The organism is Salinivibrio sp. IB872 (assembly GCF_001995345.1).
GTDB lineage: Bacteria > Pseudomonadota > Gammaproteobacteria > Enterobacterales > Vibrionaceae > Salinivibrio > Salinivibrio proteolyticus.
This window is the reverse complement of record NZ_MUFO01000022.1, coordinates 1-53,682: the sequence shown is the minus strand read 5'-3', so window position 1 is coordinate 53,682 and position 53,682 is coordinate 1. Positions and strand designations below refer to the sequence as shown.

The following is a 53,682-nucleotide window of genomic DNA, read 5'->3' as shown; positions in this document are numbered from 1 at the left end:
GCACCCACCTTTGCGGATACCACTGAGACAGGCTCCTATGGCTCACTGGAACTAGTTGGTGAGAACTGGACCTACACCCTCGATCAATCTGCCGTGCAGAATTTGGATGCCGGCGATCAAGTGACGGATACCATTACCCTCACTGCCTCTGATGGCACAGAGCAAGCCATTGTCATCACCATTACCGGTAGCGAGGATGCACCGGTGATTACTGGTGACTTTACAGGATCTGTCGTAGAGGGCGATGTCGGTGATGATCCAGTCACCGTATCTGGCTCGCTAACCATTACGGATGCTGATGGTAGTGATACTCCATCCTTTCCAGATACTGTGATATCCGGGGATTACGGTGAACTTGAGTTAGTGAATGGGCAGTGGACGTATACGCTGGATCAAACAACGGTTCAAAGCCTTGCTGCCGCTGAAGTCGTCACAGACGAGATTACAGTTACAGCCAGTGATAACTCTCAACAAACGATTACAATTACGATTACAGGCACAGCAGAGGCACACCCCTCAATAACCGGTACCTTTACAGGCTCTGTCACTGAAGGCGATGTTGGCGATTCTCCCGTTACAGCCACTGGGACTATTCAAGTCAACAATGCGGGTAATACTAACTTTCTGAGTGTGGTTGATGATGGTGATTACGGCCAACTGGTGCTTAATGGTGACAATACATGGACCTATACGCTAGACCAGGCTGCGGTACAACATCTCGATAATGGACAATCGATAACAGATGTAATCACCGTAGCCGTATCTAATGGTGTCGAGCAAGCGATCACGATCACGATCACCATTACCGGTACTAATGACGCCCCCATATTGACTCAAGCCGTTTCAACACAAACTCTGCAAGAGGATTTTGTTAGCTATACCATTGATCTAAACACGGTATTTTCGGACGTCGACAGCAATGATACGTTAAGCTTTGATGTGGCGAATGTGCCTAGTGGGGTCTCCGTCTCTATTGATGCGAATGGTATCGCAACCATTTCATCGGTCGCCGATTGGAGTGGGACAGAGACAGTAAGCTTCCGCGCCACCGATACCCAAAATGCGAGCCTAACCCACGATGTCACCTTCAACATCGAAGGGGTCGCTACTGCGCCTACCCTCACAGTCAGCCGTGGCGATCAATCACTGACTTATATCGACAGCGCAGGACAAATCTCCGCCACTGATCCCGGAGCGGGTGGGTCTCGAGCCATTCTTTCGCCTTTAACAATCTCCGGCACCGCTAATGAAACGGGTGAAACACTCACTTATCGAATCAGCGGCTTACCGGATGATGCAGTATTATCAGCAGGAACAAAAGAGGCAAGCAGCGGCGATTGGCTGCTCACGGACGCGCAACTGAGTGGCCTCAATCTCGCCTCTCCTGCCGATATTACTGGCATTACGCTATCGATTACCGCTATCAGTACCTACGGCACGGATCAGGCATCAACCACCGTGACGTTGAATTTAGAAAATGACAGCTTTGCGCTGACCGAAGGGCAAACCAGTAGCGTTGCCAGTGTCGACGGGTTGATTAGCAACGATACAGACACACAGGCCACTGTCACCCGTGTTGCCACCAATGCTAGCCAAGGAGAAAATGGTGACAGTGAAATTGTGATCGGCCCTGCCACCATCGCCACCGCATTGGGCGGCAGTGTGACCGTCAATGCCGATGGCAGTTTTACCTATACTGCACCGGCGGTGAATCATGCAGGCGGCGGTCAAGTCTATGACAGCTTCTCCTACCAAAGCAGCGAGAATAACGAGTGGACAACCGTGACCTTTGATGTGAGCGACTCCGCGCCGGTTGCCCATGATGATAGTGATAGTGTGGCCTCTGGTGCCTCGACAGGCGGTAACGTTATTACTGCTGGCGATGGTGCTGATACCCTTGGGGCGGATACCACCACGGTGACCGCGGTTAGCTTTAATGGCACCACCTATGCAGTCAACGGCAGTACTGTGATTACCACATCGCAAGGACAATTAACCATTCAACCTGACGGCAGCTACCTGTATCAATCATCCGTGCCATCGACGACAGATGCCAGCACCTTGGATGATGAGGCATTCACCTATACCCTCACCGACAGCGATGGTGATACCAGTCAGGCGCAGCTCACACTCGGCCATGACAACAACACCCAGTTAAACGCCGATATTGCTTCAGTCAGCGAACAAGGGTTGGTGAACGACGATAATAGTCACACTACCCAAGGTAACATGTTGGATAATGACACGGGGATTGGCGTCAATGTTAACCTCTATCAAGTTAACGGGCAGAGTTTTGGCAGTGATGGGGTTTTAACCCTCACCACCGCCAGTGGCACCCTGACTGTTTATAACCAAGACAACAGCCAAGGTTATCGTGCGGGTGACTACAACTATACACTCAATAATGCCACCAGTGGTGATAACGTGAGCGAAGCCTTCACCTACACCACCTATGATCCGACGGCGTCTACCACGTATCGCTCATCAACGTTAACCATCAACGTCCAAGATGATGCGCCTACACCTGACAACATCGAAAGTGCCTTGTACGCCACGGCAGAGAGTAGTTCGACCTTTAACCTGATTCTTACCGTTGACCTTTCGGGCAGTATGGCCGATCCGGTTGATCCAAATGATCCAAACTCACCGACTCGAATGGAAGTAACCAAAGCCGCACTGAAATCTATGGTGGAGGAATACGACAAGCTCGGCGATCTCAACATCCAAATTGTGTCATTTTCGAGTGAAGCCCAGTCTTCAGGTTGGATGCTTAACGATATCGGCAGCGCATTAGACGCAATCGAGGGCCTGTATGCCGGTGGCGGGACCCGATACGATAATGCGCTTAACGAGATCATCAATACTGTCGATACCTCAGGGCTGACTGCGGATAAAACCATCTCTTATTTTATCTCGGATGGGATGCCCAATGATGACTTTGAAAACAACAGCAGCCTGCAAAACGCATGGCAAAACTATGTGAGTACGCAAGGTATTGACGAGTCCTTCAGTGTCGGGGTTGGAGACGGTATTACAACATCGCCACTAACTCCCATCGCGGCAAGTAGTTCGGGAAGTACCAGTGACAACGTATTGCTGGTCACCGATGAAAATGAACTCGCCTACTCGCTGCTACAAACCATTGAAAGTGGACAAGTGTCAGGCGGCCTCGTGCTGATGGATGATGACGGCAATACTGTTTCCTTATTCGGGGCTGACGGTGGTTATATCTCCGCGCTCACCCTAGATGGACAAACGTACAATTATGATCCGGCGACTGACAGCGCACAGCAGACCTTTGAAACCGAAAAAGGTGGTATCCTCACCATCAACCTTGATACCGGCGAATACGACTATCGCGTGGCGGTCGACAGAGATATTCTCAACGAGCAAGAGCAAATAGCACTAACGCTTACCGACAACGATGGCGATACCAGCAACGTCAATGTCGCCATTAACCTCTACTACGAGGCGCGGCTTGATGCTAATCACGATATAGTGATTACCAATATTCACGATGGTAGTCCGATCGTCATTCCCGGTTTGGCCTTAACCCATAACGATATTCCATCGATGGGCAGCACAATTACAGCCACCGGTAACGCGGTACAAGGGTCGGTAGCTGGCACGGATGACATCATCTTCACGCCCGATAGTGCAATGAGTCCGCAAACCTTCCTTGATCCAATCGGTAACGACTCCGAGTTTATTGCGGAATCCGAACTGGGCGATTTCGCCAACTCGTTTGCACAGGCACAGAGCCTAGACCGTGGTAAGTTCGGAACCATGACACAGGAGGTATGGGCGCATATTGATGCCGGCAACTATGGTGCCAACGCAGCTCTGACAGGTACGGTCCAAAACGGTACCGACAGTGACATGACAAAAATGGACCTCTACCAAAACGAGACTTTACTCTTTGATGATGATCGGTGGTTGAATAATCTCAGCGTTAGGGTTTATGACCAAAACCAACAGCTGCTGGATACTCTCAATCCAGATACTGGCAGCAATAGCTTTACCGCCGGTCAACAAGGCACTTACTACTTTGAGATCGTCTCCAACAATGCTTTAAATACGACCGAAAGCTACGAGATTTATCTTACCTTGGATAGCTCGAACGCGGTGTTGCCAGAGCCTGAACATCAATTTGAATACACCACCTCTAACGGCAGTTATGTGGACAGTGCATTGGTCGATATTATTGCCATTGATGACCAAACACTAGAAGGCAGCTATCAAAGTGAAATTCTCGCCGCCGGTACAGGCGACGATACCCTAATTGGTAATGCGGGAGATGATAGCCTTCTTGGTAATCTCGGCGATGACACGCTTGATGGCGGCCTTGGCGATGATTTGCTGATTGGCGGTAAAGGTGACGATACGCTGACTGGCGGGCTTGGGTCAGACACCTTCGCATTTTTAAACGGTGACCAAGGCTCTGTCGGCGCAGAAGCGGTCGATCGCATTACGGACTTTGATGTACAAAAAGACACTCTCGATCTCTCCGAGCTGCTGATTGATGAAGACCAAGCCGGTGCAAGCCTTGAAGACTATCTAACCCTTGAGGACAACGATCAAGGTGAAGCCACCTTATACATTGCCTCTGCAGGCGATAATCAAATCGACCAGCACGTGGTGTTCGAGAACCTCAGCGTGGCAGATATGGCGGCAGCCTACGAGATTGATATTAGTGGCCTGAGTAGCCAGGAGCTCAGCGCTTCAGTGATTGATGCCATGATCCAACAAAGCAAATTGATGACAGATTAGCACCCACCTCACACGCCGATACCTCGCCCTGAGGTATCGGCAACTTTACGTTTTATTTTTCTCGCCAACGGGGCAGAATAGCGCCAAAGCTCGGGAAATAAACAATAGGGAGCAACTTTGTTATCTGAGTTAAAAAATATTGCCCAACTGTTGGTCGATAACAAGCTACTGACCACCATCGGCGTCGTTGTCGTTGTGAGCGTTATTCGCCGCCTGATCCTGCGTCATATTCGCGGTGACAGTAACTTTCTCAGTGAAGATCAACGTAAGTGGATATCTCGCACTAAAAATGGGGCGTTTAGCTTACTGTTACTGTTTTTATTTTTATTCTGGAACACGGAAATTAGCGAGTTTGCCCTCTCGCTGACTGCCATTGCAGTGGCTGTCGTGGTGGCATCGAAAGAAATTATCTTGTGCTTTACCGGCTCCATTCAACGCGCTAGTTCTCGATCATTTCGTATCGGGGATTGGATTGAAGTGGGTAACTCACGCGGCGAAGTGATCGAGCACAATTTGATGGCGACCAAAATTCAAGAAATTGACACCCACCATGGGCACTATTGCTACACCGGAAAAACCGCGACATTACCAAATAGTCTGTTTTTCTCTACCACAGTGAAAAATCTCAATTTTATGAAGCGCTATGTCTATCATCATTTTCACTTGGTGATCCGTGGCGATATTAATTTGTATCCCCATATTCCCGCGCTGCTGGCACGTATTGACGATCATAGCGAGGATTTTCTTGATGTCGCTCGACGTTATAACCATGTGATTGAGCGTCATGCGGGTGTCGATTTACCTGGTCCAGAGCCCCACGTTTATTTGTCTCATGCCGACACCGGCGAACAGCATGTTCACGTCCGCCTGTTCTGTCCGACCGAACGCGCCGCCGAGCTCGAACAATTAATACGGGAAGACATTATGACGCTTTATTGCGAAAAACTGCTCCCTGCCGCTGACGGAAAACGGCCAGAGAGCGCCGACGCTGCTGCCTCAGATACTCCCGCGCCACCAGCAAACTCATAACAAAAAGCGCTCGTCGTTACGGCGAGCGCTTTTCAATCCCTGCTTTCTTGGTAAAGGTTTACAGCAAAAACAAGGTTCCTAACCCAAGGAAGGCAACAAAACCAACAATATCCGTCACCGTGGTTAGAATGACCGATCCTGAAAGCGCCGGATCAATTTTAAGCTTATCGAGAATGACCGGAAGAAAGATACCCGCCAAGGCGGCACTGATAATATTGGCGACAATAGCAGCACCAATCACCATCCCTAGTCCCCAGCTGTTAAACCAGTAACCGGCGATCAAACCAATCACTATCGCCCAAAGTACACCATTTAGTAACCCCACTTGCAGCTCTTTGTTCAATAGCGGCCTTAAGTTACTTTTAGATATTTGTCCTAATGCTAAGCCTCGCACAATCAAGGTTAGCGTCTGGCTTCCGGCGATCCCACCCATTGACGCCACCACGGGCATCAATACCGCCAGCGCGACCACTTGTTGTAAGGTTGCTTCAAATAAACCAATAAACCAAGAAGCAAGAAAAGCCGTCATCAGGTTAACCCCAAGCCATAATGCACGGTTGCGCGCGCTTTTCATCACCGGGGAGAATAAATCTTCATCTTCATCCAAACCCGCCGTCGCCATAATTTGTGCTTCAGCTCGCTCGGCTTGCATTTCATACGCGGTACCGAGATCAAGCCGGCCAATCAACATCCCACCATCGTCTAGCACCGGTAAGGCAACTTCCTCACTGCTAGCAACCTTATCGGCACTCACATAAATATCCTCGCGAGCATTCAGACTCGGGAATTGTTCGCGCACCAACTCACTGATTTTTAATACGCCATCGGCCCCAAAGAGTTTGTTAATCGGCACCGCACCGACCCATACGCCACGGCTATCAACCACGAACACATGATCACAGTATTTCGGCATCACACGGCGCAATAAACGCAACACGACATTCACTTTTGTTTTGGCGGGTACCACTAATGGTTGATGATCACACCAGTGACCCACCTCGCTATCTGCATATTGCTGAGCAGAGGCATAACGTTGCTTTTGCTCCGTATCCATGCGCCCCAATGCTTCTTCCAGCAAAGGTTCGGTGAGCACATCTTGCAGCTCCAGCAAGGTGTCGGCATCCAGTTCCGCAAACAAGTCATGCAGGCGAACCTCATCCACTGCGCGAATAATCGCTTCACTCGCATCAGCACGCATTTCCGCCAACACCGGCAGCTGTATTGCAGGCGATAATTGCTCCCAAAAACTCACACGATCAGTAACGGGCAAAGACTCAAGTAATAGAGCGAGGTCATCAAGACTGTGGGCTTGCTCGATCTCTTGTGCCACTTCGGGCGTTCCCTCATCAACTTTTGAGAGCAAATCCTCAATTACTTCTTGTCTATCACTGTTTTGCATGGTATTTCCTTCATGAAACTTTTCGTGTGCTCTCTGACGCCATCACGGCGTATTTAGCGACTATTATTTCGTCGCCCTGCCCAGAGATGCCATGACGTTGCCACGACGAATCCCAGACTCTCTCGTATTGCCGCAAAGCGGTAAGTGCGCGCACCCGCGTGCACCTCATACTGCTGACACTACGATAAGATCTGCGTCAATGCGTAGTAAATGTATGCGATGGTTATCACACATCATCGCTTATTTTTCAGATTCTTACCACGAGTAATCGTAATCCCTTCTACGGTAGAGGAAGGGACTTTGTTATAGCGGATCAAAATGAACACTGTGCAACACAAAACACCTAAAGTCAGCGTCGGCTGGCGAGAGTGGGTCGCCCTCCCCGACCTAGGTATTGCTAGGGTGAAAGCCAAAATTGATACCGGAGCACGGACTTCTTGCCTGCATACGTTTAAGATCGAAGAATTCGACCAAAAGGGAGAAGCTTGGGTTCGCTTTTGGGTTCACCCTCACCAAGGTGACGATGAAACACACGTCCAAGCTGAAGCCAAAGTGGTAGCCAGACGCGTTGTTCGCGACTCGGGAGGTCATGAACAGCTTAGGTATGTCATACAAACCACACTTCAAGCGGGTACATTACGCTACCCGATAGAAATGACACTAACGGCAAGAGACAACATGCGTTTTCGCATGCTACTCGGCCGCACAGCCATGGCGGGACAAATGACCGTCGATCCCATGCACTCTTTTTTGCTCGGTAAGTAGGAGCGGTTAAACCATGAAAATAGGCATTCTGTCGCGTAACAAAAATCTTTATTCTACGCGTCGCCTGATAGAAGCCTGCGAACAACGCGGTCACGAATATAAAATCATTGATGCGCTACGCTGCTACATGAGCATCAACTCAACGCAGCCGATGATTCATTTAGCCGGTGAGGAGCTATCAGGATTCGACGCTATCGTTCCTCGAATTGGTGCATCCGTTACTTTTTATGGCTGCGCGGTACTGCGCCAATTCGAAATGATGGGCGTATTCCCCGTCAATGAGTCGGTTGCCATTAGTCGTTCTCGCGATAAATTACGCTCAATGCAATTGTTGTCACGTAAAGGGATCGGCATGCCTCATACGGGGTTTGCCAGTAAGCCCGGTGACATTGCTGACTTGCTGACTATGGTGGGTGGCACGCCCGTGGTGGTCAAGCTGTTGGAGGGAACCCAAGGTATTGGCGTCGTGCTCGCTGAAACGAAAAAAGCCGCAGAAAGTGTGATTGAAGCCTTTATGGGCTTAAAAGCGGATATTTTGGTGCAAGAATACATTAAAGAGTCTAGCGGTGCCGACATTCGCTGCTTTGTGATTGGTGATAAGGTGATTGCCGCGATGAAACGTCAAGCGCAACCGGGCGAGTTTCGCTCTAACCTACACCGTGGCGGAACGGCAAGCCTTGTCCGTATTACGCCAGCCGAGCGTCGAACCGCGATCGCGGCCGCGAAAGCGATGGGACTTAACGTGGCAGGGGTTGACCTTCTTCGCTCCGAGCGCGGCCCCCTTGTAATGGAAGTCAACTCTTCTCCTGGGCTAGAAGGCATTGAAAAAGCAACAGGAAAAGATGTCGCGGGCATGATCGTCGAGTATATTGAAAAGACGGCTAAACCCCAAAGGACACGCACACGTGGCAAGGGCTAAAAAAAACAATGCCATCGATATCGGTGGCGAAACAATCCAAGCTGGCGAGCATGCCAGCTTGGAACTGGAAATGGCGCGCCTATACACTCACGCGCCATTAAATGTCAGCATTGAAGTGTTAAACGGCAAGTTAGAGGGTCCTATTCTGCTTGTTTGCGCCGCCATTCATGGCGACGAGCTCAATGGGATTGAAATTGTTCGTCAAATATTAGCCAAAGTCGATACCGAAAAGCTTCGTGGCACCTTGATTGCTATTCCCGTCGTCAATGTCTTTGGCTTTATTCACAAGTCCCGCTATCTACCCGATCGACGGGACTTAAACCGCTCTTTCCCCGGCTCCGAGCGTGGCTCCATTGCCGGGCGTATGGCATATCAATTATTTAATGAAGTGATCAGTCAGTGTACGCACGTCATTGATCTTCATACCGCAGCGATTCATCGCACCAATCTGCCTCAAATCCGCGCCAATCTTGATAATGAAGGAGCGGCAGAGATGGCGAAAGCCTTTGCAGCTCCCGTAATGGTTGATGCCGCCTTACGTGATGGTTCTCTCCGTGCCGAAGCAGAAGCGATCGGTATTCCAGTCATTACCTACGAGGCAGGGGAAGCGCTGCGATTTGAACCTTACGCTATTAATGCAGGCGTGCGGGGTGTCATTCGAGTGATGCGTCATTTGGGGATGCTACGTCAATCTCGGCGCGCGCTGCCCTATCAACCCGTCACAGCACGTGCAACGAGATGGGTACGCGCTGAAGCTGATGGGATTTTTCGTAGTCATATTGCGCTGGGTGAACGAGTTACTAAGGGACAAATACTCGGTATCATCAGCGACCCAGCTGGCAGCAATGAAGTGGAAATCAAAGCCTCGCAAAGCGGTATTTTGATTGGCCAACAAACTCTCCCTGTTGTCAATGAAGGGGATGCGGTCTTTCATATTGCCTTTTTCTCGCAATCTGACGAACTGATTGAGCAACACTTAGAGGGCTATTTAGACCAAGTGCGAGACGATCAAGACGATGAATTACGATGGGGTATCGGCACACTTTAACTTTGATCTTAAAAGCGAATCATCACCGTACTACTTGCATCGCGCACTCAGATTCATAACACTACGCGTTTTTGTAGCACGGGCAGTTGCCCGCCACACAAGAGGATCGACATCATGCTGACATGGCAAGAGATCGTCACACGAAGCGAACAAGGTAATGTGGCGCCGCGCCAGCGGGTGGAAAAATCAGATCAACAATGGCAGTCACAGCTCAGCGACGAGCAATATCGCGTTACGCGTCAAAAGGGCACTGAACGTGCTTTTAGCTCTGGCATGTGTACCTTGTTTGAGCCAGGCCTATACGGCTGCGTTTGTTGCGGCACACTGTTGTTTGATGCGAATGAGAAGTTTGACTCTGGTACCGGCTGGCCTTCATTCACACAACCGGCCGAAGATAGCGCCATCGCATATCATAAAGATACCAGTCACGGAATGACACGCATTGAAACCACCTGTGCCAGCTGTGATGCTCATCTGGGACATGTGTTTCCCGATGGTCCTCCACCGACTGGATTACGTTTTTGTATGAACGCCGTCGCGTTAAAGAAACTAGATTAACCCACCCCTCCTCAGGTTGCCGAGCCGGTGCATGCCGGCTCTGCTATATTTACTCCATCACCATCAAGTGGTTTATATCAAGCACTGAAAATGCTCATCATCGGCGACACCTTGTAGGAGACATATGGCATCCACACTTTCATTCTCCTATTTAGCGCTCTGGGTCGCAGTTTACGGCGCCCTTATCTGGGTTGATATGCGATATATTGCTGTATTAGTAGATGTGCATACCTCGACACTGACTAATATTGCGAGTGGTCTCGCGGTCGTTCTATTTTATCACTACGGTCGACAACTATTCGTGCCATTTTTAATCACCAGTGCGCTTGGCCACTCTCTCGCCGCCACCTCTCGGATTGATGATTTGCACGTCGCAGTGTCGCTCTTATTTGGCGCCCTACTTACTGTTATCGCGTTTATCTCCGCAAAGTTATGGGTATCTCGGTGTCAGCACTGCTTAGATAACGTGAGTGTCTTGTTTCGCTTTATTCTTATCGCCTGCTTCATTCCCTCAGTCGCAATGATTTTGCTCGTATCGGTGCCTCTCTATATAGATAACCAGCTCATCCCGGGAAGATTAAAGTTTCTATATATCGAATTCTCAATGACCTATACAACGTCTCTATTGATCTGGGTGAGTCTTTACACAACCTGGCGACGAGGTGGGTTTCAATTAGATAAGATAAACAAAAAGAATACGGGCATGACATTAAGCGCTCTGATGCTCGCAATCGCGGGCTTTTCCTATTTCCCCGGTGCTATTTTTATTATCCTCGCATTACTAGTTTATATTGCATCGTCTGGGTATTGGCGAACACTGCTCATTTCGCTTGTGATCCTGATTACTTCGATCTTAGTGATGGTCCCGCACAGTCTAGGCGCTTTTGCGATTCCAGATCTTGATGATGGCATTCTGGCTTTATTAATCTACGTATTCACGACAGTGCTCGTTAGTATCAGTATATCTATCCATGCCTCAGAACTAAGAAACGCTGTGGCAGCTAGAGATAGTTGGCAAAGAAAAGCGAGCCTTGATCCATTAACCGGTACCGTGAACCGCTACGGTCTACTACCCGAATTAGCCATCGAGCATGAGTTCGCTAAACGCGCACGTTACTTTTACACAGTAGCGGTTATCGATATTGACCGCTTTAAACAGATCAATGACAACTATGGCCACCTTGCTGGGGATCAAGTATTGAAAGATGTCGCTGGCATCATCACAGACACAGTACGCCAGAACGATTTAGTCGCTCGCTATGGCGGTGAGGAGTTCGTGGTCATCTTTCGCAACACGTGCGCACGCGATGCCACTCATGTGGCAGAACGGATCCGAGAACGTATCGCCGCTAGTGTTTCTCACATTGATGACCAGTCACTTACCTATACCGTCAGCTGCGGTTTGGCTGAAAACCACACTGACGATGTTCATCCAGAGCGTGTTTTTGACCGAGCCGATGATTGCTTATATCAGGCCAAAAAGACGGGGCGCAACCGTGTTGTTGTTGCGCCCCCACCCTAATATTTATTCAGCGATACCGCCTTCGGTGAGCTTGGCTGGATCAAGCAATTGCGACAAATGCTCGCGGCCGAGATCCGTTTCTTCCTCCGCAACATCCAAAATAGAGCGGCCTTGTTGATACGCTTTTTTCGCGATGTCAGCGGCTTTAAGGTAACCCACAACTGGGTTAAGCGCCGTCACTAAAATAGGGTTACGGGCTAGCGCTGACTGTAAGTTATCTTCTCGCACTTTAAAGGTCGCCACCGCTTTATCTGCTAGCAGATGAGCTGCATTCGCCAATAGACGAATACTTTGCAGTAAGTTGGCAGCAATCACAGGCAACATCACGTTCAGCTCAAAATTCCCCGACTGCCCCGCCACCGTGATGGTAGTGTCGTTGCCCATCACTTGCGCAGCAACCATAGCAGCGGACTCTGGAATAACAGGATTCACTTTCCCCGGCATAATAGACGATCCCGGCTGTAACCCCTCTAGCTCAATTTCTCCTAGCCCGGCAAGTGGGCCCGAGTTCATCCAACGTAAATCATTGCTCAGTTTCATGACCGCAACCGCGGTTGTCTTCAACTGCCCGTGCAATGCCACCAGCGCATCTTGGCTACCAATCGCAAAAAAAGGATTCTCGCTCGCCGTGAATGAGGAGTGGCTACACGCACAGATTGCTTTGGCAAAACGCTCGGCAAATAATGGATGAGCATTGATTCCCGTCCCTACTGCCGTGCCACCCTGAGCCAGTGCGCGCACCGATGATAGACTTTGGGTAATTTGTACCATCGCGTGTTCGACCTGCTGAGTCCAAGCATCTAGCTCTTGGCCAAGAGTCACAGGCATCGCATCCATCAAATGGGTACGACCCGTTTTCACAATATGGCCGACTTTGCTTTTTTTTTCCTGTAACGCGTCTCGTAAATGCGCTAACGCGGGAAGTAAGGCTTTTTCACAGCCCAAAGTGGCACTGATTTGGATAGCCGTAGGAATAGAGTCGTTACTGCTTTGGCTCATATTGACATGATCGTTGGGGCTGACCGTTTCATCACACTTTTCAGAAGCCAAGGTTGCCAGCACTTCATTCATATTCATGTTTGAGCTAGTGCCTGAGCCGGTCTGAAATACATCAACGGGAAACTGCGCTAAATGCTCACCATCCATGATGGCTTCGGCACTTTGGCGAATCGCATGTGCGATGTTGCCATCCAGTAAGCCCAGCTCTTCGTTAGCCGTTGCCGCTGCATGCTTCACCATGGCTAACGCGCGAATAAAATCCTCAGGCATCGTCTGGTCACTAACCGCAAAGTTATTCACGGCTCGCTGTGTTTGTGCTTGATACAGCGCGTCCGCGGGTACTTCAACATTACCCATACTATCTTTTTCGATACGTGTTTTCGCCATGATTATATCCTTTTCATTCGCCACACCATTTCGATAATGGTTATCATTAACATATTGAGTTGACTAAATGAAGTTAGTGACGTCATAGGCTGACAAAAAATCCGTGCCTCTCAGGCTTGCATCCCCTAGTATGACGTCACTGTCACCCATAACGAGCAATACCATGCAAGATGAAACCAGTACCAGTATCGCTAACTTGATTGAAGTGGTTGAGAATCAGATCACCGACCAAGATCCTAAAAAGGTAGCAGAAACCTTGATGCGCCTGCGTATGACCGGCTATTCACGCGACGAAGCTATCGAGTACATTGCTTGTGCGTTAATGGTTGAGATCTATGATGTTAGCAATCACAACGGGCAATTTACCCTGTCCCGCTATGAAGCCAACTTAGATACCCTGCCAGACATGCCATGGGCCGATGAGATTAATTTGGATATCGGTGAGTAAACCTTGATCGGCTTAGTCGCGACAGTGCCCGCCTAAAAACGCAGTTCAGACCGATTTTGTCTGCCACCACCCAATGCACATCGCGACTATACTACTGACAGTCAAGCTTATCCCCAGAGCTTGCTCTGCTCCTACGCTAGCTAATCCAATACCAATTAACCCATAATAGAGCATACCGAATAGGGCGCCAGCCGTACCGACACAATCAGCGTAGTGGCGAAGCGCATATGCGAGGATGTTAGGGATCGCAATCCCATACGCCATCCCAACGAATATCATAGGCATCACAAACCACGGACTGGTTTCTAGCCTCCAAACCACAATACTTCCTAGGGCAGAGACGAGGCACGACAATAATAGTAACGGCTTATACACCCAGCCTCTTGCTAAAAGCTTCTTATTCATAATGGCTCCCATACCAATCCCTAGTGCTAAGATGCAACCTGAGTAGCCATACCATGAGGGCGGGATACGCAAAGCGCTAAAATAGAAAGGCCCAAGCTGATAGTAAGCAAATAAATTAATGTTAAATGCAGCCACCAAGACAGCACTGAACCAGACATCACTATCCATCATTAATCGTCGTAAAACCGGTACTATCGGAGGAAGAGAGTTATCAGCCCTTCGGGTCTCAGGTAAACACTGGTAGGCGTAGAGGAATAGTCCTACAGACGTAATAGCCAGCCCAATAAATACCCCTTGATAACCAAGAAAACCCACCAATAACGCTCCAGACAACACGCCAATCGCAGGGCTCAGTGCAATGGCAATCCCCATCACTGCGAACATTCGCGCCAATTGGGTACGACTATAGCAATCTCTAATCATCGTTTGCGTACCAACTGACCCAACCGCGGCACCAAAAGCCGCCATGACTCTGGCTATCAAAACAAGGCTAAAATCAGAACTAAACACGGCAAGCAAGCATGCCATCGCATAGACCCCCAAACCAGCGAGCATACTCAGCCGACGACCTATAACATCACAAGCTCTCCCCCAAAAAACAACGCCAAATGCAAAAGCAACAAAGTAGCTAGATAAGGTTTGCGAAGCGATATCGGGAGTAACCGAAAAGTGTAAAGCAAGTTCGGGGAGCGCCGGGCTGTAAATCGTTTCTGCAATTTGCGGAAACATCATTAAAGCCATAGCTAAAGTCAGGCTAAAAGTCCGTGTTTGCATAATGACCTCTGAAGAAAACAATGAGGTCTTAGACTACCAACATCAGCACTTTGTCTATTATAATATAAAAGACAGTAAGTTTATAAAATAAGACAATTTGTAATGGCATGGCTCAACAGCGACGATAACTTTGATCCTGATATGCTCGATAATTCGGTGCTGGGGATCGGTGCTGACTTAACCTCGCACGACTCAGGCTTTCACTATCACCAAAAAGGCCAATTACTCTTTAGTCAGCATGGCTGTATGCGGATAACCCTCGCGAACTCAGTCAGTATCTTGCCTCCCACTCGAGTTGCCTGGATTCCGGGCCACTGCAAGCATAGGGTTGAGATGCAACACACGGTAGGCTACCGCTCGATCTATTTTGACCAAAGGGTAATCACCCAATTACCTACTCAGTTAATGATCCTGACGACAACACCATTACTGACAGAAGTTCTGGAGCGTATTGCTCTTTCTCCGTTTACGACGGATTGGCAATGTGGCGCACCAGCCAACCTTCTCGCTGTATGTATCGATGAGCTGACAAGCGCTAAAGAAGAAACAATGACGTTGCCTTTGCCGGCGGATTATCGTTTATCGCCGCTCCTCGAAATGGATGTACTCCCACCGTTAAAAGAAGCAGCAACACGATGCGGCGCCTCTGAAAAAACGATCACGCGTTTGTTTAAGAAAGAAACGGGGATGAGCTATCAGCAATGGCGACAACAATGGCGGATCATTAAAGCGATAGAGCTACTCGCCGCGGGAAAAAAGCAAGGTGATATCGCCCATCGATTACACTTTGCCAGTGACAGTGCGTTTATCACATTTTTCAGAACCATGCTGGGAGAGTCACCTCGGACTTACATGAAGATGAATCACCATTAAAAAAGCCGCTCTACGCGGCTTTGATTTTTAGAGTGGATAGACTTTCTCAAACTCTTCAAGCACCACATCCGAGTGCTCATCAAAATGTAGGCCGTGTGTTTTGGCGTACTGGGAGAAGTACCCCCAATGCGCTTCGTGCCAACACTGGTAGGAGCCATCTCCCTCTCCTTCACGTGCCGCAAATTCCGCACTGACTTGGTTGAACGGGCAATAGCTCACCTGAGTGGTTTTGACGATACACACGGGTCGCTGGTGACCATTAAGAACAATCTTATAATGTCCTTTTTGCGGGATCACCGCACTTTTCTCTTCCAAAGAGCTGCGCAATCGGCAGTGGGCTTTCTTTTTATTCAAACTAACCAATGTCGCAACTTCGTTCGCTCTCACCGTGTGATGACTTAAGGTGTCCACCACCACTTGATCATCAGTTGGCCGTTGGTCCGCGGGAAGAGTCGCTAGATATTGGTGCCAAAAGGCGTTTTGTTCTTCAGTCATGGGTCTCGCCTTGATTATTATTGGTTTCGTTTTTTTAAATGATTTCTTTCTGAACAGGTTCTTGGACAGCAGTAACGATGTTGATCATAACGTGCAGCCGCACATTCGCCTATGCGCGAGCTAACGTTTCTAGGTTGCATTGTGAATAGATTCACACTTAAATCTCAATCGAGGTCAATTTTGATCAAAAAAAAGCGGCCCTTTTGGCCGCCTGAGAGAATCATTCACCTTAATCGCTAATAAATGGCAATAAGGCTTGGTGTAGCCGATCAATTTCATCAATGGTGTTGTAATGCATCATACCGATGCGGATCACACCGCCCTTGTCTAAAACATCAAGCTGTTCACACAAGCCTTGCGCATAGAAGTGTCCATTCCAGACACACAAATTTTGCGCGCCAAGTGCTTGCGCAACCTCTGCCGGCTCTGTTCCCTCTATGCGTATCGCAAACGTTGGAGTACGTTTGTCGAGCTGATTATCGTCGGTAATACCATAAATACGTACTTTGGGATAAGCGCGCATCAACTGGATAAAATGTGCCGACAATGCTTGCTCATGCGCTTGGTACTGCGCATAACTTGCCGCTAGCCTTTCTCGCAGTGAGGACGTCGGATTGCCCCATTGTGCAAGATAGTCAACCGCCGCAATAAAGCCCGCTATCGCCTCAAAGCTTTGGGTGCCTGTTTCAAATCGGCCGGGACCTTGATCAGTCGCAGGTTCCACTTTGTACGGTTTTAACGTCTGTACCCACTCAGGCGCGACATAGGCAAAACCAACATGAGGCCCAAAAAACTTATACGCTGAGCAGGCAAGGAAATCGCACCCGAGTGCTTGCACATCCACCAAGTGATGGGGCGCGTAATGCACCGCATCTACATACACTTTGGCGCCCACTTGTTTTGCCATCTCCACCACTTTTGCCACATCGACCAGACTGCCTGTGGTATTTGAGGCTAATGTCACCGCAACCAATTTGGTTTTATCGGTCATTAGGGTGGCAAGATGTGCCATATCGATAGAGTACGTCGATTCATCAACACGTACCTGTTTAACAACCGCACCCTTGTCGTGGGCCGCTTGCTGCCAGCTGGACACGTTTGAATAGTGGTCTAGCGCGGAGACAATCACCTCATCTCCCGCCTGCCAGTCTCGACTGATGGCGCGGCTCAACGAGAAGGTCAAGGTGGTCATATTAGGGCCAAATACCATGCTTTCTGACGATGAGGCATTCACAAAGGTGGCCGCCACATCCCGCGCGCGCTGCACAAGCTCGGTCGTGTAACGACCAGAAAAGAACTGGCCGCCCAGATTGGCGTTGTAGTGCCCTAAATAATCCACCATAGCGTCAAGCACTGCGCGGGGCACTTGCGCGCCCCCTGGGCCATCAAAAAATGCGACGGGTTCGCCTTCAATAATTTGGGAGAGCGCGGGAAAGTGGCCCCGAACAGCATGGGGTGAAAAACCTGCCGGTGTCATCGTTACTTCCTTGTTGCTGTGAGTACAAATACATCCATTGTGCCCTGCTTCTGATTATCAATGGGCGTAATCGGCTCAGCGTAATGCCACAATGTACGATCATCAAGTGCCGCCATTTGCCCCGGTTCCAGCGGTAAGCTAAACAATGGTGCACTCGTTTTGTGACGGAACACTTGGAAATCTCCGCCCTCAATATTATCGCGGCCAATGCTCACAATAGCGATATGATCAAAGCCATCTTGGTGAACCCCTTCTGGGGCAACCTGCACGGATTGATTATCCGCCTGAATACGAATTTGGTGGATTTCGATGTCGTTGTCATCACTAAGCTGGTAAAGGTCGCGGAATGTCCGACACATGGCATGGAAGCCGGGTGCCTGAATAGTCTGGGGCTCGATATCCTCAAAGGTTCTAGCCACATCCCCTYGGAATTCATTGATGTCAGATGTTTGCATAAATGGGCGAGTCGGTAACTTCTCGATGCCCCCATCGAAAGCATGCACGATTGAATAACGACGCAAGCGATAACCGCCGTCTGCGTGAGATGTACCCGGAAGGTTATCAAACGAAGGCTGTAATTGTTTGATATGATTATCGTCCAGTTGATTAAGCTGCATGAGTAATGTTGACGTATTCATGGCTTCCTCCTGTTTCGCGACTGTGCCGCGCATTCAAACCAATACGTTTGAAATACATTTACTTAACAAACGTGATACATCCAATCATCAACCATATACACTGTTATTTCCAGATCGAGCGCTATATTTATCGATCATAAACCACTCGTTTAGTTTTTTTGTCTAAAAAATTTCGCTAAGCCGTTGAAAGGCTCCACTACAAAGATTAACAATTATTAAACAAAAGAATTAATCACTGCATAGTTGGTCTATTGCCCTATTTTAGAAGGTGGAAATGGGACAAAAATGTCACGAAAAGTTGCCATTCTGCGTGATTCAGAGGAATTTCATGTTCAGATAGCTTTATAAATCAAACACTCTGCATCGGTTTTTCGCTCATCCTCTACACTAGTAAGACACGCTTTGATGCGCGGGAGAGGATAGAATGACAAGGTTGAATATCCAGTGTGCTTGTGGCCAAGTGACGGGAGAAATTATCGATGCGCAACGCAGTCAGCGTTGCGTTTGTTACTGCAAAGACTGCCAAGCATTCGCTGAAAAACTGGGTTACCATACCGAGCTAAGGCCCGGTGGCGGCACAGAAATCCTACAAATCACGCCAGCGCAGTTACGCGTGTACCGAGGGAGAGATAAGCTTTCCTGCGCGAGATTATCCGAAAAAGGGCTTTGTCGCTGGTACGCGAGCTGTTGCCACACACCGATAGCAAACACAATTAGCGCAGCTATCCCTTTTATCGGCATTATTAGCAGTTGTTATCACATCGAAGGCGATAACGAAGAAGAAATTGGCCCCGTCCGTTGGTACGTACAAGGACAAGACGCACGTTCATCCAWCCCAGAAAAAAATGTCCACCCTCGCTTTCCGCTTAGCTTAGTGATCAGAACCGCCCTCCGCATTGGCTGGGCACGTTTACTCGGTCACCATCGTCCCAACGCTTTCTTCGATCGCCAAGGTCAGCCACGTGGCGTTGTTTACTACCCACAAGACGCGATGATCGCCAAACCCGACAAACAGCCTCACCCTGAATAGAAAGGTTTCAGCGATGGCAGTTATCGGCCACACGATAGTAACTCAGCTTTAACTAAATCAATCTCGCATTTACAATAGTGCTGTAAAAACAAGCAATCCCCCGAGCGAGGTGTCCTTATCCATCTCGCTTCTACTCACAATAACGGACTTGGGGAGGCACCCGTGAGCAACACATCTCATTCCAATAGCCAAGACAGCTTCAACACGCGACGTACCCTACACGTCAATGGTGAAACCTATGATTACTTCCGTCTCGATGCATTGTCTGATCAATTTAATATCAGCCGCTTGCCCTACTGCCTAAAAGTGCTGCTTGAAAACTTGCTGCGCAAAGAAGACGGTAAGAATGTATCAGCAGAGGACATCAAAACCCTTTGCCAGTGGCAAGCTGATGCTGCCGGTAAAGATCAAGTAAACTTCACCCCTGCACGTGTCGTGCTTCAAGATTTCACTGGCGTACCTGCTGTGGTGGATCTCGCAGCCATGCGTGCCGCGATGCGCGATTTAAAAGGCGATCCAGCCAAAATCAACCCGCTTGGTGCGGTTGATCTTGTCATCGACCACTCGGTCATGGTGGATGACTACGGCAATCCTGACTCCTTGCAGAAAAATACCGAGATTGAGTTCGAACGAAACAGCGAACGCTACCAATTTTTACGTTGGGGTCAGCAAGCCTTTTCGAATTTCCGCGTCGTCCCCCCCGGCACGGGGATCGTACACCAAGTGAACCTCGAGTATTTAGCTCCGGGTGTATTAGTGGAAGCGCAAGGCGGCAATAAGCTAGCCATGCCGGATACGCTGGTAGGCACAGATTCACATACCACCATGATCAACGGCTTAGGTGTGCTTGGCTGGGGCGTGGGCGGTATCGAAGCGGAAGCGGCGATGCTCGGCCAGCCTATCACCATGCTCATTCCTGAAGTGGTCGGCTTTGAGCTTAAAGGCGAGCTACCTGCGTCCGCCACTGCAACTGACTTGGTACTCACCGTCACTCAAATGCTACGCGAGCGCGGTGTGGTGGGTAAGTTTGTTGAATTTTATGGCCCGGGCCTCGCTAAACTCCCGTTGGCTGATCGCGCAACCATTGCCAATATGGCGCCCGAATACGGTGCAACCTGTGGCATCTTCCCGATTGATGAAGAAACGCTAAGCTACATGCGCCTAACAGGACGCACCGACGATCAAATCACGCTGGTCGAAACCTATGCCAAAGCACAAGGCTTGTGGCGGGATGACGATGCGCCGGTGGCTGATTATAGTGACACACTCCATCTCGACCTCGGTGATGTGGTTCCAAGCCTTGCCGGCCCCAAACGCCCGCAGGATAGAATTGCATTAACCGATGCCAAAACCCAATTCGATCAGCTGTTGGAAAAAGAGCAAGCGGCAGCAAATAACCTGATCGCCAGTTTTGCCAGTGAAGGTGGACAAACTGCGGTCGATAACCCCAGTGTGCGCGAACAAGGCGATACTCAAGTCAAGTATAAAGGAGAAACATTTATGCTTGAGAACGGGGCCGTCGTCATCGCAGCAATCACTTCCTGCACCAACACCTCGAACCCTGCCGTGCTTGTTGCTGCTGGGCTGGTCGCTAAGAAAGCACGCGAGCTTGGCTTAAAAACAAAACCGTGGGTGAAAACCTCGCTTGCTCCCGGATCACAGGTTGTCCCTGCCTATTTAGAGAATGTGGGTTTACTCGAACCTCTGGCTGAGCTTGGCTTTAACATCGTCGGCTTTGGCTGTACTACCTGTATTGGTAACTCAGGGCCTCTACCAGAGCCTATCACTGAAGCCATTCGCGCTGGCGATTTATTGGTGACTAGCGTGCTGTCCGGTAACCGTAATTTTGAAGGCCGTATTCACCAAGATGTGAAAGCCAACTATTTAGCCTCTCCACCACTTGTCGTGGCCTACGCACTAGCAGGTAATATGAACGTGGATGTTCTGAACGAGTCACTCGGACAGGATAAAAACGGTAAGCCAGTCTACCTCAACGACATTTGGCCAACGCCACAGGAAGTCGCGCAAACCATTCAGACAGCAATGACCGACGGGCTGTACCAAGACAAGTACGCGGACGTGTTTGCCGGCACAGACGCATGGCGTCAGCTGCCCGTGCCTGAAGATGAGATTTATTCATGGCCTGACTCCACCTACGTTAAAAAGCCAACGTACTTTGACGGCATGACCATGGCACTGCCTGAGATGAAACCTATCAAAGGCGCGCGCTGTGTGGTGAAAGTCGGTGATTCGATCACGACCGACCATATTTCACCTGCGGGGGCGATAAAACCAGATAGCCCTGCGGGCGAGTATTTGAAATCTAAAGGCGTTGAGCCAAAAGATTTCAACAGCTACGGCTCACGCCGAGGTAATCACGAGGTGATGGTACGTGGCACCTTTGCCAACGTGCGCTKGAAAAACCAAATGGCACCAGGCACCGAGGGCGGTATGACTACCTATTTGCCCACCAATGAACAAATGAGTATTTACGATGCTGCGCAACGTTACCAAGCGGACGGCACGCCATTAGTTGTGCTTGCGGGTAAAGAGTATGGGACAGGGTCGAGCCGTGACTGGGCCGCCAAGGGCACCAACTTGCTGGGTATCAAAGCCGTCATTGCTGAAAGCTTCGAGCGTATTCACCGCTCTAACTTAGTGGGCTTTGGCGTGTTGCCACTGCAATTTAAAGAGGGTGATTCCGTTGAATCACTTGGATTGGATGGCACAGAAGTGTTCGACTTTGAGGAGATAAACGGCGAGCCCTCGACCCTCAAGGTGCGTGCGGTTCGGGATGATAAAACCATCGAGTTTGACGTCAACGTCCGCATCGACACTGCCGTTGAGTGGGATTACTACCGCCATGGTGGCATTCTCCACTACGTGCTGCGCCAACTCGCCAGCTAGTACTCGCATCGCTACCACAAAGGCCCCGCGGGGCCTTTTTTATTGCTTCGCCATCATGGTTTCAAACGCGTCGATCACCTGCTGTGTATCAATGGCAGCCATCACATGATCGCCTTTCACCCTAGTGCTCCATGCCAATTGCTCGACGGGCTTGCCATGTTGCTGTTCAGCAAAGGTTTCATAGACACTGACCACATCCGCGAGATTGTTATAAGGGCCGGTCCGCTTCGGATTACTATGCCCGTAAAGACCTAAGACGGGCGTACCTTGTGTGGTTGCCATGTGCGCGGGGCCGGAATCGGGGGCCAGCACCGCATCGGCGCGTGCGAGCACCGCAGCTAATTGCTTAAGGCTGGTTTGTCCCACTAAATTAACCAGTGGCGCGTTAGCAGCGGCAATAATGCGGGSGGCCAGCGTTTTTTCACGCGCTGCCGGTGAACCACAGAGTGCCACCTGATAACCTTTACCGACCGCGTAGTCGGCAAATTGGGCGTAGCGCTCTGGCAACCAGTTACGCTCATCTTTACTCGCAGCAGGACTGATCACGACAGTAGGCTTGTCACCGAGTTGCGCTTTGGCAAAGGCATGATCGTCTTCAGAAAGTGGTAGTTGCCACTGCGGTGGCGTAACCGGCACGCCCAAATATTGAGTAAAGGCGAAAAAGCTATCTAATACATGGCAAGATTGGGTGTCGGGGATCCGTTTATTGGTAAACAGCCACTGTCCCTCTTTCGCTCGGTGGCGGTGAAATCCCACGCGATAGCGCGCGCCGATCCCCACAGTCAATAAGCTCGCGCGCAAAGCAAGCTGCATATGCACTAACGCATCAAACCGGCGTCCTTTCAGCTGCCGCCAAACGTGACGCATGCCTGCTAAGCCCGCTTTTTTATCAAACACCACCAGCTCCACCCCATCAAGCCCAGCTAAAAGCTGTGCTTCAACTTTACCAACCACCCAAGTGATCTGCGTCTGCGGCCAATGGCGCTGCACGGCTTGAATCGCCGCGACCGCATGACAAACATCGCCAATCGCAGATAGGCGTAAAAAACACAGGGAGCGTGGGGCGTGAGTAAACAGAGGCATAACAAATTCCAATTAAGTTATCGCGCCGATTATGCAGTTGGCTCGGTTAAATGTAAAATGCCAGCCTATCGATCAAATTGTTACGAGAATGTATTTATGGGCGCTAATACATCCCCCTCAGAAAAGCCACGAGGGCTGATACGTATCATTAAAGCCACTGGCTATTCTTGGGCTGGATTAAAAGCGGCATATCACCATGAAGCCGCGATCCGTCAAGAAGTTGTATTATTGGCAACGGCGTTAGCCGTATTACTCTGGCTACAATTGCCGGTGATGGAATCTTTGATGATGTTCGGCGTCATTGTGTTAGTGATTATTGTCGAACTGCTTAACTCCGCCATTGAAGCCGTGGTCGACCGAGTGGGTGAAGAGCGTCATGAGCTCAGTGGCAGAGCAAAGGACATCGGCTCTGCGGCGGTATTTGTCAGTTTGCTTTTGGCGGGTGTGGTCTGGCTTACCATTTTATGGCATAACTTTGGTGTCCCACTTATTCAATAACACACGTCGTCATACAACCCGGCAACGCGCCCGTTACGTTGCCAATTGATTAACTCAACTGTGATGAGAAACCATGTCTTTTAAATCGCGACTTCAAACACATAGCTGGTTCATCGCTATTAACGCCCTTGTGTTGATGGCAATAGCCAGCCGCTACTTTGCGTTTCTACCTAGCTTTCCCACTGAGCCACTTGGCATCACCTTTATCGTGGTCAGTACCTTTAGCCAGATGGCCTTACTTGCCGCCATTGTTGGCTTAGTAACACTCCCGCTGCTATTGCTGCCAACCAAGGTACGCCAACCATTGCTCGCCTTGATAGCCTCGGTGGGTGTGATCACCCTTTTCATCGATACCGTCGTGTTTGCCCAGTACCGGTTCCATATCAACGCCATGGTGCTGGATCTGATTCTCGCCGGGCAGATTGTCAGTTTCCCGCTGATCACTTGGCTGATGGTGATAGGTGGCGTAATTGCCTGCCTCGCGGCGCAATGGGCACTTCTGGCTGCGTTGTCACGGACACGGTTTTCTTCCCAGCACAAAGTCGGCAAAAAATTTGCGCTGCTCACGTTTCTGACCTTGCTCGCCACCCACGGGATTCATATTTGGGCCGCGGCCTACGCGTACCAACCCGTGACAACGGTGAAACGTTATTTGCCACTTTTCTATCCAGCCACCGCCAACAGCATGATGCGCAAAAACGGCTGGATTGATGAACAAGCTCTCGCGCGCCAAAAAGCCATGGATGTAGATCGCGAAGCCGACCTGAACTACCCGCTTTCACCATTAGAAACCATCCAGGTTGAACAACCGGTAAATATCATGTTTTTGGTGGTTGACTCATGGCGCGCGGACACCTTCAATGCTGACAACACGCCCAATCTTTGGGCACTGGCACAAAATGGTCGTACCTATTCACATCATCTTGCAACGGGGAACGCCACCCGTACCGGCATTTTTGGCCTGTTTTATGGCATGCCTGGCACCTATTGGCATAGCTTTCTTGCCAATCAGCAATCTCCGGTACTGATGGATCGTCTGCAGACACTCGATTATCAACTGGGTATTTTTACCGCCGCGCAATTGGAAAAGCCGGAATTCAACCAAACCGTGTTTGCCAAGGTGTCCGATTTACGTAACGGTTCTGAAGGCGACTCTCCCGCCGAGCTAGACGCAGATCTGACCCAAGATTGGATCCGTTGGCACCAAAAGCGTGACCCCAATCGTCCCACCTTCTCGTTTTTGTTTTACGATGCGCCACATGGCTATGACTTCCCTGCGGACTTTACCCCCAAGTATCAACCAATGTTGGACGAAATTAACTATCTCAAATTAAATAACGAGACAGATCCGACACCGTTTTTCAATCGCTATAAGACCAGCGTGCGCTACGTGGATAGCTTGGTGGCCAAGGTCATTGAGGAGCTAAAACAAAGCGGAGAGTTCGATAATACCTTGATTGTTGTTACCGGCGATCACGGCCAAGAAATGAACGACAACCAACTGAATTTTTGGGGGCACAACAGTAACTTTACTGACCCACAAATTCATGTGCCTTTCGCGATGATAGGCCCCGGCATCGATGCAAAACAGATCGATACTGGCAAGCAGCTAACCAGCCACCAAGATGTTGCGCCCACCCTGATGAAGCATTACTTAGGCGTAACGTCCGATCCGGCCAGCTACGCGATTGGTCATGACTTACTTGCACCAAACCCTGGGCAAGATTGGGTGTTATCGTCAAACTACAGCGGCTATGCGTTGGTCACCGACGACACCATTTTAGAAGTGGGTGCGGGGGGGCAATATCAATACATGGATAACACCAACCGACCGATAGAAAACGCGTCACCTGACTTTGCGCAAATGGAAAAAGCCCTCGAGCAAATTAGCCGTTTCCGCTAGTCCGTTGTTTGCGCGTGACTACCCTTCACGAGCCTCTGTTTTCCAGAGGCTCATCTTTCCGTTTTTCTTCGGACTACAGCCAGTCAAAAAACTGCACAAACGTCTGCCATTGCGCCGATGCATCCGCCTGCCGCGCCGGATAAAAACGCACGGCCTGACCGGGTCGCGTTTGCGCCAGCATGCTCAAACTGGCACGAGTCAAACAGCCAAGCTTAGGATAGCCACCGAGTGTTTGCCGATCATTGAGTAGTACAATCGGCTGACCGTCAGGGGGCACTTGCACGGCGCCGAGCGCAATGCCTTCGGAGACAATACCCGGTTGCTTGCTCACGACGCTCGCTCCATTGAGCCGCACGCCCATACGATCACTGTGCTGATCGACCGTGTATTCACCCTCAAAAAATGCCGTTAGCGCCTCGGCGCTGAAGCTATCAAATTGATACCCCGGCACAAGCGCCAGTGGAGTCAGGGCATTGTAGTCAGGAATAAAACGTGTCGGTACACCGCGCCCCCTCGGCAACAGCGCATGCGGTCGGCAAGGCAATACATCTCCTTTGGTGAGCGCCATGCCTCCCGCCTGTTCACCTAATCCGGAATGCAGGCCGCCGAGTTGATTGCGCATCACCGTCGCGGCACTGCCAAATGCACCATCGACCGCCCACCCGCCACGTACTGCGAGATAGGCGCGCAAACCATTGCGTGCGTAGCGTAAACGCAATTCATCACCCCCATTTAGCGTCAACGTCTGCCACATACCCACGCGCTGACCATTGATACAAGGTTGCATGTCTGCGCCGGTGATGGCGATCGACATCGCGTGGTCAGCACGGAAACGTGCTTGACCCATGGTTATCTCGACAAGCGGTGTATTCGCGGGGTTATCGAGTAAATAATTCGCCCAAGCAAATGCGTGGCAATCGACCGGCCCGCCTTGACTTAAGCCAAGCTGGCCTACCCCGTAGCGCCCTGTGTCTTGCACCAAGCTCAATACGCCGGGGTCGAGCACCGTTAATCCTGCCACCATTGACCTCCTGCCGCGCGGTAATCAGACTCTGACATCGGCTCAAAACAGACGGTATCACCGACATCAAACGGCATCATGGGCGATTGACGGGGATTAAATAGCACCTTGGGACAATTGCCAATAATTTGCCAGCCTGCGGGCGAAGCCGCCGGATACACCGCAGTTTGCTGTTGTGCAATGCCCACACTGCCGGCAGGGATCTGATGACGAGGCGTGGTATGACGTGGCATGGCTATGGTCTCATCCACCGACGCAAGAAAGGCAAAGCCGGGCGCAAAACCAATCGCACAAACGGTGTAAGTTTGTTGGCTGTGTCGCGCAATCACCTCTTGTTCACTCACGCCGGCAAACTCGGCGACCGCAGCCAGATCGGGTCCGACCGAGGGGTGATAATACACCGGCAAAGACACGTGTTTTCCGCCCACGGCGTCGTCGGTGACTCGCAATGAGTCGCCTTGATTCATCACCCAGGTTTTCAACGTTTCTGGCGAGAGTAAGCGAACATTCACTTCCACCAGAACGCTGGTGTAGGCGGGAATTAACTCAACCACACCACGGCCAAAGTGTTGCTGGATTCGCTCACACAGCGCGGATAACTGTGGGACTAAGGCAAGATCGATCTTATTGCCCAACCGGATCATTACCGTCGTTTCACTGACCTGCTCAACCTTGAGTGTCATGGTGTTAAGGCCTTTCTGAGTTGTTTTATCGCCTCGACCGATTGTGGGTTATCGCCATGCACACACACCGTATCCGGCGCAAGCGAGAGCGTTTGTCCCTCAAGGGTTGTCACCGAGCCATGCTGAGATAACTGCAACACTTGGGCAATCATCGCGTTGGCGTCATCTAACACCGCGCCCGGTTGACTGCGCGGTGCCAATTGTCCTGACGCTAGATAGGCTCTATCGGCAAAGGCCTCAAAAATCAGCGGTACACCGGCTTTTTGAGCAAGCTGGCGATGCGGACGGTTATCAGGCAGTGCCAGTACCATTAATGGCGTATTGGGCAGCGTATCAGCCACCGCAGCCAACACCCCCTCAAAGCAATCATTATCCACCATCATGGTGTTATACAGCGCACCATGGGGCTTCACATAATCAAGGCTCGTATTAAAGCGTGCACAGATCCCTTGTAATGCGCCGATTTGATAGCGAACGAGGTGACTAATTTGCGCTGGGGTATGATCAATATGACGACGGCCAAAGCCCTGCTTATCGGCGTAACCGGGATGAGCACCAATACTCACATTGTGCTTCACTGCGAGTGCTACCGTGGCCGCCATTACATCAGGATCAGAGGCATGAAAGCCACACGCAATATTGGCCATATCAATCCACGGCATCAGCGCGCTATCTATTCCCATCGTCCACGCACCAAAGCTTTCACCCATGTCTGCGTTTAGTTTCATCATTCCCTCGATTTCACTGACTTTGCTTTACCTTACGGCTTTCCACCCTGACGCTCAACATGTCGCCGAACTCAAAGCCCATTATCAGCGCGGCGGTCTAGGGGATATGACAGTGAAAAACGTGCTGACCGATATCTTAACCTCCCTGATATCGCCCATTCGAGAACGGCGAAAAGCACTCATGAACGCCCCTGATTACTTGTATGGTGTCCTAAAATGTGGGCATAAAAAGGCGAGTATACAGACAAACCAAACATGCCAGAGCGTTAAACGTTCATTGGGCCTGATTTTGGGATAAAGAGGTAAGAGGAGTGAGCAAAAAATAGCTTTTATTTACTTACCAGTGATGAATCAGATAGTTATCTCAATCTCTGGTGCATAATAAGTTGGACAGATGTGATAGATTGCAGGATGTTTCCCAATCCACATCAAATAAAAGGGCTTTTTGCGCGGCAAACGGAAAAAATGTCTTCCATACTTTAGCGAAATCGAAACCATCATTAACACAAGGTATCCGGTATGTTGAAGTTAATGCTGCGCGGAAAGCTCTTAGTGCTTGCCATCGTACCTTTGGTATTATCCATTCTCGTTACGTTGTTTATCACTACCTATTACGAGCGAGAGCTGGTCGAAGAGAACATTGCCACTTTTCGAACCAAATTAATTGATGAGCGAAAAATGCAGCTTCGCGAAGCCACAGAAATTGCCGCGACTGTAGTAAAAAACGCACAGCAAGCGGGCGGCGATGCTACGCAAAATGTCAAAGACGCACTTCGCGAAGTGACCTTTGGTAAGGCTGGCTATTTTTACATCTACGATAAACAAGGCAACAACGTATTCCATGCCTTAAAGCCAGAGCTAGAAGGCCGGTCCTTGATCAATCTTACTGATCCCAAGGGCAACAAAATTATCGTGGGTCTGCTCGAAGCGGCGCAAAGCGGTGATGGCACCTTCACCTACCTCTATCAAAAACCGGGTACCGATGAACTGATCGAAAAGATTGGCTATGCCGATATGGTCAACAACGGCCAATGGATGTTAGGAACAGGGGCGTACATTGACGACATTGAGGCGCGCGTTGCCGATTTCCGTGAAAATGCAGAAGAGGCTTTAGCGGCACAAACGGCACGAATGATCATTGCGGGCATTCTTATTCTGATTGTTACCTTTGTCGCGGTTGCCTTTGTTGCCCAACGGATGTCAACGTCGGTGAAAGACATGCTGGACAACCTCAATGATATTGCCGACGGTGATGGCGACCTAACTCAGCGCCTGAAAATTAAAGGCAGTGACGAGATTGCTCTTCTTGGGGATGCGTTTAACCGCTTTATCGATAAGCTACAAACCACCATACGTAGCGTGGTGGATGTCACGGAAAAAGTGAGCCACACCGCACGCACGATTGACGAGCAAACCCAGATGGTTGCCACGCAATTACAGACTCACGATAACGAGACTGAACAAGTGGTCACCGCTGTTACCCAGATGAGCTCGGCCGCGCAAGAGGTGTCTCAGAACGCCACCCAAGTAGCTGATGCCACCAGTGCTGCTACTGACGATGCGCGTCACGCCCAAGAGAAAGTGCAATTCTCGATCACCTCGATGCAAGCGCTGGTCGAGCAAATGAATACCTCGAGTACGCATGTGGATTCGCTAAATGAGCAGTCCCATAAGATTACCGGCGTGCTTTCTGTGATTGGCGATATTGCTGAACAAACCAACTTGCTGGCGCTAAACGCTGCCATTGAGGCCGCACGTGCAGGTGAACAAGGTCGCGGGTTTGCGGTGGTCGCTGATGAGGTGAGAACCCTCGCAAGCCGCACGCAAAAGAGCACTCACGAAATTCGCGAAATGCTGGATGAGCTACAGTCATACGTCAATCAGGCTGTAGAGGGGATGAAGCAAAGTAACGATACCTGCCAGCAAACCTCGGAGGCATCCAACGAAATTGGTAGCGGCATTGATTCGGTGAGTAACGCAATTACCCAAATCAATGACATGACCAGCTATATTGCCTCGGCTGCCTCGGAGCAAACCACAGTGACCGAAGACATTCACCGTAATCTGGTATCGATTCGCGACATTGTGAGCCAGCTACTCAACGCCAGTAATGACTCGGCACAAGCGGCGACAGACTTGAACCAGACAGGCGAAGAGCTCAAACGTCTGGTCAGCCAGTTTAAAGTTTGATCGCCAACACCAAACCAAAAAGGCGCTGATCACCAGCGCCTTTTTCTATTCCGCCCGCCGGCTTATCTTTCTACTTCGGGCAGCGCGCGTGCCATCAATGCCCCCAGCAAGCCCAACGCCGATAACACCGCAATCACTACCATTAATCCCCACTGGCTCAACCATGCCGTGACGCCGCCCATAAATAAGAGCACAAAACCAATCAACGTATTGCTAACCGAGACATAATCGGTGCGCTGATTGCCCTCGGCCATATTCACGATGTAGGTTTTACGCCCAAGGCGCACACCCTCGTGAGCAATGGTCAGGACAAAGTAGACGGCAGGTAGTACCCATGGCGAAGAAAATAACGCGGGATACCAGTGACTGATACTCACCACCACCAGCCCCAATAACGCCGTCACCACGGCAGCCATTATCATCACTTGGCGGCTGGACCGATCGGCAAACAGCCCCCAAAAAGGGGCCGATAACAAACTTGCGATGCCGCTAATTGCGACAAAGCTTGCGGTGGTGATCGCTAACGCTTGGCTATGCTGACTGGCTAACAGCACATAATAGGGCGCGGATAGGGCCGAACAGAGTAACAGTGAACGGGTGATCACAAAGTGGCGTAGGCGTCTATCATCCACCAATAAGCGCAGTTTAGAAATCGCATGCGTGAGCACATTGGCACCACCTTCAGTGGCCCCTTCGTATTCATCCACTTGGCTGTAAACCGCCGCGGCAATCCACCAAAGCACTGCGCCGAACGCCAATAGCGCGCAATAGACCCACACATGCTGCTGATCCGAGACACTGAATAATCCGACACCAGCGGCAATCGTTACCGCTCCCGCCAAGCTCGACGACCATCCATTCAAGCGTCCTCGTTGCGGCTTAGGAATGGTTTTCCCTAACACATCTTTCGAAGCGACCGAGCACAAGCCTCGCGCCAAACTAAATACCACCAGCAAGCCAACAATGCTCCAGCCGGCTACTTGACCGGTTAAAAGCAACGCTGCGATCGCCATTGCTAGGATACACGCCCCTTGAATAAAAGAGCCTGCCACCCATGCCCACTTACGTACCGCAAATTGGCGGACATAACCGGCGATACCTAACTGAGGCACTAACGACCCCGCCTCTCGTATTGGTACCAATAAGCCAATTAACGCCAAGGGAGCGCCAACCGCGGTGAGAAGCGCTGGCAAGACAATTTTCGGGTTAGATACCGCGTCGCCAATTTTGGTGAGTCCTTGGCTAACGATGATGCGGAAAAAGTTGCCCGGAACCTCACGACACGCACTGCCATCAATGTCTTTACAGGCACGCGCATCTTCTTCATTAAATAGTTTTTGGTGTAAGTCATCCGCTAGTTTGTGCACGCTTTCTCCCAGTCTTTTTTGTTTTTATTCTGCCCTTATTGGCAAGGCACAGCAAAATCAACGTGATAATGTTCATCATGGCGAACCCAAGACCGCCGCGTTGAAAACTGAATATGTTGCTTTAAATACTGGCCATACGGGGTATCGTACTGGCGATTAATCAGCATGGTCTGCCTGCCAAATGGCTTTTGATATCGCGTATAAGACATGCGTTGCGAGCGGATGATCTGCCGCCAAATGAGGATGCGAAAAGGTAAAGGGAGCAGCCGGTGTCATCCCGAGTTTTTTCATCACCGCTTGTGAGGGCAGATTACTCTCGGTGGTAAACGCATAAATCGCCGGAAGCTCAACGTCCTCAAAGCCGATAGCAAGTGCTTTTTGTGCCGCTTCAGTGGCATAGCCTTTTCCCCAATGTGGCGACGCTAAACGCCAACCAATTTCAACAAACGGCTGATGGCCGAGGTCGAAGGTGGGCCGGTTTAACCCCACAAAGCCAATGAATTCCCGAGTCTCCGTCAGTTCTACCGCCCAAAATCCAAACCCGTTATCCGCCAGTTTGGATTGAATATGTGCCGCCATCGCATCACTTTGGGCGCGTGAGAGCACACTGGGAAAATACCGCATGACGTCTGAGTCTTTATTGAGCGCGGCAAAAGGGGGCAAATCGGACGCTTGCCATGCGCGTAGCGTCAGTCGCTCCGTCGAGTACATTGCCAATACCACTCCTCTCTAGATACAAGGCTGAACACCATCGAGCCTGCTACTGTAAATCTTTGTGGCGCAAGCGCGTAAGCCAATATTCACGATAGCGAAAATAGCAATAGGTCGAGGCAAACAAGAAAAACAAATACGAAAGCGAAAATACCAAAGGCGAGGTGATCAACGCATGTTTTAACCCGAGCAGGACACCCGCCGCCGTCACTGCAATCTTGGCGACCACCCCGAGCAACAACAAAAACAACGCAAACTGGGGGTAATGGCTGCTACGAAACGTGATCCAATAGCAAGCACCCACCGCTGTACTAGCGACGCCCAGCCCAAGAAGATAAGAATGGAAGTGCTCACCCGCCAACACACCACCGATTATGGTCAGCACGAGAAGAAGAATAAATGCCATGTTTCCTGCCTTTTTCTCTATTATGCCACTGGTTGGCTAAGGGTGAGAGTGAAGGCTTAAGAGAGTGCGACTCCGCTTACAGGTTGAGTGCACGTAGATGAAAGGGTGCGGGATTTTACCGTCATGATGGCGCCGTAGCGTTGTGTTAGCGCATCCACGGTGATCACTTGCCCTTGGCGTTTTACACTAACACGCGTGCCATAGTCAGCCCCAATGTGTCCGGCGCCCTCATCCGCGCTACCCACATAGGTGAAGCACTCAATCGCTAAATCCACAATCCGAAACTCTCGACGACGCGCACTTAAAAGCGCTACCCAATATTTTGCCGCCAGCACTTGTTGGGGCGTTTCTGCCCGTACCGCAAAGCGCCAACCCTCGCCGTCACCGTAAAAATCCATTGGGAAATGACGCTTTATTCTCTTTTTATCGTTATAGGTTTTCATTGTTCAATTGTCGTTTTTTTCGTCACTATCAATGACAATCATCGCCATAATTACTGCATTATCATGCCCTATCGTCCAACGCTTGCCTAATCAAATTTACGCGACAATGCCCAAACGTCTAGCAATTAAACATGTAAATTATGAATAGCCTCGCAACCTTGCTTAGTGCAAAGCAATGATCATAGTTTGTCGTGAAAATACTGAACCACACCCTCATTATTATAATATCTAGCTAAACTATTATTTGTATTGGGAGATTTTCATCAACGAGGCCGCGAGAGAGGATGAGAAATAGAATAATCCGTTGTCTGGGGATGTTTATCAGTCTTGTCAGCATTATGCTGAGTGCATCTGCATACTCAGAGCAGCCAATCCGAGTATTATTCATCAATCCTGGGCATGCGTCGGAAAGCTTCTGGCAGGAAGTCGATCAGTACAGCATAGCCGCAGCGGACGCACTTGGGATCGAGTTAGACATCCGCCACGCCTCCCGTAATCACTTTGCGATGCGTCAGATACTGTCGGCGAGACTGAATAAGCCCCCCCTTCCCAACTATGTGATTATTGTGAATGAGAAGCTGGCGGCCAATCACCTTTTTCCGATTTTACGTCAACACCCGATTTACGTTCAGGTCATCTTAAATGACATCGATGCAGACGTGCGCGCAAACCTGTTAAGCGATCCTCACTGGCAGCAATATTTGTTACCCAGCGTTATCCCCGATAATCGCTATATTGGAGGGAAAATCGCTGAAGCTATGGTAAAAGCTGGTCACCAACGACCCGGCGAAGCGGTTATGATATCGGGCGATCTCACCACCCCCGCCTCGGTGGCCCGCGAAGCTGGCGCACGCGACTATTTCAAAAGCCATAAGCAAATTGAATTAATGCAGGTCGTTCATGGGCAATGGGATGAAGCAATCAGCTATGAACAAATGAGCACATTGCTGCAACGTTATCCAGCGTTGAGATACGTCTGGACCGCAAATGATCATATGGCATTTGGCGCCATCAAAGCGGCGCAAGAAATGGGGAAAAAGCCGGGTGAAGATATTTTTTTCGCGACAGTGAATACGTCAGCAAAGGTTCTATCGCTGAGACAGCAAGGTATTATCTCGGCACTGGGCGGCGGACATTTCTCTGCGGGAGGCATAGCACTTACCCGTATTTATGCCCATGCAAATGGCCTTTCATTACCATTGTTATGCGCTGACCAGTTGTTCCAGTTGATAGAGCCCAACACACCCTATTTTTCTTTTTTACAGGCTGACAGTTGGCATCGTATCCCTTTCAAAAAAATGGCACGCCAGCCACGCTCGCACTGCGGTGCTGATAAAACAGAACGGATCAACCAGTGACCCAATTCGATATCAATTTAAAAGGTCTTCAAGCCCGTATCGCGTTTGTGGTACTTGCGCTCAGTTTGCTGTTTTCTATCGGAAGCACGCTATCTCAGATGTATCTCAACTACCAACGTGCGGTAGCCACCTCGACCACACTGATCGAAAGTCGCAGCACGGACGCCGCGCGTGTGATTAGTCATGCGCTCTGGGTGGTCGATTTAGAACTCGTACGTCGCAGTGTCAAAGGGTTATCGATGATCCCAACCGTGTGCCGCATTGAGGTAAAAGGCTTTGATGGCACCCAGATCAGCGAAGTTAATAGCACGAGTAGTCATTGTGACGCCAATCATCAAGTTCTTTTAAGYGTGCAGGGGAATAACATCGGTACGCTGAATATGGTACTCAATCGCTACGAGGTAAAACGGGAGGCGCTCGATAGTGCGACCCCTCTCGCGCTCGTCCATTTTACTGAAGCATTCATCATCACTATCATCGTACTTTGGGTGGTCAACCGACTATGTTCTCGACCACTCAAGCAGTTAACAAATTCTTTGGACCGGTATCAATCAGACAAAGCCAATCAAAGCTGTGTACCTGTAAGCTTGATCCAACGCGGTGATGAGATAGGTAAGGTGGCACGTTCCATCAACGCCATGCAATCGCGTATCCGCGATGACTTTCTGCAAAAGCGCATAACCGAGCGAGAGCTACGACAACACCAAACCTTACTGGAGGAGCAGGTCGAACAGCGCACCAAAGCACTCAATTGGCAATCAAACGCAAGCTCTTTGCTCGCAGATATTTCCATCCAGTTTTTAAGCTCTGACTCCCACAACATCACGCAAGATGTTAAACAAGTGCTCCCCAGCATGGCAAAGCTTTTGGGGGGGGAAGCAATTAGCTGGTATGCCTTCGATGCCTATCGCGCTGAGCGCCGTTGCTATTGGCCACAGGACATTACCTTCGCCCCAGATGTGGTCGACCTAAGTGAAATGCACATGATAAAGCGTTGGCTTGCGGATACAGAAGCGCTAGTGGTTCCCCATGTCGGACAGTTAGGCGAAGACGCTATCAACGAACGAACTTGGTTGCGCCATCGCGGCATTCTCTCTATTGCCGCATTTCCGCTAACTGACGGCCGAAAAAGCTTTGGCATGATCACGGTGGCGAACCGTCACTTACCCTTTATTTGGGATAACAACAAAACACTGTTGCTCAAACGCTTTGCGACTGCAATCAGTGAGGTCATGATCCGCGAACGCAATCATGTTGCCATGGAGCAGTTGCAAGAAGAATTGATCATTGCCAATGAGCGCCTCAAAGTACAAGCAGAAACCGACGATTTAACCCGACTCATGAACCGTCGCCCGTTCAAACGTGAACTCAGCAATCATATTTACGAAGGCATCAAAAAAAACCACCCAGTCGCAGTCATGATGATCGATGTCGACCATTTTAAAGCCTACAACGATGAGTATGGGCACTTACAAGGCGATGACGTACTCACTCAAATCGCGCGTGTTTTACTCACACGCACCCAGGAGTATGAAGGCACGGTTGCACGCTTTGGGGGAGAAGAATTTGCCATCACACTACCCCCTAAGCATGCCGCACAGCTCGACGACTTAGCCAATGCGATTCGCGATGATATTGCTGAATTAGCGATGGCGCATGAGAAAAACCCTGATGGCGATTATGTCACTGTCAGTATCGGCGGGATCATCACGATACCGGATGATGATACATCAGACTCCTATCTGTTAGAGGCCGCCGATCAGCAACTCTATCAAGCCAAAGACGGCGGCCGCGATTGCATTAACATTCTCGACCAGCGAGAGAAAAAATAGCGAGCCAGCTCACGACCGTTTATGACTAGCCATCGACATTCATGACAGGACGATGACGGTATGCTACAACGCCAACATCATGGTGTGGCAGCTGCCTTTGCAATGCCCATCGATAAGCGCATCCGCGCAACAGAATAATAAATTGTTATCGACTCAAGAAAAGGAAGCCCTATGAAAGTCGTTTTTATCCGTCATGGAAAAACCGATTACTCACTGGCAGACGCGCGCCAAATGAGCCAGTTGGAAAAAGACTATGCCCCCTTGCAGCGTGCGTGTATCCCTGACATTCAGGCCTTGGCCAGTCATCCTAGCTTACAGCAAGCAGAGATTATTCTGTCTTCGCCCTACACTCGTGCATTACAAACCGCTGAAATCCTTAATCGTCAGCTACAAAACCCGTTGTTTGTGGAACATGACCTACGCGAGTGGCAAGCGGATGTCAAAGGTAGCTATATCCCCCTTTCAGAGCGTGATAGACGCTGGCTTGAGTATCGCGAGCTATTTGCCAATGGCAACGAAGTCACCAACGCTGGCTATGAATCAGCAACCAACTTGCTCCGCCGTGTCAGTGCCGTGCTCGATAGCTATCAAACCTACTCAACCATCGCCGTTGTCGCCCACTTTAATGTGATAGAAGCGATTGTGGGGTATCGCGAACAAGGCATTGAATACGGCGAAATTATCGAATTTGATTATCAGCCCAGTCAATAACAACCTTCTCACGCAGAGATAGACGCCTCGAGTACAGTAAAAAGGGACGCCGCATGCGTCCCTTTGCCGTCACTACTATTTTGTCAGGCCATTATTGGCAATCACGCTTTGATACCAGTAAAAGCTCTTTTTGCGATGACGTGAAAAGTCACCACTGCCATCGTCATGACGGTCAACATAAATAAACCCATAACGCTTGCGATACTCTCCAGTGGTAAACGAAACACAATCAATACAGCCCCACGGGGTATAACCAATGACATCCACCCCATCTTGCGAAATTGCCTCTCCCAAGGCCTCGATGTGTTGTGATAAGTAGCTGATACGATAATAATCATTAATCTCGCCCGATGCCTCCATCGTATCCAGCGCACCTAAACCATTTTCCACCACAAAAATCGGTTTCTCGTAACGTTCGTAAAGCTCCGACAGCGCGTAGCGCAAACCCTTAGGGTCAATCTGCCAGCCCCAATCCGAAGCCGGTAAGTGCGGATTCAAACGACTGGCGCTGAACAATGCATTTTCATCTTCCTCGGGTGGGTTGGCATCGACAATGTTGGTCATGTAGTAACTGATCGCCAGAAAATCCGCGCGGCCATTTTCTAGAATCTGCACGTCATCGTCGTCCATTGCGACCTGAATCCCTTTTGCAGCCCATTGTGGCCAGATGTAATGAGGATAGTGACCCCTAACCTGCACGTCGCTGCATAAATATTTATCTCGCATCGCACGTTGAGATGCCAGTAGATCATCAGGATGGCACGTTGCCGGGTACAGCGGCATCATATGGATCATGCTGCCAATTTTAAAATCTGGGTTAATGACGTGGCCCAGCGCGACCACTTTGGCACTCGCCACGAATTGATGGTGCAGCACCTGATAAAGCATCTGCTCGGGGTGATCGTGTTCGGTAAAAATGACCCCTGAATTACAATAGCCAAACAGCGGATAGTCCCAATTCAGCTGATTGTTAATCTCGTTAAAGGTAATCCAGTAGGTGACTTTATCGCGATAACGCGTGAATACCGTTTCACAAAAACGGACAAAGCAGTCCACCACTTTGCGGTTGGCCCAGCCCCCATACGCTTTCACAAGGTGATAAGGCATTTCAAAATGCGACAGAGTTATCACCGGCTCGATTCCCTGTGATAACAAGTTATCAATCAAGCGGTCATAAAACGCTAATCCGGCTTCATTCGGTGTGGATTCGTCACCGTTTGGGAAGATCCGCGACCATGCAATCGAGGTTCGGAAACACTTAAACCCCATTTCTGCGAACAGAGCGATGTCTTGCGGATATCGGTGGTAAAAGTCAACCGCTTGATGATTCGGATACACCTCGCCATCCTCAATGTTATCGGTCATCTTTCTGGGAACACCGTGCTCACCTTTGGTCAACACATCGACAATGCTTATCCCCTTGCCATCGGCGTTCCAACCGCCTTCCACTTGATGCGCAGCCACAGCGCCACCCCAAAGGAAGTTCTCAGGAAATTTACTCATGTATCACCTCTTATCCGTCTTCGTCGCTAGCCTACCCCGTTCAACACTGCTGAAGTGTGAACTGAATCCAAGATTAATTGATAGTTAATATAGTTGCTGGAAACAGCTATGTCAGAGTGAATAAAAACGCAAAATAAAAGACAATTTATTCTGTTAACTTATTTCGCTGGCAGTGATACGCTTAAGTGATATACAACGGATACCGTTTGATCAGCCCACAAGGAGTATCAATGAGCATTTTTAGTCAGGTCGCGATTGTTGGTGGCACCCATGGCAATGAATTCAGTGGCATCTACGCACTTAAACAGTGGCAGCAGAATAGCGAGACGGTCACACGAAGCAGTTTTTCTACTGAGTTATTTTTCGCAAATCCCTGCGCATATCAAGCCAACAAGCGCTATCTCGATTGTGACCTTAATCGGCAATTTGATCCCAAGTTACTCGCTGATCAATCACTTGCTAACTATGAGCAGAGCAGAGCCAAGGTACTCAACCAGCAACTCGGCCCCAAAGGCGATCCGCGAGTAGATTTAATTATTGATTTGCATAATACCACCAGCAATATGGGCCCGACGCTAATTTTATTGACCCTAGATACCTTTAATACTCAGCTTGCTGCCTATGTCAGTGAACGCATGCCCGATGCAGTTATCTTAGTCGAAGATCATATAGAGCCCATTCAGCAAGCCTTCTTGTGCTCGGTAGCCAAACAAGGTGTGATCGTTGAAATTGGCCCCCAACCTCAATCGGTGCTGCGCCATGATGTGATGGAATCGATGCATGAAATGACCACGCATATTCTTGACTTTGTTCATTTATTTAACATTGACCAAGTGCCTGAGTTGCCGGAAAAGATCACTGGATTCCGTTACACAGAAACACTGCACTTGCCTCAGGATGCATCTGGAGAACGTATTGGTATGGTGCATCAACATGTGCAAGACAAAGACTTTGTTCCGGTGAATCCGGGAGATCCACTCTTTATCTTGTTTGATGGCAGTGAGCAAACATGGCAAGGCGACTATGTAGCGTACCCACATTTTATTAATGAAGCCGCGTATTACGACAATAACATCGCCATGTCGATGGCAGAACGTATTGAGATCAACACCAAGTAACAAATCCATCAATAACACGAACAAGCACTGGGTTTTGTACTACGCTTAAGCTATTTCCGGCAGACGTATAGAGCCCAGTTGTGAGCAAGGCAATTGAACATCATAAAGACGTTGAGACGATACTGCCCTCGCTGTTTCGTAATCTAGATACCGCCGTTGTAATAGCCGACACGCAACGGCGCATCCAGTTTTTAAATCCCGAAGCAGAAGCCCTGTTTGGTTGTACACTGGAAAGTGTGAAAAATACCAGCACGCGAGTGCTATACGCCGAGCAAGAAGACTTCGATGCTAAGGGGCGTGAACGCTTTAATCCCGAGGCGGAGCCCTATTATCACAATGCTTATGTAGTAAGATACAAAACCGCCGATGGTCATGTATTTCTGGGAGAAACTCACGGTGGTCCAGTGTGCGATGATAACCAAGACGTTATTATGTACGTGGCCTTTATCCAAGATATCAGCACACGCGTTGAAGTAGAATCAGCGCTCAGCCAACTGCATTCCATTACGTCAGCGCGTAATCTCGACTTTAGCAAACGTGTGGAGCGCATTTTATCGCTGGGCTGCAAACACTTCGGGCTACCCATTGGCATTCTTAGCCAAATCGTCGGTCAACGCTATACCGTCCAACAAGCCATTCATCCCGAATGTGCGCTCCAAGCCGGTCAGGTATTTGATTTACAAACCACCTATTGTAGTCATGTCTATCAAGCCAATGAGGTCAAAGGCTTTCATCATGTTGGCGCCAGTGACATCCGCTCACATCCCTGTTACCAACATTTTGGTTTAGAAGCTTATATTGGCGCCCCCATTTTTATTGATGGGGAGCGCTATGGCACCCTGAATTTTTCTAGCCCAGAGCCCACTCGACCCTTTATTCCACAAGATTTCGAACTGTTGAGACTATTTGCTGAATGGGTGGGTCATGAGCTAGCGCGACTACGTGATTGGGAAGCATTAGAACATGCACAGCAACTGCTTGAGATCCAAGCCAATACTGACTCGCTCACCCAGCTCTACAATCGCCACTATCTGACTAATGCACTGACCAAGGAGCTGGCACGATGTGAACGTTACAAAAACCCACTGACACTGGCAGTCGTCGACTTTGACCATTTCAAGAATCTCAATGACACCTATGGTCACCGAGCTGGTGATATCGCGCTACAGCGCTTTGGGAATATTGTCAGGGAAGAATCGCGAACCAACGACATATATGGTCGCTGGGGCGGGGAAGAGTTTTTATGTGTGCTACCGGAGACCGATATAGACGGCGCGAAAGTGGTACTCCAACGTCTCGTCGAGCGCGTTCACGCCGAAGTCATCCATGTGGATGGGCAAACGATACGTTGCACCATCAGTATCGGTTACACCCATTTTGTGTCACACGATACACAAGACACTATCATTCAACGCGCGGATACCGCACTTTATAAAGCAAAGAGAAATGGCCGGAACCGAATCGAGCAGGCGTGACTCGATCCCAACCATATTGTCCCTTATCGACTAGCTTGCAGGCTTATCCGCTACAACGTTGGCAGCAGTTCTCTGCCAGTAACGGTCATAATGGTAAAACGTGTTTGCCTTTCTCAGCGCCGCTGCTTTTTCTTCAATATCTTGGATTTGCTCTGCCGACACGCGAGAAGATGCCAACTCAAACTGGTCCATGGCTTGCTGACGGAGCTCTTTAAATTTACCTTGCCCGACAACATCAAGATACGCAGATAAATAGACCAAACCCTCGATGTATTCCTCGTCAGCGGGCTCATAGTAGGTGGTGTAATAACGCCCCAGCGCCGCTAACGACATCAAGTCACCTTGCTCGATGGCTTTTTTTCTCCACTCAACCGCTTTGGGACTCTCACCACGACGGATAAAATCACGATATAAGCTTTTGGTGCCAGGAATGCCGCCCGCATTGGCAATCTGCTTTTTCACTTCAGCGGCAGCATCAAGTCGAGAGCTTGGAAACAGGAAAAAGCCTCGCTGCCCCAGCTCGATTTGCGACGCTTTGTGAAGCAAAGCGTCGACATCATTCGCGGCGATCGCTTCATCTAAATAGGCTTCTGCTTTGTCTTTATCGGTAGGATGTAAATATTCATACAGACTAAAAGCGGCTTCTTCTGGCGCCTCGTCATACCAAGCGTGCAAGACTTCTTCGTACTTATGTCGCCAAATAATCCGGTGAGTGGCCGACAACCAAGTCCCTTCTTCGACCAGTAACTTCATGGCCGGAATGTAATTCGCTTTCGCCGCTTGAGTCAGATAATCCTGTGCTTTTTGAGAATACTCAAGCTTTTGCGCATCATCACTCAGCAACACAGCATATAAATACGCTGCAGGGGCAATCCCCTCATCCGCAGCGGCTTTAAGATATTTTTCCGCACGCTGGTAATGAAATTGCGCACGCGATAAGCGTCCATGTTCAAACAGCGCCTGCGGCGTCATAGCCTCAATGTCATAATCGTCGGCGATTTTCTCAACCGGTTCGATGGTGGCAAAAGGCGTCGCTTCTACTTCAACCTGTTCAGCCCAGCTATGACTACTAACCGCCAGAAAGCAGCCCAGCAGACTCGCTCTAAGTGTTGATTTATTAACCAATATTGACACTTGAACCTCCTGCAATCACCCCACCACAACTTACCGCATCGCCAATACGAGCGGCCGGCTTGCCGTCAATCATGACACTACCGGATCCCCCATTCACGGCCCGCCCATGTGGCGGGTGTTTGGGTTTACTGTGAGGGGCCAACGGATCACCTTTACGCACCGCGGGAATACCATCGATTTTAACTGTCGATGATCCTGCGGTAATCGGTGTCGGCGGGAAACCATCATGGGCTGTCCCAATATGGCCGACAAGTGCAGCTTTTGGCATACGAATCCTCAACTCTTTATTTCGTTAACTATTCTGGCTTATACGCGGGGCGAGGCGATGTTGGCGACTTACCTTGATAGCCTGAGCCGCTCCCTGCACTGCCTCCAGCATTTAAGTTAATTGCTGGACCAATCAGGTGGACGCCCGCTGCGTCGACTTTCATCACACTACCACCGGCGGATACGGTAATCTCAGTACCGGCATCAAGCACGACGTTTGTCCCTGCTTTGAGATGAACCTCACGTCCTGCCGCCGCGGCAAAGCGATTGTTAATTTTTTCATGAATACTGCCACCAACTTCTAGGGTCGCATCTTTTTTGATGCGCGAGCGGTGCTGTTTCTCGACGGTCAAATGGCTATCGCCACCCACTTTTGAGACCGCATCATTATCAATTTTTTTGTGCTGATCGTGGCGCACCTGTGTGATCGCATCATTCTCAACCCGTGTTTCCCAATCTTTCTGAGCGTGTAAATACACTTGCTCACTGCCAGATTGGTCTTCAAACGTGAGCTCGTTGTAGCCCTCGCCTTGGTGGCTCTCGCTGCGCCAAACCGTCTTGGTTTTGTGTGCTGGTAAGGTATAAGGCGGCACATTGGTCGCATGATACGTGCGGCCGGTGATAATCGGTTGGTCCGGGTCACCGTGTAAGAAGGACACTATCACTTCATGGCCAATGCGGGGAATCGCCATCATGCCGTATTGGCTACCCGCCCAGCCTTGCGCCACCCGTATCCAGCAGCTGCTTTTGTCATCGCCGTTGGAATAACGGTCCCACGGGAAGTGGACTTTCACCCGCCCGTGTTCATCACAAAAGATTTCTTCGCCTTCTGGGCCCACAATCATACCAATAAGAGGGCCATCCACCTGAGGCTTGGGCTGCGGGGTCGCCCGCCAAGGGGTGGTGGCCGGAATAACCATAAACTGGTTCGCATAGGTGGTCGCACCCTGTCCACCCTCTTCTTCAAGGGCTTGTGGCTGCGTACCACGGTGCTGAATACGCACCACTTGCCACCATTGATTCATCTCGCGATTAAGATGATCCTGTAGCTCAAACCCATAGCCCGCTTGCATGTGCATATGGTTACTTTTACCTATCGCTGTCACTTGTTCGCGAACCAAAAACTCTTTGCGGACCTGACTTAAGTGCTGCCCTTGCGCATCGTCTTTAAAACGTCCGGGGAAGTCGTACACCTCATAATCTTGGCGCTGATAGTCTATTCCCGATACCGCGTTATGCTGCAGGAAACTATAAGCCGGCTTTTTGAAGCTATAGTCCTTCATCACGGACGAGGAAGGAACAACGCGCGTGTGCTTTTCAATATGACTGATAAATGGCGCATCAATCACCGCCCCCGAGAGTGCATTATGGGCGATGGGCGTTTCTAGCGAGGGCAGTGCAGAAGGCGCATCTGTGATATACAAAAGCTGTTTATCGTCCTGCCAAACAAAGCAATAGATTAAGCCTTCCTCTGCCGCAATACGCTCTAAAAAGGCGAGATCGGTCTCGCGATATTGCACACAGAACTCACGCTCCGCGTAGTCTTTTGTCAATCCAAAGCCAACATCCGAGATATCCATTTCTTGGAGAAAGATGGATATAATCTGCGGCACCGTTTGGTGTTGAAAAATACGACTGTTTTGACGCAAAGAAAGGCGTGCCAACTCGGGCACCATCTGCACATCATAGTATGTGTGATGATGGCCGATATCGCTTTGCGAAAACTGGTTGATCACACCGCAAATTTTGCGTTCACAAACCCCATTACGGTACAACAGCAAGGTGCCTTTACAATCTACCAATTGTTCCGGTGTTAGGGAGGAATCACGGCTTGCTAAAGCAATATTATAACGAAAACCGTTACAGGTTTGCTGGTCAAACTCGGCACTAGAGAGGGACTCATGGCCTTGAAATTCTCTTACGACGAACGTTTCAGGATCGAGCCCCTCAACGTTAAATTCAAACCGCAACCTAGCCATGATGTCTCCTAAATCTTGTTTCAACCAAAGTGAACACTTGTGTAGCAATCCTTGACCAGTGAAAGCGTGCTACACAAGTGATAAAGCGCCAGCTCCAAGCCAGCGCTTCAACTCTATGCCCTTAGGCTTCGATAGGCTTACGCCAGTCGTCTGAGCCTGAGGTGCCTGCGTTGACGTGATCCCACGTGATTTTGCGGTAAGACATCGACACCGTCAGGTTCTGCGTAAAGTCTGACTTCGCCGGGTCTTGGCAATGAGGCATCTCGCAGTGAATGTCCACAATCGAGGCGCTTTCCAGTTTGGTGGTAAAGAAGTTTTCTTGTTTACCTTCAATCGACGTGCGGTACCACTTCAGCTCAACCGTTGACATCTTCTCACCTGACGCCAGTGCGTTATAAAGCAACGGCACCGCTTTGTTGAGCGCAACGGTGAATTTAAACGGCTTGTGCACACGTTGGCCTGATGGCTGACCTGACTGAGGGTCAGTCGGTACGGTCACATTGTGGTCAAACTGTTGTACCAGCATCTCGTCTTCGTGGCCTTCAACAAAAGCATCACCGATAGAATCCGCAGTGCAGGCACCGGCAGTAATCAAACCCTGAGTTTCACCTTCAATCGAGATATAACATGGCGTTGGCATAATCGCTCCTTTCTAATTAATGGAAGAGGCTGTCCAGTCGGTGCCTCTGTTCGCCATCCCATAAAGCGAAATGCATGCCAGCTTTTTTAGCCCTAAAATTCAGTACTTTACTCTCTCACTGACCAATTTTTTGCACGCCACAAGCAAGTTTTTGCTCGGCGAGGCAAGAAGTTGCTTCGAGTTACCTACCATTACTGCTCACTGAGTAATTCGACTGTATTTCAAGAATAACCGACGATACCGCCCAGCGAGTATTGTATCACTCACTGTACGGGATATATAAGCAGTATTAATCTTATATCTAAATGTAATATAAGTGGTAAAATTAAAATATATTATTAACCCCTACTCCCAGGGCAAGATCACGAACGAATTTTGAGCAAAGTAGATCAGTTTGACGATCACTTATCGCTGTGATCATATACTCCCTTTTTGACGGGAGTTCACGATGTCCATCGATGCTTTTTCTCAGTACTTTTCTGTTATCCAAGACACACGACAATCAGCCAAAATTTCGTACCCTTTGTTCGATATCTTATTCCTAACGGTGTGCGCCACCATTGCTGGCATGGAGGGATGGGAAGACATTGAAGACTTTGGCGAAGCACACCTTGATTGGCTGCAAGATAAAGGCCTGTTCCTTCAAGGCATTCCCGTTCATGACACGATTGCCAGAGTGGTTTCTTCCATCGAACCTGACCAGTTTCAGGACTGTTTTTTGAAATGGATGCAGGCCGTCAACGTGCACGCTAACGGCGCTCTGATTGCTATCGACGGGAAGGTGCTCCGTAGCTCCTATAACCGAGAAGATAGGCAATCCACGCTCCACATGGTCAGTGCCTTTGCGACAGCGAATGGTGTGGTAATGGGCCAGGTTAAGACTCAAGACAAGTCGAATGAAATCACAGCGATACCCGAACTCATCAACCTGTTGGACATCAAGGGATGCTTGGTTTCCATCGATGCTATGGGTTGCCAAACAGGTATCGCCAAGCAAGTTGTTGAGCAAGGTGGTGACTATTTACTCGCAGTCAAAGGCAATCAAAAAAGCTTGGAGAAAGCGGTTCAAAAAGCCCTGGCACCGTTAGTTAAAATAAGCCCAGAATGCGACATTGAGCACGGGCATGGACGCATCGAAGCACGCGAATATTACGTCATGCCAGCGAAGAAACTGGCAATAGATTTCCCGGATTGGCAAGCGCTTCAAACGGTCGGTGTTGCTATCAGCTATCGCATAGACTCAAAGGGGGAAGAATCACTGGAATATCGCTACTACATTAGTTCAGCGACACTGACACCGGAACGATTTGCCGAGGCAGTTCGCGGTCATTGGGAGATAGAAAACCGACTCCACTGGGTTCTCGATGTGACCATGAATGAGGATGCGTGCCAAATTTATCGTGGTCATGCGGCGGAGATTCTCGCTGGCGTGCGTCACATGGCTCTTAATATGCTTCGGTTAGAGACCAGCAAAAAGGCAAGTATTAGACGCAAGCAGAAGATGGCATCGATGAATGTTGCTTATTTAGAGCAAGTTATACTGGCCGGAATCAAAGGGTTGACTGAAATTTGAGCATACGTAATCTCGCCCTAACCCCGTTGCAACTTTAACATCACTTCATACATTTCATCATCAGGCCTGAGCGTGCTTGATATGTAAGGATCATCGGCAACTTTATCAATATTCTCCTCAATGAAGTCTTTAAATAAAGGAATATCATCTTCAGGGTTGATCGCCTTTTCTTTGCAACCGGTAAGGACATTTATCGATAAGCTTAAAAGTATAACTTGGATAATCGTTTTATGACGCATCATAGGGCTGTGTCCAGCGGGTAGTCGTATCTAGGCTGACAGATACCATAACGTTTTAAAGCAAAGGAATGCTACCGCCCAGCGAGTGTTTTATCACTCACTGGACGAGATATAAAAGCAGTATGAAGCTTATGTCTAAATGTAATAGAAGTAGTAAAGTATAAATATATTAGTAGCCTCTACTCCAGTCATCACTTTTAGTAAAGTAGTCAATGTAAATCATTGATTCGATGCTATTCAATTGTTCACTAATATTACAGTTTAGATTACTCATATCTATTTTTCCTTCATAACTCCCACCAAAAAATCGATCACCGAAAATAGACTTGTATAGTTTGGCATCACAATATTGTTCCTTTGGACTCAAAGATTTTTCCTTATAATAAGGTCTAGACCAAAAATAATGCCATGCCCCAAGCATTTTTAATCTATTATAAAGAAAATCATCTTTCGGAGTGTTTTTATCAATCAAAAAAACAAAAGCCGGAATGTAGTTATTATTAGCTGCTATTTTTAGCAATTTTTTCACCTGAACCTCTGATCTAGGCGAGTAAAAAACTGTCTTTCCATCTTCTACTTTAGTTATATTAAAGTAGTAATCTATTAGAGGCCTATAATAGTGAAATTCTGCAAATCTAATTACTTCCCTAATGTATTCTTCACGTTTTTCTACTGATGTATCGAGGCCTTTATCTTTTAATAAAAAGTACTGAGCGCGCAGATCGCCTTCCGCTGCAAGTTTTTTAAAGCCCTCGACCGCTTTTTGATAGATTTCCTCGGTGCAATATTTATTTTCGTAAGAGGTGTCTAAGCCAAGATCTTTAGCAACTTTATTCCCCAAATTTTTTGAGCCTATGTATGAAAGGCATATGCTACTTTTGTTTGATAGCCAATACGCTGCATAAGGATTACCTTCGCTCATTGCCTTAGCCAGTCGTGAGATTGCCAAGCTGCGTTCCAAAATGTTTATAATCGCCATCCTAGCATGTAAAATTGTGGCCTGAGTATTACCTTTTTCGATAAGGCGATTGAATTCTTCTTCTCGGCTATCACTCCAAGGTATACCCCGTTGTAGCTTTAACATCACTTCATACATCTCATCATCAGGCTTTACTGTACTCGATATATAAGGATCATCGGCAACTTTATTAATGTTTTCCTCAATGAACTCTTTGAATAAAGGGATGTCATCTTCAGGGTTGATCGCCTTTTCTTTTTCCTTACAAGCACTAATAGCTATTACTATAAATAGCAAAAAAGAGATTTTTATAAGATTTTTATAAACCGACATCTTTAAGACTCCAATCAATGATCTTTTCGTTTTCTTCGGGTACTAACTTAATGTAGTTATTGCCTTCATCGTTTTTAATTTTTATTTCTTCAGCTCGCCTAATGCTAGCATTGGCCACCACCGAACGCGCATAGGCACGATATTCTATATTAGCAACTGGACCTAGTCGTCTTGTATTGTCTGTTTTGGTGTAATTGGTTAGCACCATCGTATTACACAAAGCTTTGGAGGATTCATCAAAGCTATTACGCATCATGCTTACACTTCGTCCGCCAGCTGTTGCTCTGACTACGAATATTGCTATTTTATACCAGCTCTTTCTGAATGCTTCCCACTGTTGAGGTTTATCGGCTCCTGCGTGTAGGTCAGCCATCTCAATCAAGGCTTCTTTCCACTGCCGCTGACTGGCAAAAGGACCATGTTCATTTTGGTTAGTTTGATCGTTACTTAGCCAGCTCATGATGTTTAAAATTGCCTGTGCTTGGCGTTGATTTGTAGACTTGGCGCTTCCTTCTGAAGTAGCTGTTGTTTGCTGTTTTAATAACGCATTCAAAAGATTAGATAGTGACGAAGTCGGAATATTCAAAATCCATTTCTTTGATGATTGAACACTACGGTCATCCGTCAGCTGTTTCGCCAAGAACGGCGCATATTCTTTACTTGTAACATCCTTCTTGTATGCCTCAATTAAGTTGGGAGGCAACAATAATACCTTGGAAAACGATAACCCTAAACCCACTGCGAGGGTTGCCAGATCATTTAGTATATTAAAGGTGTCATTCACGCCGTTTTCATCCACCTCACCAAACACAGAAAGGCGGCGGAAGTTACTACGCTTAAGTACCCCCAGCAAACAGTCGATAAAATCATCGGCATTGGCAGAATGAACCTCGATAGCAAAGGTGCCTCGGCAGCCTGGTCCCATTACAACACCGCCAGACGCTTTTAGTATCAGCACACCACCTTGAAAAACGATGCTGAAGTCTCGGTGCGCGCCAAGCCCATAAGCCGCAGACAGTTGCCCGTTAATTTTACCTAACGGCTTGGCTTTTTTCTGCTTAGGAGGGATCCAATAGATGTCCGAGCCGAGCGATCCGCCAACTTCTACGCCCATAAAGGCGTCAACTGTTGCCTCGGCCTGAGTCGCCACTAGGCTACTTTGGAGCTTTTTCTCCGTTTTTTCGGTCAGATTTTCGGTGGCGTTTCGGTAGATATTAGGATCGTCATGCTTGATAACACTGCCACGAATGCCAAAGCCTTTTCCATAATCCGCTGGCCCTACGGTAATGCTGGTCCCCAGTTGGCATGTCACCCCGACAAGCCCATATAGCGCACCACTGATGCGAGCCATTAGTTTCCCAGCATCATAGTGGAATGTGCGTCCACTCTCATCGACATAATCTAACATCACAGGATGCCCTGTCACTTCGGAAGCTGTCGATTTTTCGTCGAGTGCTTTGTTGTTATCGTTTTGGGGCAACCAAAGACAAACACTCACTTGGCCTTGCAACACGCCTAATGATGCAGAGATATTGCCTGACGCCCCCATTTTTTGAGGGTTTTCAAGCTGCCCTTTGTAGCTTGCTAAGGGCTGATTTAGAGCAACATCGCCTTGGGCCGCAGATGTAAAACGTAAAAATTGTGCGCCGGCGTCGGCAGAATAGGCGGGTTCGTTTATCCCCTCCACTTGGCCACCCTGTATATGGTAACTGTCTTGCCAAAAGACAGTATCAAATTTAGATTCGGCTTTTAGGGGGAGAAGGTTAATCGTAAATTTTTTATTTTTTATGCCGTCGAGCACGTCATCCAAGCTATTCGCCTCGATAATATTCGAGCTTTCGGTTTGTTGAGAGATAAAGGTGATGCGACGAGTGATGGGCTCCACATGCCTACATGCCTTGGCGTAGAAGTCATCTTGTTCATCCTTAGGCATATACCACTCAGGACCACGCAGATAAAAAACCTTACCTGTGGAGAGAAGGCTACATTCTACTGGCTGTATATCGTTGTAACCAGCATCGTTAGCAAACGCGCTAGTACTCTTGTTTTTGGGGCGATATTTATCATCGTCCCACACCATCGTCAAAGTGGGAGGCAGCGCCTCGCTCTTCTCGTCAGCAAAAACGAAAGGCAATGCATTCGGCCCTTGGTTAACGTTCGCCAGTGCTAGCTTTCTTAATAGCGCAATTCGTGCTTTAGCCACAGATTTGATGGTGAGAAGCTTGTTAAATAACTCATCAAGTGGCGTGCCTGCGCTTTGTCCTAGAATTTGGTTAAGTGCGTTTTTGTGCGACTCTAGGGTAATATCCATAAGGTGGATAACGGCTTTAGCGGGATAATACGCCCATGCCGCTTTGGTGATATCGTTAGCGAGGCTTTCTTCATCAAGGCTATTGTTGAGGACAGCAGAGCCAGTGATCTCTTCATAGAGTTTATTAATGGTATCGATTTGATCGATTGATATCGGCTCAGGCGACGTCCGCCATGACTCTCCCAGACGACACAATACTTGCGGCCCTGCTGAAATATCGCCGTCTTCACCCACAAGCTGTTGCTGGGTTAAGCATTGTTCTTTACAGGCAAAGCCATGATTATTCAGTTGTTTAATCGTCCACGATAAACCAGCGTTAATACGGTTGTCTTTACTCGGATCTTCGCTGACGCTCTGTAAGACATAGCTCGCTCGACTAGGTGGGGATTGGTAGAGATCTTGCCGTGTCAACGAATATTGGTAGTCATTAATATAACGCTCTATTGTTTCTTCTCGTCTCGACGTGAAATACTTAAGATCGTGTCGATAGACAAATCGCGTGCCATCATCAGTGTTTACGTTACCCGCCCGCTTCTCTGCCGCGCCCTCGAGCTCTTTTGTACGCTCATCAATCGCATTTAGTACAGCAGCCTTTAGGCGCGCCATAATAGCGTTAGAGAGTGTGGTGTGGTGATTGCTCGCCATCGACGCGGCTGCATGATATTCACTGCCGTAATAACTGTGGCTATGCCGGTCAGCACGCATAGTTAGTATGTCCGGGTTGAGCCCTAAATCTTTAGCCGCATCCACTAAAAACATCTTAGGATCATCAGTACGTTTGTAAACATCACGCTCAACCACTAAACGTAAATAAAGCAGTCTCTTATAGTCTTCCCGTTCGTCCTCAGCCATAAACGCTTCATGAGGACGTGTAGCAAACTTGGACAAGATACCGAGCTTGTTGATGTTTGCCAGTGTTGCCTCGTTGTCACCTTCAACAACCGCATCTCGCATCAGACCGCTTTCTTCTTCGATAAGGTCCTTGGCTTCTTGTGTGATGGCATACCAGCATCTCTCACCCGTTTCAGGATGAGCGGGGACGTATAAAACATCGACAAAATCGGCGATCTGGCACTCTTCTTCCGTTGCCGGCTGCGTGGGTGGCGGTGTGAGTGGTGTACGAGACGTATCCGTATTGGCAGGTTCCGGTAGCTCTATCTTTAGCGTATCTCCAGCATAGATAAAATCGGGATCTTTGATTTGCGTGCTGTTCAGCTTGAGAAGGTCCTCGGTAGAAACATCAAACTTTTCAGCAATCAGACTTAAGCAGTCACCTTTCGTTATTTTGTATTCTTTCATGTCACACCCACTGCTTAAAAACGGAATCTTGTTGTTCGCCCTCCACGGGCGTAAATGGATTTGGCTTGTATAGGCACACAGGCACATCGTCTGAGTTAAACCAACACACCCCTTTGCTTGGTCCCAAGCATTGCGCGATATCGTCTGTATTGGCTAGTGCTAAAACGGCATCCCAAAATCGTTGGCTTTGAAAGCGCAAACATAGAACTTGGCCAGCAACGTCTATCTTCAACATCTCTTGTAAGTGCGCAATAAAGTCATCTGCACAGATGTTGTCATCCACTGCAAATATTACCGAGCTGGTATCAAAATAAGGCAGTGTGCGCCATGTCTCGACGTTAGCGATATCCGGTCCCATATTCACCAAATAAGGGCTTTGCTCAAGCAGATAATCAAAGGGAGTGCCTGCATATAAGGGCAGTATTTGCACGACACTAAAGTGTTCTTGAATCAGTTGCGCGGCATCACAGATCCTGACTGCATCAACGAGAAGCCAATAATGCGTTGTCATACACTTATCCCTCTTCCTGCAAACACGGACAATCTTCGCGAGGGCATGAACCATCGAATTGTCGTTGACACAATTTCAGCACAGGAAGGTTTGCCACCGATGCCACTTTTAAGGTCGCAGGCGAAAGCTGCAGGGGTAAAGGATCAGGACTCTCTGGCGACTCCACCCCAAACGGTAGGGCGGCGATTTTACCGGCATAGCCACTGCCGGCACCGGGGCTGCCGCCTGAGTTGAGGTTAATCGCAGGGCCCACAAGATGAACACCGCCGCCATCAATGCTGACAAAACTGCCGCCGGCTTTGACCGTGATGCTACTTCCCGCCTCAATCACTGCTTTTTGACCGGCTTTGATGTGAATTTCGTTACTGGCGTCATTCACCCACACTTGGCCAGCTTTGACATGCAGCGAGCCGTCAACAATCAGAGTTTGATCTTGTTGGGTGTACTGGCGACTCTCTCCCTCCACGGTATGATGCGCATTGCCCATCACACGATGAAATTGGTCGTTGTGGACCTGATGGTGGTTGTCATGACCTATCTCGGTCACGCGGTCGTTTTCTACCTCGGTGTGCCAGTCTTTTTGCGCGTGTAAATACACTTGCTCACTGCCCGATTGGTCTTCGAACGTGAGCTCGTTGTAACCCTCGCCTTGGTGACTCTCGCTCCGCCAAACCGTCTTGGTTTTGTTAGCGGGCAAGGTATAAGGCGGCACATTGGTCGCGTGATACGTGCGGCCGGTGATAATCGGTTGGTCCGGGTCACCGTGTAAGAAGGACACAATCACTTCATGGCCAATGCGGGGAATGGCCATCATGCCGTATTGGCTGCCTGCCCAGCCTTGGGCCACCCGTATCCAGCAGCTGCTTTTGTCATCGCCGTTGGAATAACGGTCCCATGGAAAGTGGACTTTCACCCGCCCGTGTTCATCACAGAAGATTTCTTCGCCATCCGGTCCCACCACGGTG

45 protein-coding genes are annotated in these 53,682 nt (G+C 49.2%); 20 read left to right on the top strand and 25 right to left on the bottom strand.

The annotated features are described in order from the left end of the window. Together BZJ18_RS10635 and BZJ18_RS10630 are read left to right on the top strand one after the other, a co-directional pair. Window positions 1–4,770 (top strand): VCBS domain-containing protein (locus tag BZJ18_RS10635; RefSeq protein ID WP_131825280.1); only part of this gene is annotated, 4,770 nt, incomplete at its 5' end. Window positions 4,771–4,887: 117 nt separating this feature from the next. Beyond that, window positions 4,888–5,799, top strand: a complete 912-nt coding sequence (locus tag BZJ18_RS10630; RefSeq protein WP_077456621.1) for a mechanosensitive ion channel family protein — start codon at window positions 4,888–4,890, stop codon at window positions 5,797–5,799. A gap of 58 nt (window positions 5,800–5,857) precedes the next feature. Here BZJ18_RS10630 and BZJ18_RS10625 read toward each other — a convergent pair whose 3' ends face one another. Next, a complete protein-coding gene (locus tag BZJ18_RS10625; protein WP_077456619.1) occupies window positions 5,858–7,198 on the bottom strand; it encodes a magnesium transporter in 1,341 nt (446 codons plus the stop codon). 318 nt (window positions 7,199–7,516) lie between these two features. Between BZJ18_RS10625 and BZJ18_RS10620 the strand changes: the two genes are divergently transcribed. The 5 genes from BZJ18_RS10620 (at window position 7,517) to BZJ18_RS10600 (ending at window position 12,010) form a co-directional block, all read left to right on the top strand. Then, on the top strand, window positions 7,517–7,963 hold the full coding sequence (locus BZJ18_RS10620; protein WP_077456617.1) for an ATP-dependent zinc protease family protein: 447 nt from the start codon (window positions 7,517–7,519) through the stop codon (window positions 7,961–7,963). Between the two features lie 13 nt (window positions 7,964–7,976). Continuing rightward, window positions 7,977–8,882, top strand: coding sequence for a 30S ribosomal protein S6--L-glutamate ligase (gene rimK, locus BZJ18_RS10615; protein WP_069590396.1), 906 nt, complete (start codon window positions 7,977–7,979; stop codon window positions 8,880–8,882). Beyond that, window positions 8,869–9,930 carry a succinylglutamate desuccinylase/aspartoacylase family protein gene (locus tag BZJ18_RS10610; protein WP_077456615.1) on the top strand — a complete coding sequence of 354 codons (1,062 nt, stop codon included), beginning with the start codon at window positions 8,869–8,871 and terminating at the stop codon, window positions 9,928–9,930. Before rimK ends, BZJ18_RS10610 begins: the two co-directional genes overlap by 14 nt. A gap of 114 nt (window positions 9,931–10,044) precedes the next feature. Beyond that, a complete protein-coding gene (gene msrB, locus BZJ18_RS10605; RefSeq protein WP_069590400.1) occupies window positions 10,045–10,488 on the top strand; it encodes a peptide-methionine (R)-S-oxide reductase MsrB in 444 nt (147 codons plus the stop codon). A gap of 124 nt (window positions 10,489–10,612) precedes the next feature. Beyond that, entirely contained in the window at window positions 10,613–12,010 is a 1,398-nt protein-coding gene (locus BZJ18_RS10600) for a GGDEF domain-containing protein (RefSeq protein WP_077456613.1), read from the top strand. A 3-nt stretch (window positions 12,011–12,013) separates the two neighbouring features. Here the strand turns inward: BZJ18_RS10600 and BZJ18_RS10595 are convergent, their stop codons facing one another. Continuing rightward, complete coding sequence (locus BZJ18_RS10595; protein WP_108743143.1) at window positions 12,014–13,399, bottom strand: class II fumarate hydratase; 1,386 nt, start codon at window positions 13,397–13,399, stop codon at window positions 12,014–12,016. A 160-nt stretch (window positions 13,400–13,559) separates the two neighbouring features. Between BZJ18_RS10595 and BZJ18_RS10590 the strand changes: the two genes are divergently transcribed. Beyond that, window positions 13,560–13,844 (top strand): hypothetical protein, encoded by a 285-nt coding sequence (locus tag BZJ18_RS10590; protein WP_077456609.1) that lies wholly within the window; start codon window positions 13,560–13,562, stop codon window positions 13,842–13,844. 45 nt (window positions 13,845–13,889) lie between these two features. Here BZJ18_RS10590 and BZJ18_RS10585 read toward each other — a convergent pair whose 3' ends face one another. Then, a complete protein-coding gene (locus BZJ18_RS10585; protein WP_077456607.1) occupies window positions 13,890–15,023 on the bottom strand; it encodes a Bcr/CflA family efflux MFS transporter in 1,134 nt (377 codons plus the stop codon). Between the two features lie 102 nt (window positions 15,024–15,125). Between BZJ18_RS10585 and BZJ18_RS10580 the strand changes: the two genes are divergently transcribed. Continuing rightward, entirely contained in the window at window positions 15,126–15,896 is a 771-nt protein-coding gene (locus BZJ18_RS10580; protein ID WP_077456605.1) for an AraC family transcriptional regulator, read from the top strand. Between the two features lie 27 nt (window positions 15,897–15,923). Here BZJ18_RS10580 and BZJ18_RS10575 read toward each other — a convergent pair whose 3' ends face one another. The 3 genes from BZJ18_RS10575 to BZJ18_RS10565 form a co-directional block, all read right to left on the bottom strand. Further along, window positions 15,924–16,391: an ASCH domain-containing protein gene (locus BZJ18_RS10575; RefSeq protein WP_069590408.1), complete on the bottom strand. Its 468-nt coding sequence runs from the start codon at window positions 16,389–16,391 to the stop codon at window positions 15,924–15,926. A gap of 229 nt (window positions 16,392–16,620) precedes the next feature. Then, window positions 16,621–17,868, bottom strand: a complete 1,248-nt coding sequence (locus tag BZJ18_RS10570; RefSeq protein WP_077456603.1) for a cysteine desulfurase-like protein — start codon at window positions 17,866–17,868, stop codon at window positions 16,621–16,623. A gap of 2 nt (window positions 17,869–17,870) precedes the next feature. Beyond that, on the bottom strand, window positions 17,871–18,506 hold the full coding sequence (locus BZJ18_RS10565) for a 2OG-Fe dioxygenase family protein (RefSeq protein ID WP_077456601.1): 636 nt from the start codon (window positions 18,504–18,506) through the stop codon (window positions 17,871–17,873). Window positions 18,507–18,930: 424 nt separating this feature from the next. Between BZJ18_RS10565 and BZJ18_RS10560 the strand changes: the two genes are divergently transcribed. Further along, entirely contained in the window at window positions 18,931–19,536 is a 606-nt protein-coding gene (locus BZJ18_RS10560) for a DUF6151 family protein (RefSeq protein ID WP_077456599.1), read from the top strand. A gap of 162 nt (window positions 19,537–19,698) precedes the next feature. Beyond that, window positions 19,699–22,443: an aconitate hydratase AcnA gene (gene acnA / locus BZJ18_RS10555; protein WP_077456597.1), complete on the top strand. Its 2,745-nt coding sequence runs from the start codon at window positions 19,699–19,701 to the stop codon at window positions 22,441–22,443. 39 nt (window positions 22,444–22,482) lie between these two features. Here the strand turns inward: acnA and BZJ18_RS10550 are convergent, their stop codons facing one another. Then, window positions 22,483–23,526 (bottom strand): glycosyltransferase family 9 protein, encoded by a 1,044-nt coding sequence (locus tag BZJ18_RS10550; RefSeq protein WP_077456595.1) that lies wholly within the window; start codon window positions 23,524–23,526, stop codon window positions 22,483–22,485. A 96-nt stretch (window positions 23,527–23,622) separates the two neighbouring features. Here BZJ18_RS10550 and BZJ18_RS10545 point away from each other — a divergent pair, with 96 nt between their 5' ends. Both BZJ18_RS10545 and BZJ18_RS10540 read left to right on the top strand, forming a co-directional pair. Then, window positions 23,623–24,024, top strand: a complete 402-nt coding sequence (locus tag BZJ18_RS10545) for a diacylglycerol kinase (protein WP_077456593.1) — start codon at window positions 23,623–23,625, stop codon at window positions 24,022–24,024. 73 nt (window positions 24,025–24,097) lie between these two features. Further along, on the top strand, window positions 24,098–25,927 hold the full coding sequence (locus BZJ18_RS10540) for a DUF3413 domain-containing protein (protein ID WP_077456591.1): 1,830 nt from the start codon (window positions 24,098–24,100) through the stop codon (window positions 25,925–25,927). Window positions 25,928–26,000: 73 nt separating this feature from the next. Here BZJ18_RS10540 and BZJ18_RS10535 read toward each other — a convergent pair whose 3' ends face one another. Genes BZJ18_RS10535 through BZJ18_RS10525 form a run of 3 tightly spaced genes read right to left on the bottom strand, consistent with a single transcriptional unit; the run spans window position 26,001 to window position 28,359 of the window. Then, complete coding sequence (locus BZJ18_RS10535; protein WP_077456589.1) at window positions 26,001–26,951, bottom strand: biotin-dependent carboxyltransferase family protein; 951 nt, start codon at window positions 26,949–26,951, stop codon at window positions 26,001–26,003. Then, window positions 26,936–27,631, bottom strand: a complete 696-nt coding sequence (gene pxpB / locus BZJ18_RS10530) for a 5-oxoprolinase subunit PxpB (protein WP_077456587.1) — start codon at window positions 27,629–27,631, stop codon at window positions 26,936–26,938. Before pxpB ends, BZJ18_RS10535 begins: the two co-directional genes overlap by 16 nt. After that, on the bottom strand, window positions 27,628–28,359 hold the full coding sequence (locus BZJ18_RS10525; RefSeq protein ID WP_077456585.1) for a 5-oxoprolinase subunit PxpA: 732 nt from the start codon (window positions 28,357–28,359) through the stop codon (window positions 27,628–27,630). Before BZJ18_RS10525 ends, pxpB begins: the two co-directional genes overlap by 4 nt. A gap of 519 nt (window positions 28,360–28,878) precedes the next feature. On the opposite strand from BZJ18_RS10525, the gene BZJ18_RS10515 reads away from it, so the two are divergent. Then, window positions 28,879–30,549: a methyl-accepting chemotaxis protein gene (locus BZJ18_RS10515; RefSeq protein WP_077456581.1), complete on the top strand. Its 1,671-nt coding sequence runs from the start codon at window positions 28,879–28,881 to the stop codon at window positions 30,547–30,549. A 62-nt stretch (window positions 30,550–30,611) separates the two neighbouring features. Here BZJ18_RS10515 and BZJ18_RS10510 read toward each other — a convergent pair whose 3' ends face one another. From BZJ18_RS10510 to BZJ18_RS10495, 5 genes are read right to left on the bottom strand one after another with little or no spacing between them, the layout of a single operon-like run. After that, entirely contained in the window at window positions 30,612–31,916 is a 1,305-nt protein-coding gene (locus tag BZJ18_RS10510) for an MFS transporter (RefSeq protein WP_077456579.1), read from the bottom strand. Window positions 31,917–31,951: 35 nt separating this feature from the next. Then, window positions 31,952–32,083, bottom strand: a complete 132-nt coding sequence (locus tag BZJ18_RS17695; protein ID WP_274532560.1) for a hypothetical protein — start codon at window positions 32,081–32,083, stop codon at window positions 31,952–31,954. After that, on the bottom strand, window positions 32,073–32,627 hold the full coding sequence (locus BZJ18_RS10505) for a GNAT family N-acetyltransferase (RefSeq protein ID WP_077456577.1): 555 nt from the start codon (window positions 32,625–32,627) through the stop codon (window positions 32,073–32,075). Before BZJ18_RS10505 ends, BZJ18_RS17695 begins: the two co-directional genes overlap by 11 nt. A gap of 49 nt (window positions 32,628–32,676) precedes the next feature. After that, entirely contained in the window at window positions 32,677–33,033 is a 357-nt protein-coding gene (locus BZJ18_RS10500; protein ID WP_077456575.1) for an NADH:ubiquinone oxidoreductase, read from the bottom strand. A 56-nt stretch (window positions 33,034–33,089) separates the two neighbouring features. After that, window positions 33,090–33,476, bottom strand: a complete 387-nt coding sequence (locus BZJ18_RS10495; protein ID WP_131825279.1) for a hypothetical protein — start codon at window positions 33,474–33,476, stop codon at window positions 33,090–33,092. A gap of 314 nt (window positions 33,477–33,790) precedes the next feature. Here BZJ18_RS10495 and BZJ18_RS10490 point away from each other — a divergent pair, with 314 nt between their 5' ends. From BZJ18_RS10490 to BZJ18_RS10480, 3 genes are all read left to right on the top strand, one after another. Beyond that, complete coding sequence (locus BZJ18_RS10490; RefSeq protein WP_158011278.1) at window positions 33,791–34,834, top strand: ABC transporter substrate-binding protein; 1,044 nt, start codon at window positions 33,791–33,793, stop codon at window positions 34,832–34,834. Further along, window positions 34,831–36,666, top strand: coding sequence for a GGDEF domain-containing protein (locus BZJ18_RS10485; RefSeq protein WP_077456569.1), 1,836 nt, complete (start codon window positions 34,831–34,833; stop codon window positions 36,664–36,666). The genes BZJ18_RS10490 and BZJ18_RS10485 overlap by 4 nt, the downstream gene beginning before the upstream one ends. 171 nt (window positions 36,667–36,837) lie before the next feature. Continuing rightward, on the top strand, window positions 36,838–37,377 hold the full coding sequence (locus BZJ18_RS10480) for a histidine phosphatase family protein (protein WP_077456567.1): 540 nt from the start codon (window positions 36,838–36,840) through the stop codon (window positions 37,375–37,377). Between the two features lie 75 nt (window positions 37,378–37,452). Here the strand turns inward: BZJ18_RS10480 and BZJ18_RS10475 are convergent, their stop codons facing one another. Further along, window positions 37,453–38,880 (bottom strand): 6-phospho-beta-glucosidase, encoded by a 1,428-nt coding sequence (locus BZJ18_RS10475; protein WP_077456565.1) that lies wholly within the window; start codon window positions 38,878–38,880, stop codon window positions 37,453–37,455. Window positions 38,881–39,110: 230 nt separating this feature from the next. Here BZJ18_RS10475 and BZJ18_RS10470 point away from each other — a divergent pair, with 230 nt between their 5' ends. Then, entirely contained in the window at window positions 39,111–39,998 is an 888-nt protein-coding gene (locus BZJ18_RS10470; protein ID WP_069590448.1) for an aspartoacylase, read from the top strand. An 80-nt stretch (window positions 39,999–40,078) separates the two neighbouring features. Then, entirely contained in the window at window positions 40,079–41,473 is a 1,395-nt protein-coding gene (locus tag BZJ18_RS10465) for a sensor domain-containing diguanylate cyclase (protein WP_077456563.1), read from the top strand. Between the two features lie 30 nt (window positions 41,474–41,503). On the opposite strand, the gene BZJ18_RS10460 is transcribed toward BZJ18_RS10465, so the two are convergent. From BZJ18_RS10460 to hcp-2, 4 genes are all read right to left on the bottom strand, one after another. Beyond that, window positions 41,504–42,607 (bottom strand): hypothetical protein, encoded by a 1,104-nt coding sequence (locus BZJ18_RS10460; RefSeq protein WP_077456561.1) that lies wholly within the window; start codon window positions 42,605–42,607, stop codon window positions 41,504–41,506. After that, the gene (locus BZJ18_RS10455) at window positions 42,591–42,875 is read right to left on the bottom strand and encodes a type VI secretion system PAAR protein (protein ID WP_069590453.1); all 285 of its coding nucleotides are present in this window, start codon (window positions 42,873–42,875) and stop codon (window positions 42,591–42,593) included. Before BZJ18_RS10455 ends, BZJ18_RS10460 begins: the two co-directional genes overlap by 17 nt. Before the next feature lie 28 nt (window positions 42,876–42,903). Then, window positions 42,904–44,853, bottom strand: a complete 1,950-nt coding sequence (locus BZJ18_RS10450) for a type VI secretion system Vgr family protein (protein ID WP_077456559.1) — start codon at window positions 44,851–44,853, stop codon at window positions 42,904–42,906. A gap of 121 nt (window positions 44,854–44,974) precedes the next feature. Next, the gene (gene hcp-2, locus BZJ18_RS10445; RefSeq protein ID WP_069590456.1) at window positions 44,975–45,493 is read right to left on the bottom strand and encodes a type VI secretion system effector Hcp-2; all 519 of its coding nucleotides are present in this window, start codon (window positions 45,491–45,493) and stop codon (window positions 44,975–44,977) included. A 448-nt stretch (window positions 45,494–45,941) separates the two neighbouring features. Here hcp-2 and BZJ18_RS10440 point away from each other — a divergent pair, with 448 nt between their 5' ends. Further along, window positions 45,942–47,066, top strand: a complete 1,125-nt coding sequence (locus tag BZJ18_RS10440; protein WP_077456557.1) for an ISAs1 family transposase — start codon at window positions 45,942–45,944, stop codon at window positions 47,064–47,066. Window positions 47,067–47,083: 17 nt separating this feature from the next. Here the strand turns inward: BZJ18_RS10440 and BZJ18_RS10435 are convergent, their stop codons facing one another. From BZJ18_RS10435 to BZJ18_RS10415, 5 genes are all read right to left on the bottom strand, one after another. Beyond that, window positions 47,084–47,308, bottom strand: coding sequence for a hypothetical protein (locus tag BZJ18_RS10435; protein WP_077456555.1), 225 nt, complete (start codon window positions 47,306–47,308; stop codon window positions 47,084–47,086). 166 nt (window positions 47,309–47,474) lie between these two features. Further along, window positions 47,475–48,596 (bottom strand): hypothetical protein, encoded by a 1,122-nt coding sequence (locus tag BZJ18_RS10430; RefSeq protein WP_077456553.1) that lies wholly within the window; start codon window positions 48,594–48,596, stop codon window positions 47,475–47,477. Further along, window positions 48,583–52,206: a LysM peptidoglycan-binding domain-containing protein gene (locus BZJ18_RS10425; RefSeq protein ID WP_158011277.1), complete on the bottom strand. Its 3,624-nt coding sequence runs from the start codon at window positions 52,204–52,206 to the stop codon at window positions 48,583–48,585. Before BZJ18_RS10425 ends, BZJ18_RS10430 begins: the two co-directional genes overlap by 14 nt. A gap of 1 nt (window position 52,207) precedes the next feature. Further along, window positions 52,208–52,717, bottom strand: coding sequence for a DUF4123 domain-containing protein (locus BZJ18_RS10420; protein WP_158011276.1), 510 nt, complete (start codon window positions 52,715–52,717; stop codon window positions 52,208–52,210). A 4-nt stretch (window positions 52,718–52,721) separates the two neighbouring features. Next, a partial coding sequence (locus tag BZJ18_RS10415; protein WP_131825278.1) for a type VI secretion system Vgr family protein occupies window positions 52,722–53,682 on the bottom strand: 961 nt, incomplete at its 5' end.

Excerpts from the sequence above, each read along its gene's own strand:
- BZJ18_RS10625 (WP_077456619.1), bottom strand. The coding sequence starts at position 7,198 with ATGCAAAACAGTGATAGACAAGAAGTAATTGAGGATTTGCTCTCAAAA.
- BZJ18_RS10620 (WP_077456617.1), top strand. The coding sequence starts at position 7,517 with ATGAACACTGTGCAACACAAAACACCTAAAGTCAGCGTCGGCTGGCGA.
- rimK (WP_069590396.1), top strand. The coding sequence starts at position 7,977 with ATGAAAATAGGCATTCTGTCGCGTAACAAAAATCTTTATTCTACGCGT.
- msrB (WP_069590400.1), top strand. The coding sequence starts at position 10,045 with ATGCTGACATGGCAAGAGATCGTCACACGAAGCGAACAAGGTAATGTG.
- BZJ18_RS10600 (WP_077456613.1), top strand. The coding sequence starts at position 10,613 with ATGGCATCCACACTTTCATTCTCCTATTTAGCGCTCTGGGTCGCAGTT.
- BZJ18_RS10590 (WP_077456609.1), top strand. The coding sequence starts at position 13,560 with ATGCAAGATGAAACCAGTACCAGTATCGCTAACTTGATTGAAGTGGTT.
- BZJ18_RS10585 (WP_077456607.1), bottom strand. The coding sequence starts at position 15,023 with ATGCAAACACGGACTTTTAGCCTGACTTTAGCTATGGCTTTAATGATG.
- BZJ18_RS10580 (WP_077456605.1), top strand. The coding sequence starts at position 15,126 with ATGGCATGGCTCAACAGCGACGATAACTTTGATCCTGATATGCTCGAT.
- BZJ18_RS10575 (WP_069590408.1), bottom strand. The coding sequence starts at position 16,391 with ATGACTGAAGAACAAAACGCCTTTTGGCACCAATATCTAGCGACTCTT.
- BZJ18_RS10570 (WP_077456603.1), bottom strand. The coding sequence starts at position 17,868 with ATGACACCGGCAGGTTTTTCACCCCATGCTGTTCGGGGCCACTTTCCC.
- BZJ18_RS10545 (WP_077456593.1), top strand. The coding sequence starts at position 23,623 with ATGGGCGCTAATACATCCCCCTCAGAAAAGCCACGAGGGCTGATACGT.
- BZJ18_RS10540 (WP_077456591.1), top strand. The coding sequence starts at position 24,098 with ATGTCTTTTAAATCGCGACTTCAAACACATAGCTGGTTCATCGCTATT.
- BZJ18_RS10535 (WP_077456589.1), bottom strand. The coding sequence starts at position 26,951 with ATGGTGGCAGGATTAACGGTGCTCGACCCCGGCGTATTGAGCTTGGTG.
- pxpB (WP_077456587.1), bottom strand. The coding sequence starts at position 27,631 with ATGACACTCAAGGTTGAGCAGGTCAGTGAAACGACGGTAATGATCCGG.
- BZJ18_RS10525 (WP_077456585.1), bottom strand. The coding sequence starts at position 28,359 with ATGAAACTAAACGCAGACATGGGTGAAAGCTTTGGTGCGTGGACGATG.
- BZJ18_RS10515 (WP_077456581.1), top strand. The coding sequence starts at position 28,879 with ATGTTGAAGTTAATGCTGCGCGGAAAGCTCTTAGTGCTTGCCATCGTA.
- BZJ18_RS17695 (WP_274532560.1), bottom strand. The coding sequence starts at position 32,083 with ATGCTGATTAATCGCCAGTACGATACCCCGTATGGCCAGTATTTAAAG.
- BZJ18_RS10505 (WP_077456577.1), bottom strand. The coding sequence starts at position 32,627 with ATGTACTCGACGGAGCGACTGACGCTACGCGCATGGCAAGCGTCCGAT.
- BZJ18_RS10500 (WP_077456575.1), bottom strand. The coding sequence starts at position 33,033 with ATGGCATTTATTCTTCTTCTCGTGCTGACCATAATCGGTGGTGTGTTG.
- BZJ18_RS10495 (WP_131825279.1), bottom strand. The coding sequence starts at position 33,476 with ATGAAAACCTATAACGATAAAAAGAGAATAAAGCGTCATTTCCCAATG.
- BZJ18_RS10490 (WP_158011278.1), top strand. The coding sequence starts at position 33,791 with ATGTTTATCAGTCTTGTCAGCATTATGCTGAGTGCATCTGCATACTCA.
- BZJ18_RS10480 (WP_077456567.1), top strand. The coding sequence starts at position 36,838 with ATGAAAGTCGTTTTTATCCGTCATGGAAAAACCGATTACTCACTGGCA.
- BZJ18_RS10475 (WP_077456565.1), bottom strand. The coding sequence starts at position 38,880 with ATGAGTAAATTTCCTGAGAACTTCCTTTGGGGTGGCGCTGTGGCTGCG.
- BZJ18_RS10470 (WP_069590448.1), top strand. The coding sequence starts at position 39,111 with ATGAGCATTTTTAGTCAGGTCGCGATTGTTGGTGGCACCCATGGCAAT.
- BZJ18_RS10455 (WP_069590453.1), bottom strand. The coding sequence starts at position 42,875 with ATGCCAAAAGCTGCACTTGTCGGCCATATTGGGACAGCCCATGATGGT.
- BZJ18_RS10450 (WP_077456559.1), bottom strand. The coding sequence starts at position 44,853 with ATGGCTAGGTTGCGGTTTGAATTTAACGTTGAGGGGCTCGATCCTGAA.
- hcp-2 (WP_069590456.1), bottom strand. The coding sequence starts at position 45,493 with ATGCCAACGCCATGTTATATCTCGATTGAAGGTGAAACTCAGGGTTTG.
- BZJ18_RS10440 (WP_077456557.1), top strand. The coding sequence starts at position 45,942 with ATGTCCATCGATGCTTTTTCTCAGTACTTTTCTGTTATCCAAGACACA.
- BZJ18_RS10435 (WP_077456555.1), bottom strand. The coding sequence starts at position 47,308 with ATGATGCGTCATAAAACGATTATCCAAGTTATACTTTTAAGCTTATCG.
- BZJ18_RS10430 (WP_077456553.1), bottom strand. The coding sequence starts at position 48,596 with ATGTCGGTTTATAAAAATCTTATAAAAATCTCTTTTTTGCTATTTATA.
- BZJ18_RS10425 (WP_158011277.1), bottom strand. The coding sequence starts at position 52,206 with ATGAAAGAATACAAAATAACGAAAGGTGACTGCTTAAGTCTGATTGCT.
- BZJ18_RS10420 (WP_158011276.1), bottom strand. The coding sequence starts at position 52,717 with ATGACAACGCATTATTGGCTTCTCGTTGATGCAGTCAGGATCTGTGAT.